38 protein-coding genes (1 of these 38 running past the window's edge) are annotated in these 57,671 nt (G+C 72.5%); 23 read left to right on the top strand and 15 right to left on the bottom strand.

Annotated elements, in window-relative coordinates:
* The 4 genes from ABT057_RS31100 to ABT057_RS31085 all read right to left on the bottom strand — a co-directional run.
* Positions 1-949: the start of an MMPL family transporter gene (locus ABT057_RS31100; RefSeq protein ID WP_352346963.1), read on the bottom strand. It extends 1,175 nt beyond the left edge of the window; 949 of the gene's 2,124 nt are visible here — the first part of the coding sequence; its start codon is at positions 947-949; the stop codon falls past the left edge of the window.
* Between the two features lie 48 nt (positions 950-997).
* Positions 998-1,906: an RNA polymerase sigma factor SigJ gene (sigJ, locus tag ABT057_RS31095; protein WP_352346962.1), complete on the bottom strand. Its 909-nt coding sequence runs from the start codon at positions 1,904-1,906 to the stop codon at positions 998-1,000.
* A gap of 298 nt (positions 1,907-2,204) precedes the next feature.
* Complete coding sequence (locus tag ABT057_RS31090; protein ID WP_352346961.1) at positions 2,205-2,633, bottom strand: DUF3052 domain-containing protein; 429 nt, start codon at positions 2,631-2,633, stop codon at positions 2,205-2,207.
* Between the two features lie 134 nt (positions 2,634-2,767).
* Positions 2,768-3,199: a GNAT family N-acetyltransferase gene (locus ABT057_RS31085; RefSeq protein ID WP_352346960.1), complete on the bottom strand. Its 432-nt coding sequence runs from the start codon at positions 3,197-3,199 to the stop codon at positions 2,768-2,770.
* Between the two features lie 374 nt (positions 3,200-3,573).
* On the opposite strand from ABT057_RS31085, the gene ABT057_RS31080 reads away from it, so the two are divergent.
* The 6 genes from ABT057_RS31080 (at position 3,574) to ABT057_RS31055 (ending at position 13,803) form a co-directional block, all read left to right on the top strand.
* Positions 3,574-5,130 carry a TIGR02677 family protein gene (locus ABT057_RS31080; RefSeq protein WP_502973994.1) on the top strand — a complete coding sequence of 519 codons (1,557 nt, stop codon included), beginning with the start codon at positions 3,574-3,576 and terminating at the stop codon, positions 5,128-5,130.
* Positions 5,127-6,422: a TIGR02678 family protein gene (locus ABT057_RS31075; protein ID WP_352346959.1), complete on the top strand. Its 1,296-nt coding sequence runs from the start codon at positions 5,127-5,129 to the stop codon at positions 6,420-6,422. Before ABT057_RS31080 ends, ABT057_RS31075 begins: the two co-directional genes overlap by 4 nt.
* Positions 6,419-10,597 (top strand): TIGR02680 family protein, encoded by a 4,179-nt coding sequence (locus tag ABT057_RS31070; protein WP_352346958.1) that lies wholly within the window; start codon positions 6,419-6,421, stop codon positions 10,595-10,597. The genes ABT057_RS31075 and ABT057_RS31070 overlap by 4 nt, the downstream gene beginning before the upstream one ends.
* Complete coding sequence (locus tag ABT057_RS31065) at positions 10,594-11,862, top strand: TIGR02679 family protein (protein ID WP_352346957.1); 1,269 nt, start codon at positions 10,594-10,596, stop codon at positions 11,860-11,862. The genes ABT057_RS31070 and ABT057_RS31065 overlap by 4 nt, the downstream gene beginning before the upstream one ends.
* Positions 11,863-12,074: 212 nt before the next feature.
* Positions 12,075-13,229: an acyltransferase family protein gene (locus tag ABT057_RS31060; RefSeq protein ID WP_352346956.1), complete on the top strand. Its 1,155-nt coding sequence runs from the start codon at positions 12,075-12,077 to the stop codon at positions 13,227-13,229.
* Between the two features lie 37 nt (positions 13,230-13,266).
* A complete protein-coding gene (locus ABT057_RS31055; protein ID WP_352346955.1) occupies positions 13,267-13,803 on the top strand; it encodes a hypothetical protein in 537 nt (178 codons plus the stop codon).
* A 37-nt stretch (positions 13,804-13,840) separates the two neighbouring features.
* Here the strand turns inward: ABT057_RS31055 and ABT057_RS31050 are convergent, their stop codons facing one another.
* A complete protein-coding gene (locus tag ABT057_RS31050) occupies positions 13,841-14,797 on the bottom strand; it encodes a hypothetical protein (RefSeq protein ID WP_352346954.1) in 957 nt (318 codons plus the stop codon).
* A 92-nt stretch (positions 14,798-14,889) separates the two neighbouring features.
* Positions 14,890-15,336, bottom strand: a complete 447-nt coding sequence (locus ABT057_RS31045; protein ID WP_352346953.1) for an ATP-binding protein — start codon at positions 15,334-15,336, stop codon at positions 14,890-14,892.
* Positions 15,337-15,649: 313 nt separating this feature from the next.
* Here ABT057_RS31045 and ABT057_RS31040 point away from each other — a divergent pair, with 313 nt between their 5' ends.
* From ABT057_RS31040 to ABT057_RS31025, 4 genes are all read left to right on the top strand, one after another.
* Positions 15,650-16,522 (top strand): Sco1979 family transcriptional regulator, encoded by an 873-nt coding sequence (locus tag ABT057_RS31040; RefSeq protein WP_352346952.1) that lies wholly within the window; start codon positions 15,650-15,652, stop codon positions 16,520-16,522.
* Positions 16,523-16,551: 29 nt separating this feature from the next.
* A complete protein-coding gene (locus ABT057_RS31035) occupies positions 16,552-16,770 on the top strand; it encodes a DUF397 domain-containing protein (RefSeq protein ID WP_502973996.1) in 219 nt (72 codons plus the stop codon).
* An 88-nt stretch (positions 16,771-16,858) separates the two neighbouring features.
* Positions 16,859-17,683 carry an SAM-dependent methyltransferase gene (locus ABT057_RS31030; protein WP_352346950.1) on the top strand — a complete coding sequence of 275 codons (825 nt, stop codon included), beginning with the start codon at positions 16,859-16,861 and terminating at the stop codon, positions 17,681-17,683.
* A gap of 151 nt (positions 17,684-17,834) precedes the next feature.
* Positions 17,835-19,166 (top strand): cytochrome P450, encoded by a 1,332-nt coding sequence (locus ABT057_RS31025; protein ID WP_352346949.1) that lies wholly within the window; start codon positions 17,835-17,837, stop codon positions 19,164-19,166.
* Between the two features lie 38 nt (positions 19,167-19,204).
* Here the strand turns inward: ABT057_RS31025 and ABT057_RS31020 are convergent, their stop codons facing one another.
* The 4 genes from ABT057_RS31020 to ABT057_RS49270 all read right to left on the bottom strand — a co-directional run bounded on the left by ABT057_RS31020 (position 19,205) and on the right by ABT057_RS49270 (position 24,366).
* On the bottom strand, positions 19,205-20,767 hold the full coding sequence (locus tag ABT057_RS31020; RefSeq protein WP_352346948.1) for a mucoidy inhibitor MuiA family protein: 1,563 nt from the start codon (positions 20,765-20,767) through the stop codon (positions 19,205-19,207).
* A gap of 8 nt (positions 20,768-20,775) precedes the next feature.
* Complete coding sequence (locus tag ABT057_RS31015) at positions 20,776-22,806, bottom strand: DUF4139 domain-containing protein (protein WP_352346947.1); 2,031 nt, start codon at positions 22,804-22,806, stop codon at positions 20,776-20,778.
* Between the two features lie 120 nt (positions 22,807-22,926).
* A complete protein-coding gene (locus tag ABT057_RS31010; protein ID WP_352346946.1) occupies positions 22,927-23,385 on the bottom strand; it encodes an SRPBCC family protein in 459 nt (152 codons plus the stop codon).
* A 720-nt stretch (positions 23,386-24,105) separates the two neighbouring features.
* Complete coding sequence (locus tag ABT057_RS49270) at positions 24,106-24,366, bottom strand: hypothetical protein (protein WP_502973993.1); 261 nt, start codon at positions 24,364-24,366, stop codon at positions 24,106-24,108.
* A gap of 16 nt (positions 24,367-24,382) precedes the next feature.
* Here ABT057_RS49270 and ABT057_RS49265 point away from each other — a divergent pair, with 16 nt between their 5' ends.
* Complete coding sequence (locus ABT057_RS49265; RefSeq protein WP_502973992.1) at positions 24,383-24,694, top strand: CAP domain-containing protein; 312 nt, start codon at positions 24,383-24,385, stop codon at positions 24,692-24,694.
* A gap of 280 nt (positions 24,695-24,974) precedes the next feature.
* Here ABT057_RS49265 and ABT057_RS31000 read toward each other — a convergent pair whose 3' ends face one another.
* The gene (locus ABT057_RS31000) at positions 24,975-27,896 is read right to left on the bottom strand and encodes a poly(A) polymerase (protein WP_352346944.1); all 2,922 of its coding nucleotides are present in this window, start codon (positions 27,894-27,896) and stop codon (positions 24,975-24,977) included.
* Complete coding sequence (locus ABT057_RS30995; protein WP_352346943.1) at positions 27,896-29,617, bottom strand: RNA ligase family protein; 1,722 nt, start codon at positions 29,615-29,617, stop codon at positions 27,896-27,898. The genes ABT057_RS31000 and ABT057_RS30995 overlap by 1 nt, the downstream gene beginning before the upstream one ends.
* Before the next feature lie 747 nt (positions 29,618-30,364).
* Between ABT057_RS30995 and ABT057_RS30990 the strand changes: the two genes are divergently transcribed.
* The 3 genes from ABT057_RS30990 to ABT057_RS30980 are packed head-to-tail and all read left to right on the top strand — an operon-like array spanning position 30,365 to position 44,537.
* Positions 30,365-34,369, top strand: coding sequence for a non-ribosomal peptide synthetase (locus ABT057_RS30990; protein WP_352346942.1), 4,005 nt, complete (start codon positions 30,365-30,367; stop codon positions 34,367-34,369).
* Positions 34,369-43,596 carry a non-ribosomal peptide synthetase gene (locus ABT057_RS30985; RefSeq protein ID WP_352346941.1) on the top strand — a complete coding sequence of 3,076 codons (9,228 nt, stop codon included), beginning with the start codon at positions 34,369-34,371 and terminating at the stop codon, positions 43,594-43,596. Before ABT057_RS30990 ends, ABT057_RS30985 begins: the two co-directional genes overlap by 1 nt.
* A gap of 50 nt (positions 43,597-43,646) precedes the next feature.
* Positions 43,647-44,537 (top strand): TauD/TfdA dioxygenase family protein, encoded by an 891-nt coding sequence (locus ABT057_RS30980; RefSeq protein ID WP_352346940.1) that lies wholly within the window; start codon positions 43,647-43,649, stop codon positions 44,535-44,537.
* Between the two features lie 21 nt (positions 44,538-44,558).
* On the opposite strand, the gene ABT057_RS30975 is transcribed toward ABT057_RS30980, so the two are convergent.
* Together ABT057_RS30975 and ABT057_RS30970 are read right to left on the bottom strand one after the other, a co-directional pair.
* The gene (locus tag ABT057_RS30975) at positions 44,559-45,560 is read right to left on the bottom strand and encodes a glycoside hydrolase family 43 protein (RefSeq protein WP_352347019.1); all 1,002 of its coding nucleotides are present in this window, start codon (positions 45,558-45,560) and stop codon (positions 44,559-44,561) included.
* Positions 45,561-45,764: 204 nt separating this feature from the next.
* Positions 45,765-46,451 carry an SDR family oxidoreductase gene (locus tag ABT057_RS30970; RefSeq protein ID WP_352346939.1) on the bottom strand — a complete coding sequence of 229 codons (687 nt, stop codon included), beginning with the start codon at positions 46,449-46,451 and terminating at the stop codon, positions 45,765-45,767.
* Between the two features lie 193 nt (positions 46,452-46,644).
* Between ABT057_RS30970 and ABT057_RS30965 the strand changes: the two genes are divergently transcribed.
* The 4 genes from ABT057_RS30965 (at position 46,645) to ABT057_RS30950 (ending at position 49,436) form a co-directional block, all read left to right on the top strand.
* On the top strand, positions 46,645-47,256 hold the full coding sequence (locus ABT057_RS30965; RefSeq protein ID WP_352346938.1) for a TetR/AcrR family transcriptional regulator: 612 nt from the start codon (positions 46,645-46,647) through the stop codon (positions 47,254-47,256).
* Positions 47,257-47,302: 46 nt separating this feature from the next.
* Positions 47,303-47,992: a DUF2236 domain-containing protein gene (locus ABT057_RS30960; RefSeq protein WP_352346937.1), complete on the top strand. Its 690-nt coding sequence runs from the start codon at positions 47,303-47,305 to the stop codon at positions 47,990-47,992.
* Positions 47,989-48,186 (top strand): hypothetical protein, encoded by a 198-nt coding sequence (locus tag ABT057_RS30955; protein WP_352346936.1) that lies wholly within the window; start codon positions 47,989-47,991, stop codon positions 48,184-48,186. The genes ABT057_RS30960 and ABT057_RS30955 overlap by 4 nt, the downstream gene beginning before the upstream one ends.
* 176 nt (positions 48,187-48,362) lie before the next feature.
* Positions 48,363-49,436, top strand: a complete 1,074-nt coding sequence (locus ABT057_RS30950) for an NAD(+)/NADH kinase (protein ID WP_352346935.1) — start codon at positions 48,363-48,365, stop codon at positions 49,434-49,436.
* Positions 49,437-49,549: 113 nt separating this feature from the next.
* Here the strand turns inward: ABT057_RS30950 and ABT057_RS30945 are convergent, their stop codons facing one another.
* Complete coding sequence (locus ABT057_RS30945) at positions 49,550-50,248, bottom strand: glycoside hydrolase family 75 protein (RefSeq protein WP_352346934.1); 699 nt, start codon at positions 50,246-50,248, stop codon at positions 49,550-49,552.
* A gap of 368 nt (positions 50,249-50,616) precedes the next feature.
* Here ABT057_RS30945 and ABT057_RS30940 point away from each other — a divergent pair, with 368 nt between their 5' ends.
* The 5 genes from ABT057_RS30940 (at position 50,617) to ABT057_RS30920 (ending at position 57,580) form a co-directional block, all read left to right on the top strand.
* Positions 50,617-51,798, top strand: coding sequence for a glycoside hydrolase family 88/105 protein (locus tag ABT057_RS30940; RefSeq protein ID WP_352346933.1), 1,182 nt, complete (start codon positions 50,617-50,619; stop codon positions 51,796-51,798).
* Positions 51,799-51,863: 65 nt separating this feature from the next.
* Positions 51,864-52,661 carry a heparin lyase I family protein gene (locus ABT057_RS30935; RefSeq protein ID WP_352346932.1) on the top strand — a complete coding sequence of 266 codons (798 nt, stop codon included), beginning with the start codon at positions 51,864-51,866 and terminating at the stop codon, positions 52,659-52,661.
* 14 nt (positions 52,662-52,675) lie between these two features.
* The gene (locus tag ABT057_RS30930) at positions 52,676-54,202 is read left to right on the top strand and encodes a glycoside hydrolase family 28 protein (protein ID WP_352346931.1); all 1,527 of its coding nucleotides are present in this window, start codon (positions 52,676-52,678) and stop codon (positions 54,200-54,202) included.
* Positions 54,199-55,542, top strand: coding sequence for a glycoside hydrolase family 27 protein (locus tag ABT057_RS30925; RefSeq protein ID WP_352346930.1), 1,344 nt, complete (start codon positions 54,199-54,201; stop codon positions 55,540-55,542). The genes ABT057_RS30930 and ABT057_RS30925 overlap by 4 nt, the downstream gene beginning before the upstream one ends.
* A gap of 10 nt (positions 55,543-55,552) precedes the next feature.
* The gene (locus ABT057_RS30920) at positions 55,553-57,580 is read left to right on the top strand and encodes a PQQ-dependent sugar dehydrogenase (protein ID WP_352346929.1); all 2,028 of its coding nucleotides are present in this window, start codon (positions 55,553-55,555) and stop codon (positions 57,578-57,580) included.
* Positions 57,581-57,671 lie beyond the last annotated feature (91 nt).

The following is a 57,671-nucleotide window of genomic DNA, read 5'->3' as shown; positions in this document are numbered from 1 at the left end:
GACCCACGAGGATGCCGACGGCGCAGGCCGGCCCGAGGCCCTGGGTGGAGTGGAGGGTGGCCAGCATCAGCAGCATCAGGCTGATCGCGACGGTCGCGGCACTGGCGAGGATCGCGGGACCGCAGCGGCGCAGGGCCTCCGCCATCGCCTCGTGCCGGTCCTCGTGCCGCCGCAGTTCCTCCCGGTACCGCGCGGTGAGCAGGAGGGCGTAGTCGGTGGCGGCGCCGAACACCAGCACGGTCAGGATGAAGCCGGTCTGCTTGTTGACGGTGAGTCCGGCGTGCTCCGCCAGCAGATAGATCACCGCCTCCGAGGTGACCAGAGCGCCGCCGACGGTCAGCAGGGGCACCAGCGGCAGCAGCGGGCTGCGGTAGGTGAGCAGCAGGATCACGGCCACCACCGACGCGGTGACCGTCGTCAGGCCGCCGCCTCCGCTGAAGGCCTTGATCGAGTCGGACGCGTATCCGGCCGGACCGGTGACGTGGAACCCGGGCCCGCCGGGGTGCGCCGCGCCGATCTCGGTCATCGCGTCGACGACCTCGCCGATCCCCTCCCAGCCCGTCCGGTCCTTGCGGATCTGGACCACGGTCCGGACGGCCTTGCCGTCCTCGGCCTTCACCGGGCCCTGCGGCCGTCCCTCGACGCCGTCGATGCCTCCGAAGGCCTCGGCGTCGGCTCGGGCGGCGGCCATGTCGGCAGAGGTGATGCCCTCCGCCCGGTCGTAGACCACGATCGCGGGCACGGTGTCGCCCAGTCCGAACCGCTCGGCTCGGGCGACGACCTTCGTCGACTCCGCGTTGCCGGGCAGCCAGGCCGAGTTGTCGTTCTCCTCGGCGTCGCCGAGCCGGGCGGCCAGCATGAGGGCCGGTATCAGCAGGGCCGTCCAGAGGGCGAGCACGACCCATTTCGTCACCCTGCCACCGGGCAGGGACGCAATTCTTCGCACCACGGGGATTCCTCGGTTTCCAGCGACGTCGAGTCGACGCTCGGACGGCGGTCAGTCGACGTTCTCGATGTGGGAGAGCTTGTCGGGATTGGCGACGGCGTAGATTCCGCGCACCTGGTCGCCGTCCGGAGTGAGGTCGAGGACGAGGACGGCGTAGAGCGTGTCGCCGGCGAACAGCAGCGCCGACGGATCGCCGTTGACCCTGCGATAGGCGACCTGGAGGCCCCGGCCGGAGCGGGGGGCCACGGCGGCGAGCAGACGGGCGACCTTGTCCCGGCCCTGGAGCGGTCGCAGGCCGCCCGCGCCCTTGCCGCCGCCGTCACCCCACAGGGTCACCTCGGGTGCCAGGAGCCGCAGCAGGGCGTCCAGGTCGCCGCCGAGCGCCGCGGCCAGGAACCGTTCGGTCACCTGCTGCCGGACCTGCGGGTCGGGCTCGTAGCGGGGGCGTCGGGCCTGGACGTGCTCGCGGGCGCGATGCGCGAGCTGGCGGATCGCGGCGGGACTGCGGCCGAGGATGTCCGCGATCTCGGTGTGGGCGTAACCGAACACCTCGTGCAGGACGAACACCCCGCGTTCCAGCGGGGTGAGGGTTTCCAGCACCACCAGCAGCGCCATCGAAACCGACTCGGCGCGGACCGTCGCCTCGGCCGCGTCGTCGCCGGAGGAGCCGGTGAGCGGACCGACGAGGGGTTCGGGCAGCCAGGGCCCGACATAGGTCTCCCGGCGGCGGCTGACGGCGGCCTGGTGGGCGAGCGCCCGGTTGACCGTGATCCGCACCAGGTAGGCGCGCGGATTGTCGATCCGCTCCGCGTCCGGCGCCTGGCTCCTGGACGCCCACGACAGCCAGGTCTCCTGCAGCACGTCCTCGGTGTCGGCGACACTGCCGAGCATGTTGTAGACGATCGAGAACAGCAGCTCACGATGGTCGTCGAACACCTGGGTCGTGGTGGGGTGGTACACCGTGGGGCCTCCCGTCGCGGATGCGTTCCGAACTGAGAGGCGTCCAGGGGCAGAAGTGTGACATCCACCCCGGGAATGTGACCCACATCTCACCGTCGGCGTGCTCAACTCCGCGCTCGATGAGCGGTGTCGACCCCAGGAGCACAGAAGGAGAGCGGGCGGGTGATCGCATCCGCCGCCTCGAGCGAGCCGTCGACGGCCGCGCTGCCGGCGCAGGCGCCTCGGCGGGGCGGTGTGCGCCGGAGCCGGCGCCTACGCGGCGCAATCGGTGCACGGCACGGGCCCGCTGTCGGGCGGGTCAGTGCCGGCCGCTCCGGGCGGCCGTGGGGGAGAGGAGGGTGGTGGCCGACCAGGCTCTCGTCGCGCTGACCGGTTCCGTGGCCGAGAACCCGGCGGTGACGGCACTGCCGCCGATGTCGCTGTAGTCGACGTGACCCGGCCGTCCGCTCTTCGGCGTCAGCAGCACGATCGTGCCCCCTTCACCGAGGCTGCCGGAAGCGTCGACAAGGGTGTCGGAGAGGTCGCCGTCGTCCTCGCGGAACCACACCACGACCATGTTCACGATGTCCTCGTGGTCCTCGTACACCAGGTCGCTGCCGATGGTTCCCTCGATCAGCCGCCTGAACTGGTCGTCGCTGTCCTCGGCATATCCGATCTCCTGGACCACCATCCCGCGCTCGAAGCCCAGCATGGTGGCGGTGTTGGTGCTGTCGGCCGTAGTGGACATCCGGTTTCCTCGCCCTCGGTGTGACATTGCCGGCCATCACGATCACCGGCCGGGCCGCCCCGTGGACGAAGGCGCTCGGCAAACCACCTGTTCGAGTGGAGCCGTCCGGCCCGCATGGCCGTAGCCACTCGTGATCAATACACCTGGCGCCTTGGGGCGGCGTAGCAGCGGACGGCCACTCTCTGGTCGGGACTCCACTGCTGTTCGACCGTGGCCAGCAGTTGCCAGCCGAGCCGCTCGTACAAGGCCGCCGCAGCCGTGTCGGTGGCCACCACGTCGAGTACCGGGTGCAGACCGCGGGCCCGCGATTCCCCGACGGCCTGCGCCATCAGCAACGAGCCGATCCCGTGTCCGCGGGCCGACGGGGCGACGAACAGCCGGCTGATCACGGCGGTCGCGTCGACGCTCGCACCTGTGCGGGCGCTCCACAGTCCCGGAGCCGCGTCTCCGGCGTCGCTCCGGGAAAGGCCGATGTGACCGACGGTCCGGCCGTCCAGTTCTGCCACCCAGGAGGTGATGAGCGACGGCTGTGTCAGCCACTCGCCGGGGCGGGCGGGCCAGTTCACCGGATAGCCGTCGAGCTCATGGACCTCCGCGAGAACCCGGACACAGTCACCGAGATCAGGGTCGGTCCGAACCCGGACGCACCGGAACGGGCGCTCGCCGGCACGATCCGGCTCTTCACCACGGCATGGATATGACACCTCGTCATCCTCACATGCCGGGGCCTTCGCGCGAGTTCGGGTCCGGCTGCGGCGTGCTCGCGGCCACCGCGGCTTCGACGAGCGAGCCCGCAAGGACCGCGACCGTCTTTCCCCGCCCGGTTGCCGCCCGGTTCCCGTGGCCGGGAGCGTTCTCCGCTTTCCGCCCTGGTTGTCAGTGGTGGCCTTTACGGTGGGGAGGGCTGGCAACAGCTCGCCGATGGGGAAGGGGTAGGCCGGTGCGCAGGGTTCCACCGGAGATGTTCCGGTTCACCACGGGGGATCGCGCCGATCTCTATGGTGCGGTGCTTCGGGCGTTCGGAGCGGCCAACGAGCGGCTGGAGACGGCCCTCGGGCTCGACGAGGTCCGGGCGCGTCTGCGGACGGTCGGGTGGCTGGACGCGATCACCGACGAGGCACTCCACGAGGCCCTGAGAACGCTCCAGGGGTGGAACCTGCTGGACGTGGTGCAGAACCACACCGAGAACTACCGCACCGCCGAGGAGTACGAGCGCCGGAACCTCCAGTACTCCCTGACCCGCCAGGGCGAGGCCGCCCTCGCGGGGGTGGAACACGCACTGACGGTGCTCACCGCGACCGGGGCGCTGCAGACCGCCGTGCTGGAGGCGATCGCGGACAGGCTCGACGAGTTGTACGTCCTGCTGGGGGAACCCGCGTCGGCGGACCGCCGGATCTTCAGCACCCTCCAGGAGCTGGAGGGGCACCTCGAAGCGCTGCTGGACAACACCAAGGCGTTCAACGGGGAACTGCAGCGGCTGCTGCGCGCCGAAGGAGCCGATCCCGGAGTCTTCCGGGAGGTGAAGGCCGCGACGGTGGCGTATCTGCGCGAGTTCCTGGTCAACCTGGACCGGCGCGGGGCCGGGGTCGCCGTGGCGCTGGCCCGCGTCGAGGAGCGCGGGGTCGGTGTGCTGCACGAGCGCGCGCTGCGCGGCGCGGAGTTGCCGCCGGTGGCCGGTGAGGACCCCGCTGCCGCCTGGCTGGAGCGGCGCAGGGCCCGCTGGGCGGGGCTGCGGGCCTGGTTCCTGCCCACCGACGGCTCACCGCCCCGGGTTGAGCAACTGCACGACGTGGCCCGGAGGGCGATTCTCTCGCTGCTGCAGGTGCTCGACCGGATCACGGAGTCGCGTCGCCGTTCGTCCAGTGCCGTGCAGGATTTCCGGGAGCTCGCGCGCTGGTTCGCCGCCGCGCCGACGGAGGACGACCTGCACCGGCTGTGGGCGCTGGCCTTCGGACTGGGATCCGCGCGCCACCCCCACCTCGCGCACCCGGATCCGGAACTGATCCCCGCCTCCCGGTCGTGGGCCGCCGCACCCCCGGTGGAGGTGTCCGCGCTGCTGCGCACCAGCGGCCGCACGGAGCGCTTCACCCGGACAGGCAGGGTGCGGGACATCGCCGCGACGAAAGCCGCGCGAGCCGAGCGGGCGCGGCGGGAACGCGCCGAACTCCAGGCGGCGTGGCAGGCGTTGACCACGGACGGGTCCGTACGTCTCTCCGACTTCGGCGAGCTGGACCCGGCGGCGTTCGCGAGGTTGCTCGATCTGCTCGGCAGAGCGCTGTCGTCCCGCCCGGACAGCACGGGAACGCGCCGTGCCGTCAGCGCGGACGGCGGCGTGGAGATCCTCCTGCGGTCCGCCTCCGACGACCGCCAGGCCAGGCTGCGCACCTCGAACGGGGTGCTGAGCGGGCCGGACTATATCGTTCGGATCTCTGACGTGGACACGGCCGCCGGGCCGGCCGCCCACCCGTCGACCGGACTCGAGGAGGCCGCGGGATGAGCACGCTCGCCAACCAGTTGGTGGTGGTCGAACGGGAAGAGATGGCTCGGGGCATCCGTCTGCTGCTCGCCCAGCCGTTGATCACCGAGCGCGGCGACCCGGCGGCCTTCGAGGTGGTCAGGCGCCGCAAGGAGCCGCTCGCCAAGTGGTTCGACTACACCTGCGGCTGGAGCCTCGTCGTCGAGCCACGACGGGGGTACGCCCGGCTGGTCAAGGTCCGCTCGACCGCCGACGCCTCCCGTCCGGCCCGGCGGCCCCGGGCGGGCAGGCCGCCCTTCGACCGTCGCAGGTACGTGCTGTTGTGTGTCACGGCCGCGGAGCTGACGTCCGTACCGATGACGACCATAGGTCTGCTGGCCGACCGTGTCGTGCAGGCCGTGGCCGCCGACCCGGCGCTCGAGTCCTTCGACACCGCCAGCCGCCGCGAACGGATGGCCTTCGTCGACGTACTGAAGCTGCTGGAGTCGTACGGCGTCCTCGCGGCCGTGGACGGACTGACGGAGTCCTTCGTGGACACGGCGGAGGCGAAAGTCCTCTACCGGGTGGACGCCACCCTCCTGATGCGGCTCCCCGCGGCGCCCGTGGGTCCGTCGCGGCTGGCCGTGCCGGTGGAGGAGGTTCCCGCCCGTTTCGAGGAACTGCTGACGGAACTGATGCGGGAGCGGCGCTACGGCACGTCGGCGTCCGCCGGGCAGACGGCGGCGGACGAAGCGTTCGTCGTCTCCGGGACACGGCGGAACCTGTGGCTGCGGCACTCCGTGCTGCGCCGCCTCTTCGACGAACCGGTCCTGTACCGGGAGGACCTGACGGAGGAGGAGATCGCCTATCTCGCGTCCCCCACGGGCCGTCAGATCCTGCGTCGCTCGGCGGAACAGGCCGGACTCGTACTGGAGGAACGCGCGGAGGGCTACCTCCTGGTCGACCCCGACGCCCTGGCCACCGACTCGCGCTTCCCGGACGACTCCTCGACCGCCCGGGTCGCCGCCCTGCTCCTCCTCGAACGCATCGCTGACGCCCCCGGCGGCGCGACCCCCGAACAGCTCGCGGAAGCGGCCTCGGAGCTCCTGCGGCGTTTCCCCCGCTGGGCGAAGGCCTATCAGGCGGCCGAGGGGACAAGGCGGCTGGCCGACGACGCCGTGGCGGTGCTGCGTGACTTCGGCCTGGTCCGCGTCACCGGCGACCGGGTCGTGGCCCGCCCGGCCGCGTTCCGCTACCGCGTCGCGGGCACCACCACGACCTCCGCCGCCGTGGCGGAGCAGCACGCCCACAAGGAAGACGGAGGCCCGCAGTGAGCGTGACCGAGCTCCCGGTGCGCGGTACGGACCGGTCGGCGGACGGCACTGCGCCCACCCGGGACCGCTGGCAGCCGAGCCGGGCCGGAATCCTCAACGTCTGGCGGTACTACGACGAGACGTTCACCTTCCACGAGGGACGACTGCTGCTGCGCGGACCGAACGGCACGGGCAAGTCGAAGGCGCTGGAGCTGCTGCTGCCGTTCCTCTTCGACGCGAACCTCAGGCCCCACAGGCTCTCCACGTTCGGCGGCTCCGAACGCACCATGCACTGGAACCTCATGGGCGAAGGGGCCTCCGGCAAGACCCGCGTGGGATACGTGTGGATGGAGTTCGGCCGGGCCGACGGCGAGTGGTTCTCCTGCGGAGCCCGGCTCCAGGCCAGCGTCCACACGAGCGGTGTCCAGACCGACTACTTCACCACCCGCCGGCGCATCGCCCGGACCGACGGCGTGTCCCTCGTCAACGAGGCGGCGCAGCCCCTCACCCGGGCCGCGCTGGCGGACGCCCTGGAGGGGAACGGCGAGATCCACGCCACGGCCGCCGACTACCGGGCCGCGATCCGCCGCACCCTTTTCGCCGGCCTCGGGGAGCAGCGCTACGAGGCCCTGATCACCGCACTGCTCCAACTGCGACAGCCGAAACTCTCCGAACGGCTCGATCCGTCCCTGCTGTCCACGCTGCTGTCCAAGGCCCTGCCGCCGCTCGGCGAGACCGAGATCGGGGAACTCGCCGAGGGATTCGAGCGGCTCGACCGGCAGCGTGAGGACCTCAAGCGGCTCGACGACGAGGTCACCGCCGCGGCCGCCGTCGCCGGAAAGCAACGCGGCTACGCCCAGCGGGTGCTGCGCGCCGCCGCCGCGAAACTGATCTCCGCGACGACCGACATGGACAACCTCACCCGGATCGCCCGGGAAAGCGCGGAACAGCACCGGCAGGCCGTGCACGACCAGGAACGCACCGGTCAGCGGAAGCGGGAGCTGAGCGAGCGGGCCGGGGAACTCGAAGCGGCCGTCCAGGGCCTGGTGGACAGCGACCTCTACCAGCAGGGCAAGGAACTGGACCAGCTCCGCCGTCGCGCCCAGGACGGCGCGGGCAACGCACACCGGCTGCGGGCCGCCGCCGGCGACTGGCAACGCCGGGCCCGCGCGGACGACGAACAGGCGGACACCGCCGGCCGGCAGGCCGCAGAATGCGCCGACCACGCCGGGGACACCGCCGAGGACGTCGAGCGGACGGCCCGGACCGTCGGCATGGAGTCCGTGTACGCGGAGCTGCGCGCCGCACTCGCCGGACCCCCCTCGGCCGAGGACCCGGCGCGGGAGGCGGACCGGGTCCGCCAGGTCCGCCATCTGCTGCGCGGAGCGGTCAGGGGCCGGCGTGAACAGATGGCGGAGGTCCGGGAGGCCGTCGAGACCCACGAGCGGGCGGTGCGGGACCGGACCACCGCCGAAACGGCCCTTGACGGCGCCCGGGACGGCCTCGCGGAGGCGATGGCGCGCCGCGACGAGGCGGCCCGGGAGCGCGAGGAGGCCCTGCGGACACAGGAGGAGCGGCTCCGGGAGTGGGCCACCGGGTGTGTGGAACTGCGGATCGGCGACACCGAGGAGCTGGTCTCCCGGGCGGCCGTCGAAGCGGATGTCCTCGCCGTCGTGGAGCGCGCCGTGCGGGCCCTGGACCAGGAGATCACAGAGGCCGGCACCCGCGTCCGAGCGGTGCGGGAGACCGGGCTCGGCGAGCGGGAGAGGATTGTCCGGGCCATCGAGTCGCTCAGGACGGAAACCGACCTTCCGCCGACCGCCCCGCCCACCCGCACGACGGACCGTGCCACGATGGCCGGCGCGCCCCTGTGGCGACTCGTGGCCTTCCGCGACGGCGTTCCCGACGAGGTCCAGGCCGGCGTCGAGGCGGCACTGGAGGCATCGGGCCTGCTCGACGCCTGGGTGAGCCCCGAGGACACGATCGAACTCACCGGCCACGACACCTTCGCCGCGCCCGCCTGGGCGACGCCCGCCCAAGGGCCGTCACTGCTGGAGGTCCTGCGCCCCGAAACGGACACCCCGGTGTCGGGCGACCGAGTCTCCCAACTCCTCGCGGGCATCGCGTACGGAGACCAGCTCCCGCCGTGGCACACCGCCGCCGTCGGCGCCGACGGGAGCTGGCGGCTGGCCGCGGCCGTCGGGACCTGGAGCAAGGACGCGCCCGCCCACATCGGCTTCCTCGCCCGGGAACGGGCCAGACGGCGCCGCATCACGGAACTCACCGGGCGTCTCACCGACCTGAACGCCGCCATCGCCTCGTTCGACACCCAGTTGCGCGCGCTGCGCGAGCGCCGGTCACGGCTCGACGCCGACCTCATGGCACGCCCCGGGCACCGAGAGCTCGACGAGAGACGGCGCCAGTGGGACCGCGCGGAGGAGGCGGTCGGGGTGCGGGACGACGCCGTCCGTGTCGCGGTCGAGGTGCTCGACGGACGCGAGGCCGACGTGAGCCGCTGCCTGCGCACACTGGGCCGGCTCTCCTCCGAACACGCCCTGCCCACCGACCGGGCACGTCTGAAGGAACTGTCCTCCGCCGTCGACGCGTTCGCCGACACGGCCGACTCCTGGGCGGACGCGCATCTGCACTGGGCCACCGCCCTGGGCCGGGCGGCCGCCGCGAGAAGCCAGGCCGAGCGGACCGCGGAGGCCGCTCGGGAGAGCCAGGCCGAAGCCGACCGGGCCGACACCGAGGCCCGTGCCCTCGCGGCCACCCTTCAGGCCGTGGACAGCACCGTGGGTGAGGACTTCCGGCAGATCGCCGCCCGCATCGGCGAGTTGAGGAACGACATCCGCCGCAGCCGGGACGAGATCAGCGCGAGCGACGGCGAACTCGGCCGCCTCCAGCGACGTATCGGCTCGCTGGAGGCGACGATGGCCGAGGACGCCCGGCGACGGGACGAGTCGACGGCGGCGAGGGACGACGCGGCCCTCCGCTTCCGGCACCTGTGCCTGCTCGGTCTGCCCCAGGACGCGGGCGCCGCACTGGAGCTGACCGCCCAGGACGGCACCCGTGCCACGCTGGAAGCGGCCCGCGAGGTCGCGGCCGAGTGGCCGGCCCTCGCGCATGAGCCCACCCACCTCGGCGACGCCGTACAACGCCTCTCCGAGGCGGTCCACCAGGCCCGCCAGATCCTCGGCCGCCGCGCCGACCTCGATCTCGAGGTCGACGACGACGTGCAGGTCTTCACCGCCGCCATGGACGGCGTACGGTTCGGGGCGACGGGACTGCTGCGGACCCTCACCGCCGAACGGGACGGCAGCCGCGAGGACATCACGGTCGCCGAGCGGCGCCTCTTCGACCAGACCCTCACCGGAGACACCCGCCGTCACCTGGCCGCCCGCATCCGGCAGGCGAACGAACTGGTCGACCGCATGAACGGTCACCTGGAGCGAGTCCGTACGGCGTCGAACGTCTCCGTCCAACTGGTGTGGCGCATCCACCCGGATCTGCCGCCCGGCACCCAGACCGCCCGCACGCTCCTGCTCAAGGAGCCCAGGAACGTCACGGACGCCGACCGGGAGGCGCTGCACGCCTTCTTCCGGGCCCGCATCGAGGAGGCCAAGGCCAGGAACACGGCGGCCACCTGGGAGGAGCAGCTCGCCGAGGTGCTCGACTACACGGCCTGGCACCAGTTCGTGGTCAGGCTCGACCGTGCGAACGGCGCCGGTTGGCAGGTGCTCACGAAGAAACTGCACGGAGCGCTCTCCGGCGGCGAGAAGGCCATAGCCCTGCACCTGCCGCTCTTCGCGGCGGTCGCCGCGCACTACGAGGCCGTACCCGAAGCACCCCGGCTGATCCTGCTCGACGAGGTCTTCGTGGGCGTCGACGCGACCAACCGCGGACAGATATTCGCCCTGCTCGTCGCACTCGACCTCGACCTGATGCTCACCTCGGACCACGAGTGGGGCCACTACCGGGAACTCTCCGGCATCGCCGTCCACCAACTGATCACGGGAACCGACGGCGACGACGCCGTGACCAGCGCCCGCTTCGTCTGGACCGGGACCGGAATGCGACCCGAAGAAGCCGACGAGGCCGACGGAGGCGAGGGCGGCGAGGGCGGCGAGGAAGGCGGGGGTGGAGAAGGTGAAACGGGTGGAGCCGGCGAGCCGGAGGGACTCCGGACGACGTGAACACCCCCCGGATCCCCCCTCACCTCACCGGGACCCGCCTGCGCCCCGTCTGGCAGGCGGTGCACGACCGCCTCTCCACCGGCCGGCCCGTCAGCGGAGTGCGCCTCGGCCCGCTCGACGACGACGAGCGGGAGGCCCTCGCCGATCTGCTGGGCCTGGACCGGCTGCCGGACCAGCGGCCGACGGTGCGGCTGGCCCGCCTCGAGGCCATCGTGGCCGAGGCCGGCGGCGGTACGGTACGGGACGTCGTCACCCAGGTCATCGGCCCGCTCGGCGACCGGGCCGCCGAACGCCGTCGGCAGGAGGACGACCGGGCAGCACTCTGGGCATGGCTGGAAACCCACGACATCGTCCGCGCCCAGCCCGCGCTGGCCGAGTGGGCCCTGCACTGCCGGGGCCAGGGCCTGGTCGACGGCTCGGTGCACCGCACCCGGGACCTGCTCTCCGCCGCCGTCGCCGTGCTCGCCGCGCTGCCTGCCGAAGGCGAGCCGCTGCCCGTGTTCGCGGCGCGTGTCCGGCACGGCGACCCGCACGCCCTCGACGACGGCACCCGCCTGTCCTCCCTGGTGCTGAGGGCCTTGTCGACGCTCCACGGCACAGCCGTGCCCGACAGCGCCCACGCGCGGCGCGCACTCTGGTCCCGAGCCGGTGTCGCCGACGACGAACTGTCGGCGACCGTCCTCGCCGCCGGTCTGCGCCCGGCCGGCGAGGGCCCGCTCAGCCGGATCGCCGCTATCTGCTCCGAGGCCGGGCACGCCGTGTCCCTCACGCTGGCTCAGCTGAGGTCACCGGGCGATTTCCGCTTCCCCGACCGGGCCGTCCACATCACGGAGAACCCCAGCGTGCTCGCCCTGGCGGTGCGCCGCTTCGGCGCACGCTGCCCACCCCTCGTCTGCACCTCCGGCTGGCCCAACAGCGCCGTCGTCCGCCTCCTGCACCTCCTCACCGCGGAAGGCGCGACCCTGCGCCACCACGGGGATTTCGACGGCGAGGGCATACGCATCGCCGCCCACGTCATGCACAGGACCGCCGCCGCTCCCTGGCGGATGTCCGCCCACGACTACCTCACCGCCGTCACCACCACCCCGCGGGGCCCCTCACCGGGACGACTCACCGAGGCACCGTGGGACCCCGCCCTCACCACCGCCATGGCGGAACACGGAAGTGCCGTCATGGAGGAGACGGTGGCCGGTACCCTCCTCGACGATCTGGCCCGACAACTCGGGCCCGCCCGGCACGACCCGCGCGCTCGCCCGGCGACCTGAAGCGCCACACGGGATCACCTGACGCTGCAAGATCGGTTTCGCCAGACGCTCCTTCACGCTCGGCTGACGCCTTCCGGGCCCGGCCGTCCCGGGTTCGCGATGCCCTGGCGCGATGGCTAGGGTGCCTTCCGACATCCCCTGCCCCAGCCCGGTAATACGCGGTTCGGCCTGCCCGCCGTGTTCGGTCCGCCCGGGCTCCTTAGGAAGGAACCGTGCCCGAAAGCCAGCGACACACCGATACCCAGCCCGTTCCGCAGCAGTTCAGGAGCCCCGCCGGACAGAGTCCCGCCCGACCGAGTCCCGCCGCACCGAGTCCCGTCAGACAGCGGGACGCGTTCTTCGACAACGCCAAGTACCTGGCCATCGTGCTGGTGGCGGTGGGACACGCGTGGGAGCCGCTGCGGTCCGGCAGCCGCACCGTCACCGCGCTCTACATGGTCGTCTACGCCTTCCACATGCCCGCCTTCATCGTGATGTCCGGCTACTTCTCGCGCGGCTTCGACGCGAGTCCGCCGAAGATCAGGCGTCTGGTCGGCGGCGTCGTGGTGCCCTACGTCGTCTTCGAGACGGCCTACACGTTCTTCACCCGCTGGAGCGACGGCGTTCCCGACCGCCCGGTCAGCCTGCTGGAGCCGCTGTACCTGACGTGGTTCCTCGCGGCGCTGTTCATCTGGCGTCTGACCACGCCCCTGTGGAGACTCGTCCGGTGGCCCCTTCCGATCGCCCTCGCCCTCGCGGCGCTGGCCACGATGTCGCCGTCCATCGGTGACGACCTCGACCTGCAGCGCGCCCTGCAGTTCCTGCCCTATTTCGTGCTCGGCCTGTGCCTGAGGCCGGAGCACTTCCGGCTGGTGCGCCGCCGCGAGGTCCGCGTCCTGGCCGTACCGGTCTTCATGGCCGCGCTCCTCGTGTCGTACTGGGCGGTGCCGCGGATGAACTACGCCTGGTTCTTCCACAAGGACGCGGCGGCGGACCTCGGCGCGCCCGCCTGGGACGGGCCCGTGATGACCCTCGCCCTCTTCGCCTGTTCGCTGGTCCTGGTCGTCTGTTTCCTGGCCTGGATCCCCGGGCGCAGGACCTGGTTCACCGCGCTGGGCGCCGGCACGCTCTACGGCTACCTTCTGCACGGCTTCGTCATCCAGGCCGGCAACCGCTGGTCCTGGTCCCGCTACGACTGGCCCCATGAGCCGCTGGGCGAGATCACGGTGAGTCTCGTCGCCGCCGGTGTGATGACCGCGCTGTGCACCCCGCCCGTACAGCGGATCTTCCGCTTCGTGATGGAACCGAAGCTGCAATGGGCCTTCGGGCAGGACACGGGCCGGCCGGCCCGGCGCGCAAGTCCCCACACCCCGAGCGTCGGAAACTAAAGTTTACAACCCTCCGTGAGGTAACTATAGTTGTCACATGACCTCGCCTCAGATCACCCCCGAAGAGCAGGCGGAACTCGGCAAGGCTCTCCACGACGCCCTCACTCCGCTCGCGTCGGCCATCCGCTCCCGCGCGTCAGGACTGCCGGAAGACCGCATGTGGGCGGCGGACCCGGTCGAAGTGACGCTGTCGGTCCTGGCCGCCTGGAAGGTTGTGGACACCGAGGTCAAGCGGTTGACCGCGATCGCGGCCGGAACCGCCGGGTCCTACGGTGCGAGCTATGAGCAGATGGGTTCCGTCTGGGGCATCACCCGGCAGGGCGCCCGCAAGAAATGGCCTGACGCCGTCAGCCGCCCGCCGGCCGCCTCGGCGCACGGTTCCACCCCGCTGGAACTGTGCGGTGGAACCGCGGAACTGACGCCGGAGCCTTCGTCGGGCGGCTGGAGGTGGACCGGTCAGGGTGCCGACGGAACACACGGTACGTCCGACGGCGACACCTCGTACGCCACGAAGGAAGAGGCCGCGGCCCACGCGGGCGCCTTCCTGAGGGAACACGCCGCCGGGCGACCCTGAGGCAGGCCGAACGCCTCGTCCTGTCGGGAAGCCTCGGTCAACGGGGCGGACGTCGCCCGACGGGGCGCTCGCTGTCGGGACCGGACAGCCGTTCCACCTCCTGCGCGGCCTCCCCGGCGGCCCGCTCGGCACGCGTCACGGCGCCGGCCGCCGCCCGGTGCCGTTCCGCCGCCTCCTTGTGTTCCCGGTCGGCCTGCTGGAACTCCTCGCGTGCCGGACCGAGTTGTCGTTCGACAGCGGTCACCTGCCGTTGGGCCCGGTCGAGCCGCGCACGTGCCTGCTCCAGTGCCGTGCCTGCGGCCGTCCGTGCCGTGCGCAGGTCGCGCAGGCGGCGGTCGGCCGCCTTGGCTGTCCTGCGGGCCTGAGCGAGCTGTTCCCGCAGCCGTCGGCCGCGTCGCTCCGCGAGGTCGTCCCCGGCCCGACTCCCCGACGGCGGCGTCTCGTCCCCGGTCCGCTTCGGCCGGGTGCCGGCCGATGCGGCCGCGGCGGACGGGAAGTCCGCCGGCGGGGTGAGGGCGCCCGTCAGACGGCCGGCCGCCCACTGGTCCGCGGCGGCCGGATCGGTGAGCACGGCGTGCAGGGTGGATTCGACGTCCCGCTGAGCCGTGTCGGACAGCCGGTGGCCGCTCTCGCGGGCGAGCCGGGCGGCCTGCAGGGACAGGGAGGTGACGATCCCGCGGCGCTGCTCGGACAGCTGTTTGACGCCACTGGTGTCCAGGCTCTGATAGGCCTCGCGCAGCGCCCGCCCCAGCTCGAGGAACCGCCGGCTCTCCTCCGGCCGCGAGCGCAGCAGCAGGTTCGCCGCCCAGGCGGCGAGCGTGGGACGGCGGGCGGCATGGATCCGGCGGGCGTCCTCCACGCGCCCCGCCGTCCTGGCCGCGGCCGCCAGCTCCTCACGGCGGGGGACGAAGCCGGGCGGCGGGACGGTGTAGAGCTCGTCCAGCGTCGCTTCCACATCGTGGTCCCCGCCGTGCCGCGCGCCCTTACGTTGCATGATCACCAGGTTCCACCGAGCCGGGCCCGCGTGCATCTCGGGGGCCCGTCGCTCCGGCGTCCGGCACGGGCGCCCGCCTGTGCCCCGTGCCCTCACACAGGCGTGATCAAGGTCGCCCACACCGCGTTGCCGCCGGTCAGCCGGGACTGGTCGACTCCCCAGGCGTGGGCGATCTGCTGCACCAGGAACAGCCCCCGGCCGCCCTCGTCGTCGGGGCCCGCCTCGCGCGGAGGGAGACCGCCGCCCGGGCGGGCGTGGTCGTGCACCTCCACCCGGAGGCAGTCCTCCGCGACGAGCCCCAGCCCGCACAGGATGCGCGCACTGGACGTGTGGCACACGGCGTTGGTGGCCAGCTCGGACACGAGCAGCACCGCGTCCGCGGAGATCTCGTCGGGCACGTGCCAGGCGGTCATACGCGCGTTCACCGAGCGGCGGGCGACGCTGATGCTGGACCGCTGCGCGGGCAACTCGATCCAGTGCGTACGTTCCTGGTCCGCCCGGCCTAAGAGCTGGGGGGAGGAAGTCGTGTGGGGGGACACGCTTGTCGCCTTCCGTCAGGAGGGGCGCGGTAGGGGCCGGGGCAGGCGGTGCTCCTGCCGGGAGGGGGGTGTTCCCGGTCGGACAGCCGCTCGAGAACGCGACGTAGCCGCGCACCGACTCCGTGTGAGGGTAGGGGTGGTGACAACGATGCTGCCGTGGTCGGCGATGTCGTTCACGCAAGTAACTATGCTGGTAGGCGAGTTCACGCTGCAACCATCTCCCTGATAATTTCACTTCGACGGTATCCGTTTGGCTGCATCATCAAGCTCTGCGCAGACTGGAGCCGATGACGCATCATCAGGAGGTGGCGCAGTGAGCGACGCTCGTCCCGGCGCGGGCACCAGTGCGCCGACCGTTCTGCGCATGATCCTCGGGCGCCGGCTCCGGGAGCGGCGGCTCGGCGCGGGCGTGTCGCTGGAGGCGGCGGCGAAGGCCCTGCGGGTCACGTCGTTGACCATCCGCCGTCTGGAGAAGGCGGAGGTCGGCCTCAAACCCGTGTACGTGGAGAAGCTGCTGCAGACCTACGGGGCCGACCGGCAGGAGATGGACGAGTTCGTCGACCTGGCCGAGCAGGCCAACCAGCCGGGCTGGTGGCACGCCTACCGCGACGTCGTGCCGAGCTGGTTCACCGCCTACGTGAGCCTGGAGAGCGGGGCGAAGACCCTGCGTACCTATGAACCCCACTACGTCACCGGGCTGTTGCAGACGCACGGGTACGCGCGCGCCGTCCTGCGCGGGGGTTTCCCCAACGACAGCGACGAGGACCTGGAGCGGCGTGTCGATCTGCGGTTGCGCCGCCAGAGCCTGCTGACCAAGCCCGACGCCCCCACACTGTGGGTGGTGATGGAGGAGGCCGTCCTGCACCGGGTGGCGGGCGGCGCCGAGGTCATGCGGGAGCAGATCGACCGGCTCCTGGAGGTCACGGACCTGGACCACGTCAGTGTCGACATCGTGCCGTTCTCCGCGGGCGCGCATGTCGGAGCGTGCGCGCCCTTCACCTACTTCCGCTTCGAGGAACCGGAACTGCCCGACATCGTCTACAGCGAAATCCTGTCCGCCTCCGTGTACCTGGACCAGCGCTCCGATGTCGCGGCCCACCTCGAGGCGCACAACCGGATGTCCCTGCTGACCTCCTCCGCGGACAGCAGAGCCCTCCTGAACCGCATGCGAAAGGAGTATTCGTGACCATCGCCGACAGCGTTGTCTACAACGGCATGCCCGCCTCCGACCTGGGCGAACAAGGATGGGAATGCCCCTGGAGCGGCCCCAACGGGGGCCAGTGCGTGGAAACCAAGCAACTCGCCGACGGCCGTGTCGCCTTCCGGCAGTCGACCGACCCCACCGGCCCGGCGCTGATCTACTCGCCGGAGGAGATGGCCGCCTTCGTCGAGGGAATCAAGAGGGGGCTCGCCGATCATCTGACGGCCGGCTGACCGAACCGCAGACGGGGGAGAGTTCGCGCCGGCCCCGGACATGACCCGCCCGGCACACCACGCAGACCACCGAAGGGGACAGGACAGGATGAGCAACACCCGCGCCGCAGGGGGCATCGACACCAGCAGGCCGCACTCGGCCCGCATGTACGACTACTACCTCGGCGGCAAGGACCATTTCGAAGTCGACAAGCGGGCCGCCGAGACCGTCGCCGCGGCCTATCCCGGAATCTTCGTGTGCGCCCGCGAGAACCGGGCCTTCATGCACCGGGCCACCCGCGTGCTCGCGCGGGAACACGGCATACGTCAGTGGCTCGACATCGGCACCGGCATTCCCACCGAGCCGAACCTGCACCAGGTCGCCCAGAGCGTCGTCCCCGAAGCGCGCGTGGTGTACGCCGACAACGACCCCCTCGTCCTCAAGTACGCCGAGCGCCTCATGCGCAGCACCCCCCAGGGCCGCACCACGTACATCGAAGCGGACGTCAACAACGCGGCGGCACTGCTGAGCGCCCCCGAACTGGCCGACATCCTGGACCTGGACCGGCCCGTGGCGCTCTCGCTGAACGCCCTCATGCACTTCGTCACCGACGCCCAGGACCCGTACGGGATCGTCGGCAGGCTGCTCGACGCCCTGCCGTCGGGCAGCGCGCTCGCCCTCAGCCACTGCACGCCCGACTTCGACCCGCCCACCTGGCAGAAGGTCACCGACATATACACCGCCGCCGGGACGCCGGTGCAGTTCCGCTCCCGGGAGGACGTCGCGCGCTTCTTCGACGGGCTGGAACTGCTCGACCCCGGCGTCAGTGTCGGTCACCGCTGGCGTCCGGACGCGTCGGTCGGAGCGCGGCCCGTCCAGGCCCCCACGGACGCGGAGGTCAGCCTCTGGACCGCCGTCGGCATCAAGCCCTGACCCCCGGAGATCACCCGCGCGCCGCCGCACGCGCACGGCGCGACGGAGGCCGCCCCGGGACCGACTGTCACCAGGTGTGCCCACTCCCGTACAGTCCGTGGTGCTTGCGCTCTGATGCGGCCAAGCCCAGCGGCTGACCAGGAGACGAAACATGGACACCGAAACCGGTCCCGGTTCCCTTCCGCACGCTCCCGGCCCGGGGCGGCCCCTCCCCGAGGCCGAGCCCGGGCTGGTGGAGCGGTGGCGTTCGGGGGGAGGGGAACTGGTCGAGCTGCTGTCCCAGGTACGCGAGCGGCTCGGCGGCGTCGCCGCGTTCCGTCTGGGGTCCGCCCGCACCGTGCTCGTCACCGACCCGCGGGCCGTGCAGCACGTACTCGCCCGGCACCCGGAGCGGTACGTCAAGCGCTCCCACCGCGCCCGGCTGCTGATCGGCGACGGTGTCCTCGCCGCCACCGGTGACGCGTGGAAGCGGCAACGCCGGCTGCTGCAGTCCCAGTTCACCGGCACCGGAATGCGCCGCTACGACCGGCGGATCACCGCGGCCGCCCGGACCACCGCCGGGCGCTGGGCCGGGTACGCCCGTACCGGACAGCCGTTCGACGTCGGGCAGGAGATGCGCCGCTTCGCCCTGGACGCCATCTGGCGCTCACTCACGGGGCATCCCCTCGACGACGGGACCGAGCGGGAACTCGCCGCCGTCACCACCGTGGCGACCGCCCTCCCGACGCTGCCCGCCGATGCCGCCGACGCCCATGACGCCGTGGCCGCCGATCTCGCCCGGATCGACGCGGTCGCCCGGCACGCCATCGAGGCCGCCCGCAGCGGAGCGGCAGGACCCGACGGCCCCGGCCTGCTGCACGTCCTGACCGACGCAGCCACCGAACACCCCGAATACACCGACAGGCTGATCCGCGACGAACTGGTCACGCTGCTCGTGGCCGGACACGAGACCACCGCCACCACCCTGACCTGGCTCCACCTGCTCCTCGACCGGTACCCCGCCGCCCGCCGGCAGGCGCTCGCCGCCGGCGGCGAAGGAACGGCCGGGCGCCGCCAGGCCGTCCAGGCGCTGGTCCACGAGACACTGCGGCTCTACCCGTCCGCCTGGATCCTGCCCCGGCACACCACCGAGGACGACACCCTCGCCGGCCACGCCGTCGAGGCGGGCACCGATCTGCTGGTCTGTCCCTACCTCACCCACCGCGACCCCGAACTGTGGCCGGACCCGGAGCACTTCGACCCCCGCCGCTTCACCACCCCGGACGGCCGCCCCACCCATCCGGGAGCCTACTTCCCCTTCGGTATCGGTCCGCGCGCCTGCCTCGGCCTGCAGTTCGCGCTCCGTGAATCGGCCGCCCTGCTCGAACACCTGCTGCCCGACCACACCCCCGTGTTCGGTTCGACCCCCACCAAGGCGGTGTACGGCATCACCGTCCGCCCCGACGGCCCCACCCCGGCGACCCTGGAACCGGCACGCGCCTGAAGCAGGCCCGCCGGGAGAGCCGCCCGGGGCGGCCGGGATCAGAGCCCGCTGACCTTGGCGCTCGCCGAGAGGTCGTAGACCAGGGTGACGGTGCGTCGTCCGCCGGGCGGGAGCGCGAGGTTCCAGCGGACGATGCCATCGGCGTCGACCGTGTCGGGGGCGGGGGAGCAGGACTCCTTGCGCAGACGGGTCTCCACCGCCGAGACCTCGGAGACCGGGATCCGTTCGCGGACGACGATCACCCGATCGCCCTGCTCGCCGGGGGCCGAGAACCGGGACAGATGCAGCTGGACCGTCCGGGTGAGCACGGTCCGCTGGGTGAGCGCGGCGGTCTCCCGGGTCTCCTCGGTGTGCCGGACGACCCGGTGGTCGTCACGGCTGCCGTAGGCGAGTTCGACGGGGGCGCCCGGGGCGGTGAAGTCCAGGGTGCCGCGGCCGGTGAATCCGCTGCCGCGGATGAGGTCGACGGGTCCGGCGAGCAGCGCGTGGCCGGACAGGTTGTCGAACCGCGCCACCTCGGTGACCAAGGGGGACAGCTCGGGCGTGCACGAGTATTCGACACCTGCTGCGGTGGTGAAGGCGGAGAGCGGAACGCGATGGGCACGGCCGTCGGCGGGCACGGAAACCATCGCGGGGGCGCCGAGCACGCGCACCTCGCCGCCGTCGTCCACTCCGGGCAGGCCCAGTACGGCGGCCGCCGGGCCGAGGTCCGCGATCTCCTCCTCGCGCAGCTCCACGTCGACGGTGCGGCGCTCAGCGGGGGAGCGGTCCTGGAGCACGAGCCGGTCCTCGCCCAGGCTGGGCGGATCGGTGGCCAGCGCCGAACGCGCCGTCGACAGCGTCAGCCGTACGCCGGACCAGTCCTCGCCGGTGCGCTGCCAGACCATCGCGTCGGTCTCCAGCGTGAGGGACCCCCCGTCGAGTACGGCCCGGTAGGCGGGCCGCCACAGCGCACACGGGGTGACGTGGCTCAGACGCAGCCCGGCCGCCCCGGCGGCAGACGCCTCCACGGTCAGTTCGATGTGACCGACCAGCTCGGCGGGCTCCTCCTCGGCGAGGTCCAGCGCCCGCCGGGCCTCGCCGAGTTCGGCCGCGAGGGCGGCCGACCGGGCTTCGACGGTGCGCAGTCGCTCGCCGTGGGAGTCGCGCTCGTCGTCCACCCGGTCCAGTTCACGGTTCCAGCGAGTCCCTTCGGTCTCTCCGGAACCGGCGCCCTCGCCGATCTCCCGCAGCAGATCGGCGGCGAGACGGCCGAGCACGTCGAGCCGCGCGTGCAGCCGGTCGCGCTGCCGCCCCAGGGCGAGCTGCTCCTCTTCGAGCGTGTGCACGCGGCGGCGCAGAACGGAGTCGTCCTCGGCGGGCCGCCGCCCGCGCGGCGTCCAGCTGCGGACGATCCGCACGTCGAGCACGGTCGCCGGGTGGTCGGCGGTCAGCTCGGCGTGCAGAGTACGGTCGACGGCCAGCGCGCTGACGGGCCCGAGACGCAGCCGCTGGACGCCGGCCTCGAGGTCCAGCACGGTGGCGCGTTCGACGTGGGCGCGGTCCTCCAGACAGGTGACGGCGATGACGGGGAGGGGGATCGGCTCCGGTGCCGTGGACATGGGGTGTGTCAGCTCCTGCGGTTGCCGCCGACCAGGGTCTTGGCGGACGGGATACGGATCTCGTAGCCGCCGTCGAGGGCGGTGGTGGCGCCGGCGGGCAGGTCCACCCGCCAGATGCGGGTGCCGGGGGCGTGCTGCTCCGCTTCCGCGCCGTCCCGGGGAGCCGTCCAGTCGGCCCGTTCCTCGATCCTGACGTCCGCGTCGGAGGTGACCGGCACCCGCTCGCGGACCTCGACGGTGACGGGCCCGGCGAGCCGGTTCGCCAGCTCCACGTGGACGCGGTGGTCGAGCACGGTGGTGTTGTTGCGCAGCCCCGCCGTCGACTCGTGCAGATTCGTGCGGCGGGTGACCCTGATGCCTTCCTCCGGCCCGAGCCCGACCCGGCGCACACCGCCGGGGGCGAGCGTGGGCAGCGCGGCGGTCAGCAGGAAGTCGTCACCGACGGTGACCTCCACCGGGCCGGCCAGCAGCGCCTGGTCGGTGGAGTTGGACAGCACCAGTGTGGCGTACACGGTCTGCTCCACGGACGGCACGCACAGGTACTCGGTACGCAGACCGACCGGGATCTCTCCGACGGTGACGGTGTGCCAGGTGCCGTCCGAGGGAATGTCGGCGCGGGCGACCGCGTCGAAGCGGTGGTCGAAGGAACCGGCCGCCGCGCGAGGCCGTACGGCGTGCGCGGGCAGCGGCAGCGCGGCCACCGCCTCGGCACGGCGCTGGTACTCGGCCGCGACCGGATCGTGGGGAGCGTCGGGAAACAGCAGGCCCCGTCGGCCGTCCCGCTCGTCGGCGCCGCTCAGGACGAGGGCCGTGTAGTCGAGTTCGGCGCCGCTCGGCCGGGGCGGACCGGCCGCCGGCGGCGGCGTCGGCGGCGCGGCCTTGCGGAGCGCCGCGGACGGGGCACGGCCGGCGGCCGCCGGCCTCATGGCGGCGGGGGGCGCGAGGGGCATGCCGCCCGGTTGTGCGGGGGCCGCCGGCGGCACGGCGACAGGCGCGCCGTAGCCCTGCGGCGGCGGAGGCGGCGGTGCGACTGGACCGGGCGCTGCACTGCCCGCCACGGCCACGGGGGCGTGTCCGAGAGCCGTGGACGCGCCGGCAGGGCGAGGGCCCGCCCCGTCGTACCCGGCGAACAGGTCGGCCAGACCGGCGGGGGGCTCACGCCAGCCGGACGGCAGAGGATCGGGCTGACGGCGTCCGATCCGGAGGGAACGGAGCCGGGGCAGGTCGGTGCGGCGCCGCAGGTCGGCGGTGGCCAGGGCGATGCGCACGCCGGTCCAGTCCTCACCGGTGCGCTGGGCGACCGAGGCGCGCAGCACCAGGCGGCCACTGCTCTCGCCCTGACGGTGGGTGAGCCGGTAGGCCGGCACCCAGACGGCGCCCGGCACGCCGTACTCCAGCTCGACCTCCACGTCGGTGTCACCGGTGTCACCGGCGCCGTCGAGGGTCAGGACCGCTGAGACCGTGGTCTGTACATGCGCCGACGGCGCGTCGGTGGAGGCGCGGTCCAGCCGGTCCACGGCGACGGAGAGTGAGTCCTCGGCGCGGTCCAGCGCCTCCTCCAGCTCGACGAGACCGGCGTGCAGTCCGGTCAGCCGCTCGTCGACGAAGTCGGCGAGCTCCAGCCACGCGTCGACCGGAGTACGGCGGTGCGGGTCGTCCCGCTTGCGGGCGGGCGGGACCGGGCGCAGAGCGCCGACCTCCTCGATAAGACTCAACTGCCGGTCCCGGCGCCCCCGCGCGGCCCCGCACTCGTCGTGCAGCCGTTCCACCTCGCGCCGCAGCTCTTCACGCGTGCCGCTGCCGGTACCGGGCGGCTCGGCCTCGACCTCCACCCGTGCCTCGGTGATCCGCAGTCCGGAGGAGTCCGCGATCCGGGCCCGCAGGGAGCCCGGGTCCAGAGAGCGGGGCAGCCCCGTCACCCGCACCCTGCCGTCGGGCGGCACACTGCCCCGGGCCAGCCGGCGGCAGACCGCGCCCTGCGCGTACACCACGACCGAATCGAGAACCGACCCCCACCTGCGTGCTGCCTCAGCTGTCATGTGCTCCGCCCCCGGACGTCTTCGTGCTGAGCGAAGCCTACGCGGAGCCCGCGCATCAGACGGCAGACCTGGTCGCGCAGTCGGCCTGCCCGTCCGAACGGTGGGGCGGCGCACACGGCGTCAGCGCGGAGCGATCGCCGCCTCGGCCGCCGTCTTGATGCGTCGGCCGAAGGCGTCGGCGTCCTTGCGGGCCGCGGCGAGCGCCAGGCCGACGAGGAGCTTGCCGAGCCCGTGGCCGTCGAGAACGTTGAAGAGCCGGACCCGGGTCCCGCCGTCGGGCAGCGCTTCCAGGTCGTAGCCGCCTTCGCGTGCCGTCACGGCGTTCTTCGACACCTCGGCCCACCGGAGCTTCACCGGCGCCTGCAGATCGGTGATGCGGAACTCCCGGCCGGTCTTCATCCCGGCGTCCTTGACCGTGCTCCGGAAGACGGTGCCCACGGCGGTCGGGGAGTCCGGGACCCGATCGATCCTGAGCACCCGGGGGCTGAACTGCGGATCGTTGCGCCCGTCCGCGAGGTAGGCGAACACCTCGTCGACGGGCCGGTCGACCTCGACGACTGCTTCGAACTGTCCTGACATCGGCACTCCTGGTCGACTGGGCCGCCCGCGCCCGCGTGGACGGCTGCGAAGGAACGCAAGGGCCACACCGCGCCGCCGGACGTGCCATGGCGGCACCGCGACGATACGGGACCAGCGGCCGTCTCGCGCGGCACGGTGTGACGTGAAATCCGGTGTGCGGAACGAGGTCGCGAAGGGCTTCAGGATGGCGTGGGTGCGGCCGCGGTGGCCGCGGTGACATTCGTCACGCGAACATCTCGAATCAACGCTGTCCGTTAGTACTCGGCACCCGGGCGAAATAGAGGGATGTGTCGCCTGGAAGCGGGCATACGGCGCCCGTGATCCGACGGTACGGACTCCGCTTGCTTCCTTCGCGCTGCCGACCCGGAACAGGCGGCTTCCTGACGGCGCGTCTGATCCCGTCGCGTTCCGGGAGGCCGGGTCAGCACAACCCCGTACCGGATTCAAGGGCGGCGGACGCCTACGAGGCCGGGTAGTGGTGGCGCTCGTTGCCGGGCTCTCGCCCAGGTTCGACAATGACGGCCCTCCAGAGGCGTCACCGCAGGTCAAGCACAGTTTCTATGCAATGCCGAGCCCACCGCGGGGCGCCATCAAGGACGACCGAGCGAGGCCCGCCATGAGGAAGCACCGCAGGAAGACACGCCGTCGGCACATAGCCGTCGCCGCCATCGCGCTGAGCGCGCTGGCGGTACCGTCCGCGGCCATGGCCTGTCTGAACGATCAGACCTCCGAGACGGCCATGACCCACCGGCAGTGGAAGAACTGGACGAACGCGTCCTCGAGCCGGCGGTGGGTGAACGGCGAGTGGACCTCGCGGTCCCCGACGCCGGCCTCGTCGGCCGCCGCGAAACCGGCCTCGGCACCGGCCGCCGCATCCCCTGCGCCCGCCGCCGCGTCTCCCGGTGCCACCAGTGCGTCGGCGGCCCCCTCCTCCGGCGCGGTGGCCCGCGTCGTAGCCCTGGTCAACAGCGAGCGCAGCAAGGCCGGGTGCTCCCCGGTGACCCTGAACGCGAAGCTGTCCAAGGCCGCCCAGGAACACAGCACGGACATGGCGGCCCACAAGACCATGTCGCACACCGGCTCCGACGGCTCGGACCCGGGCGAACGGATCACCCGCGCCGGATACGACTGGAGTGCCTACGGCGAGAACGTCGCCTACGGATACTCGACTCCCGAGCAGGTCATGGCGGGCTGGATGGCCAGTCCAGGTCATAAGCGAAACATTCTGACCTGCAGTTTCAAGGACATCGGTGTCGGCCTCGCGCAGCCCGGCAACTACTGGACGCAGGACTTCGGCACACCCCGCTGACAGCGCGGCAGAAAACGCGGACGCCAGCGCCCGGCACCCTGTGCCGGGCGGGGCCGGGCCGTTCGGCCGGGGTCGGCTGGACGTGGGCCGCGGAGCAGGATGCCACCTGTCCGGCCGTGACCGCGCGCCGTCATCCCTTCGCGGCACGTCTGGTCCGCACCCACTCCGCCCGGTCCTAGTGGGCCAGTTCAGCCGTGACCAGCAGGTCCCGCCAGTCCTCCAAGGAGAGTTGGGCGGCTCCACGCCCGAGTCCGCCCCGGCCGGCGCGCACATGTCGATGTCACCGCAGTGTGGGAACCGCCCCGCCCTCGACGTGCGTCACCTCGACTCCCGGCAGGCCCGTGACCCACCGGGCGGCGAGGTCCGCGAGCCGCCGCGCGTCGAGCGGCGCGGGCCCGAGCCCGATCGCGTACCCGGCGCCCGCCGGCTGCGTCAGGGCTCCCGGCGGCAGCGGCCAGGGGCGCGCGTCCTCGACCCCCGCGTCCTCCAGGGCGCCGAGGAGTGCACGCATACGTCCGCGTACGCGCCCGTTCAACGCGTCGAGGTCCTCTGCCCGCCGGGGCAGGACCGTCACCACGGCCCAGGCGGCGTGCCGCCGGTGCAGGGGCGGCGGGGACAGCAGTCCGGGCCACGGATCCGCACCCGACCCGGCCGCGGCCTCCACGGTCTCCCAGGCCCGGTACAGCTCCCGGCCCAGCAGGTCCCGCCCGCCCGGGCCGACCTGTTCGGTGCAGGACCGCACGGGCGCGCTCGGCGTCAGCACGGTCAGCGACCCGACGCTCTCTTGACCGTGACCGTCCCCGGTGAGGGCGACGGGCTCCCGCCAGTCCCACGCGGCCCACGTGCCGAAGAACAGGCGCAGCAGCTCACCGACGTCCGCGATGTCCGGGAACTCGCGGACCGTGCGGGCCGCGAGCACAGCCCACGCCATTCCGGGCAGCCCGCCGAACGGTGCCACGTCCAGGCCGCGCGCCCTCGCCCAAGCCTTCACGCCCCGGGCCAGCGCCGCGAACCGCGCCGCCCCTCCGGCCCCCGCGGCCGAGCTCACGGCGGCCAGGACCGCGTCCGCGTCGGACACCGCGCTCAGCGCGACGGCCGCGTTCTCACCCAGCTCGGCCCGCCGTGCCACCGCCTCCTTCGCCGGCACCGGCCCCGTGGCCACCACCGCGAGGTCGACGTCGACACCGCCGACACGGAAGCGCAGTCCCGGTACACGTGCCCCCACGACCTCCCGGATCCGCTCGACGCCCGGCAGCCCGGCCGTGACCCGCTCCCGTACGGCCGCGAGGTCCACGGCGCCCGGCAGCGCAGCGACGGCATCCAGGTCGGCCCCCGCGAGCGCGCAGCCCATGCGCCGCGACCCGACGAGATGGACCACGCCCTCGCCGGGCGCGAGCGTGTCCGCCAGGAACCGCACCACCCGCTCGGCCGCCGCGTCGTCCGTGGCGGGCCGCACGCCCACGCCCGCCGCGGGCGCGGCCCAGTCCTCCCACTCCCGGTCGGGCCTGCCGGGCGCGGGCTCCGGAAGCCTGCGCACCTCGCCGGTGCCGAGGGCGACGACGGCCCGTGGCCGCATCGGTTCGTCGCCCCGCCGGGACATCAGGACGAGCTCCCCGACCCGCGCGGTCACGGGGGAGAGGCGGGCCGCGCAGTCGACGGCGACGGCCTGCGGGTCGTCGGTCCGGCCGAGGCTCAGATGCGGGGTGAATCCGTCGTGGCGGCCACGGCAGCGCGGGAAGCGCCGCACGAGTGCCTGCCACAGCTCCGCCCACGGCGTCTCGTCGTGCCCCGCGGGATCCAGCCACACGGTGGCGCCCTGCCGGTGCCCGAAGGTGTGCACCCCCTCCAGCCGTGCCGTGAACGGCGCGACCTGGGCGGCCGCCGTGGCGAGCAGCGGCTCCGCCCGGTCGAAGTCCGACTCGGGGACGAACCCGAACAGTACGTTGACGTGCGGCGGCCAGCGCCGGATCTGCACGTCGTGGTCCCGGCGCACGGCCTGGAGCGCCGGCCACAGCTCGGCCGGCGGCACCCAGGCCAGCGCCGTCCGGGGTGTCGGCGCGACATCGAGCACGTCGACGGGTGGGCCGGCCCCGCAGCTCAGATCGGCGACGACGCCGTAGTGGTCGGAGACGTACAGCCCCTGCGGGGTGGGCGTGTCGCCGAGCAGTGCCGCGCCGGTCACGTGCGGGCCGTCCACGGGGCGGACGAGGACGCGGTCGAGGCGGGAGACGCGGCCGGTCAGCGAGGAGACGGCGGCCAGCGGGTTGACGCCGGGATCGAACGTGGGGGTGTCGTCGTGCGGCCCGTGCGTCTCGGTCCAGGCGTCGAGCATGCCGAGCGTGCGCGCCGGGCCCGGGCCGCCGTCGTTGAAGTCGCCCACCAGGACCAGCCCGCCCGCCACGCCCGCCAGCCCCTCGGCGAGCCGGGTCAGTTCGGCGCCGCGCCGAGCCGCCCCGTCCTGGGAGTGGTCGCTCGTCAGATGGGTGGCGGCCAGCGTCAGCGGTCCGGACCCGGTGTCCACGACGACCGCGGTGACGGCCTTGTGGTGGCCGAGGACGTGCAGCGCCGCTTCCCGCACGGGGAGCCGGCTGAGCAGGAGCAGCCCGCAGTCGTCGACGTCCCTGCCGCAGGGGTCGGTGCCGACGGTGTAGCGGGCCCGTACCCACGCCGCGTCCAGCAGCATGGCCAGCAGCCCGGCCTCGACCTCCTGCAGGGCGACGACGTCCGCGTCGGCGCGCTCCAGTGCCTCGAGCAGCAGCGGGCGGCGCAGGGCGGTGTCGATGAGGTGGCTGTCGTAGCGGTCCCACAGCGTGTTCCAGGTCAGCACCCGCACCCGGTCCGGTCCCGCCTCCCGCGCGGTGGCCGCGACGGGCGCCGCGGGGGCCCATCGTCCGGCGGACGGGTCCCAGGCGTACGGCGTGCGCGCCGTGAAGAACGGCGCCCGCAGCAGGCGTGCCTCGCGCACCCGGCCCGCGCCGGAGGCGTCGACGCGGTCCACGCCCGTGGCGCGGTCCCACACGAGCTCGCCGTCCGCCTCCACGAAGAGCACCCGGTGCCACGGGATCTCGCCGCCCGGCACGAACGCCGGCAGCGGCATCCGCTTGGGCGCCGCGCCGCGCTGATGGATGCCGAGCACGAAGCGCGCGGGGTCGAACCGCGCGTCCCAGCGCACCCGGTGGTAGATCTCCTCGCTGGTACGCATCAGGCTTCCTCCCCCTCCAGTGTGCCGTCGCGGTCCGCCACGGCCCCGCCCGCGCCCACGTACCAGGTGCGGTGCGCCTGGCCGGGATACGGCGGCACGAACCGGCGCAGCTGCCCCGTCAGCACCTCCGCCGGCACCGGGTGCGCGCGGGTGGCGTTGCGCCGTACGAGCTCGTCCTCGTCCGCGAGCACCACGGCGTGCGTGACCAGCGCGTCGCGGCGGCCCGCGACGGCGTGCACCAGGGACCGCTGGTGCGGGTTGAGCGACGTGGCGTCCCACACCACCGTGCCTCCGGCCGCGAGCGCCCTGTCCAGCCGCTCCAGGCCCTCCCGCAGCACCTCCCCGTTGGCCTTCTGGTCCGCCCGTGCGCCGCGCCTCTCGCGCAGAGCGTCCAGCGCGACGCACTCCGAGACGCCCTCCAGCCCCGCCGCGAAGGCGCTCTTGCCGCTGCCGGACGGCCCCACGAGGTGCACCAGCCGGGGGAAGTCCCCGCCCCGCCACCGCCACGTCGCCGCGACCGCCTCCGCGACCGTGGACACCCGCCCCCGGGCGTACGCCTCCCTCGCCTCCGCCCAGCAGCGGTCCCCGGCCGCGCCGCCGATCCCGTCCCGCCGCAGAGCCTCGTGCAGCCCGGCCCGCAGCGGGCCGAGCGGCGCCTCGCCGTACAGCCCGGCCTCCTGCGCGTGCAGCGCGGACCAATCCACCTGCTCGCGCTCCGGATCCTCGCCCGCGACCGACCCCGCGACGGCGTGCAGCACCCCCAGATCGGCCGCGAACGACATCCGGACCAGCCCGGCCCGCCGCTCCGCGTCCGGGTACGGCCGCTGCAGAGCGGTGTGCAGTCCCACCAGGTCGGCGACCCGTCGCGCCAGCGGCACGCCCAGCGGTCCCGCGGCCCGGCTCATCAGCCGTGCCCGTGGCGTGCGGTGGAGCAGCGCGGCGAGCACTCCCGCGAGCCGCGCGTCCCCGCCGCGTCCCAGCGCGTCCAGCCGCGCGCCGGCCTCGGCGGCGGCCTCCGCGTCACCGTCCGCCACGCCGAGGTGCCCGGCGAGGGCTTCCCCGTCCGGCGCCGCCCCCGAGCGCACGGCCCACAGCGCGGCCGCCGGGCCGAGCCCGTTCGCGACGACGGCCGAGTGCATCCAGTGCGTCCCCGTCGTCACGTGCCCGGGCCGCACCCACTTGGCGACCCGCTCGCCGAACTCCTCCCGCGCGAAGCCCTCGACGGTCCGTACGACGTACCCCTCCTGCCGTCCGGTGGCCACCCGCAGCCTCCGCAGCGCCCGCTCGTCGAACACCCCCCGCCACAGCACCGGCGGCGCCGGCACCCCCAGCCCGCGCAGGAACCGCACGGTCGCGTCCCAGCCGAGACACCGGTCGTGTCCGTCCCACACCGAGAACCCGTAGAAATAGCCCTCCAGGGCGTCGTACGGGATCGAGTGCCGGGCGTACATGTTCTCCCCGCACACCCGCCACCCCGCCGGTATCCGCGCCCCCACCCGCCCCTGCAGCGCCTTGACCCAGGCCCGGGACGGATGGTGCGCGGAATCCAGGGACCGCGCGTGCAGCCCGTCCGGGTACAGCGTCGTGTTCTCCCCGTCGAGCTTCTCGGTGACGACGACCTCCCGCCCGGCGAACCCGCGCAGACTTCCGGCCCGTACATCGTCCGAGGAAAAGCCGGGCGACCAGGGCATGTGGGGAGTCCGGGGATAGGCGGTGCGCATGCGGGGCACTATAGGCAGCCGCGATTCAGCCCCTCCAGCGGATTTACCGCGGCGCGGGCCTCCGCGAACACCGGGGCGCAAAGTGCGCGTTCGCCCACCGGGGCGCCGTCACCACGACGGTCCCGGCCGGCCCGCGCGGAACCCGGGCGGTCTCCGACGGCCGACCGTGTCGAGCAGCGGCCTCGCGGCCCCCGCCGCCCGGTGGGTGCGGATCGTGGCGGCCACGGCCGTCGCCCGCGCGCGGGTCTGGGGGGCCTCATGCTCCGGGCGTCCGGGTCCCACAGGACCCGGGCAAGCCACGCGACGGTTTCCGGAACGGCTGAGCTGTCGTCCCCATTTCTGTATCTCTGCCGAACGGCGCGGCTCCCAAACCTTTGATCCGGTTCGGTAGTCGGAATATGAAGTCATCTTTACCGGGCCGCCCACGGCACTTGAACGGGTATGCGGAATGCGGGTGTTGACATGTCCCGGGCATATGATTGATGCTTGCGACCTGTTGCGACAAAATCCGCCGAGACCATTCCGGAATCGAATCGCAGGGCCGCTTTCACCCCTTCCCGTCCCGTGGACCCGTCCCCTTCGACCGTGCGGCGCACTCATTCCCGTCGCAACCGTCCACCCGCCGCGCTCCGGCTCCGTGACGCCTCCCGGCGGGCGGCTCCCTCCGGACCGTGGGCAGTCAGGTGATCCCGGCCTGCCGCCCCGACGCCACCCAGCCCCACACCGAACGAAGGCCAGGTACTGCCGGTGCAGAACAGCCCCCACCCTGCCCCCGCCGCCCCCACTTCCCCTCCGTCCGTCGGCATCGTCACGGACGGCGCCGAAGCGGCGCCCCGCGTCCGGCCCGCCTCCTTCGCCCAGCAGCGACTGTGGTTCCTGTCCCAACTGCCGGGCGCGAACGCCGCGTACAACGAGACGATCGACTTCACCCTCACCGGCCCGCTCGACCGCCACCTGCTGGCCCGCACCTTCGACGCCCTGACCGACCGGCACGAAACCCTGCGGACGCGCCTGGTGGCCGAGGGCGGTGACGTGCGCCAGCACATCGACCCACCGGGTGCGGGGTTCGCCCTGGCCTTCGAGGACCTCACCGCCGTCGCCGACCCGGACGCGCACGTGGCCGCCCGCCAACTCGACGAGGCCCGCAGGCCGTTCGACCTGGAGACCGGTCCTCTCGGACGCGGTCGCCTGCTCAGGCTCGGGCCGGAGCGCCACGTCCTGCTGCTGACGTTCCATCACAGCATCTACGACGGCGCGTCGATGAACGTGATGATGGAAGAAACCGGGCGGCTCTACCGGGCGTTCGCCACGGGCGGCCCGGACCCGCTGCCGGCGCTCGCGGTGCAGTACTCCGACCATGCGGAGGCCCAGCACCGAGCCGTGCTCGGCGGAGCGCTCGCCGCCCAGGAGGAGTACTGGGAGCGCGCTCTGCACGACGCGCCGCCCGTCCTGGAACTCCCCACCGACCGCCCCCGGCCGCCCCGCCAGCACTACGACGGCGGACGCGCCGAATTCAGCCTGGACGCCGACACCACCGCCGGGCTCCGCGGCCTGGCCCGCCGGCACGGCGCCACCCCCTTCGTGGCCCTGCTGACCGGCTGGGCAATCCTCCTGTCCCGACTTTCGGGACAGGAAGACATCGTTGTCGGCAGTCCGTTCGCGGCCCGGCGCGGCCCGGGAGCGTCCGGCCTCATCGGCTTCCTGGTCAACTCCCTCCCGTTACGCGTCGACTTATCCGGTGCCCTCACCGCCGCCGAGGCCCTCACCCGTACCCGCGCCGTCGTACGCCAGGCACTCGCCCACCAGGACCTGCCCTTCGAGCGCATCGTCGAACTCGTCAACCCGCCGCGCAGCGCCTCCCGTACACCGCTGTTCCAGACCATGCTGGCCTGGCAGCCCGACCGGCGGGACCTGCTGCACCTGCCCGGCGTCGAGGCCGAGCCGCTGCCCATCGCCCACGCTCCGGCCAAGTTCGACCTCGCCCTCTCGGCCACCGAGTCCGAGGGCCGTGTCACCGGCCACCTGGACTACGCGACGGCCCTCCTCGACCAGGCCACCGCCGAGCGCTGGTCGGACCATCTCCGGCACCTGCTCACCGACATGGTCCGCCACCCGGACCGCGACATCCGGGCCCTGGAGCTGATGGGTCCGGGGGAACGCCGGCGGATGCTCCTCGCCGGCGATGCCACCCGAACCACCGGCGCCGTCCCGCCCGACCCGACCGAGGCGGCCCTGCTCGCGGCGTCCGGACTCGTCGAACTCTTCGAGAAGCAGGTCCGCGAGCGCCCCACGCGGACCGCGGTGGCCGACCGGGACCGCTCGCTGGACTACGCGGCACTCGACCGTCGCGCCAACCGGCTCGCGCACGCCCTCGTCGCCCGGTCCGTCCGTCCCGGCGACGTGGTGGGCCTGCACGCGAAGCGGTCGTGCGACCTGGCCGTGGGCATCCTGGGCATCCTCAAGGCGGGCGCCGCCTATCTCCCGCTCGACCCGGGCCAGCCCACCGAGCGCCTCACGGGCATGACCGAGGACGCCGCCTGCCCTCTCGTGCTGAGCGACCACGACAACACGGACCGCCCCCCTCAGTGGCTCGACCTGGCCACGGTGGAGGCCGAGGGCTCAGCCGGGCAGGGGGCGCCGGCCGGCATCGGTCACGCGCCGCACCGGACGGCCTACGTCATCTTCACCTCGGGGTCCACGGGACGGCCCAAAGGCGTGGCGGTGGAGCATCGCAGTGTCCTCAACCTCTTCGCCGCCTGGCACGCCCGCATGGGCACCGCACCCGGCGAGGCCGGCTCGGCCTGGTCCGGCATCGGCTTCGACGCCTCGATCCACGAGCTGCTGCTGCCCCTGACCACCGGCGGTGTGCTGCACATCGTCCCCGAGGAACTGCGCGGCGACCCCGAGGCGCTGTTGGCGTGGATGCGCGAGCACGCGGTGACCCAGGCGTTCCTGCCGCCCGCCTACGTCAAGTGGATCGACGAGGACCCCGCCGGACGACTGCGCGGGCTGCCCCTGCGCAAGCTGCTGACCGGAGTCGAGCCGCTCACCGAGGCCGCGCTGCACCGGATGACACAGCATCTGCCGGGCCTGCGGATCTGCTTCGGCTACGGACCCACCGAAGCAACCCTGTACAGCACCGCCCACTACGACCCCCGCCCGCTGGAGCGACCCTGCCCGATAGGCCGCCCGCTGCCCCACACCCGCCTGTACGTGCTCGACGGCCACATGGAGCCCGTCCCGCCCGGCGTGGTGGGCGAGGTGTACCTCGGGGGAGCCTCACTGGCCCGCGGCTACCTGGGCCGGCCCGACCTCACCGAGGAACGGTTCCTGCCCGATCCGTTCGTGCCCGGCGAGCGGATCTACCGCACCGGAGACCTCGCCCGCCGGCTGCCGGACGGCGAGACCCACTACGCGGGACGCGCCGACGACCAGGTCAAACTGCGCGGATTCCGGATCGAACCGGCGGAGATCGAGGCGGCCCTCGTGGCACTCCCCGGCGTGCGTGAAGCCGCGGTCCTCGCCGACCGCGACGCGGCGGGGCAACTCCGCCTGGTCGCCGGCATCGGCCGGGGCACCGCACCGCCCCGCACCGCCCATGACTGGCGCACCGCCCTCAGCCGCCGACTGCCCGACTACATGATCCCCGCCGTCTTCCTCGACCTCGAGGCGCTGCCCCTCAACCGCAGCGGCAAGCTCGACCGGCCGGCCCTGCTGAGCCTGGCCCACCGTCAGACGTCCAGCCAGGTCAACACGGCCAGCCCGCGCGATCACGTCGAGCACGCCCTGTACCGGATATGGCAGCGGATCCTGCTCCACCCCGGAATCGGCGTCGGCGACAACTTCTTCGAGATCGGCGGCACCTCCCTGTCGGCCATCAAGATGGCCCACGCCGTCACCGAGACCTTCGGCCGCGCTCTCCCCGTGGGCGAGGTCATGATGCGTCCCACCATCGAAGGACTGGCCGAACTGCTGCGCGAGGAGGGCGCTCCCCGGGCACCGGGGAGCCTCATCGAGTTCCGCCCCGGCACGGGCCCGCGGGTGGTCTGCGTCCACCCGGCCGGAGGCACCGCCTTCTGCTACCTGCCCCTGACCGGGTTCCTGCCCGAGCGGGTCGGGCTGTACGGCATCCAGTCGCCGGGGGTGAACCCCGGCGAGGACCGCCTGCCCACCGTCGAGGCCATGGCCGAGGCGTACCTGCGCCTGCTCGACCCCCGGGGCGAGGGACTGCTGGACGAGGGTCCGCTGGTGCTGACCGGCCTGTCCTACGGCGGCCTGGTCGCGCACGAGATGGGACGCGTCCTGGCCCGCGCCGGACACCGTGACGTCAGCGTCGTCCTCCTCGACACCCAGGCCACCGACGACGCGTCCGCCCGCGCGGAGATCGGCGCCGTGGACGCGGCCGAGTTCCGCGACAAACTCGTGAGGTTCAACGGGATGTATCCCGGCATCGACGACGCCCAGGTCGACCGCTACTTCCACCTCTACAACCACAACCGGCTCACGGCCCGCGAACACCTCCCCGCGTCCTCCCCGGCGCGCCTGGTTCTCGCCCAGGCCGTCCCCGACGGCACCGACACCCCCTTCCACGCCGAGGTCCGCGCGTTCTGGCGGCGCCGCGCCGAGGGCGACTTCCGTGTCGAGACGATGGAGTGCGACCACTGGGAGATCCTGGAGGGCGCCGGGGCCGCCCAGGTCGGCGCCCTGCTGGTCGCGGAACTGGCCCACCACGCGTCCCTGCGGGAGGTGTGATGGCCCGCCGACCCGCCCGCGGCGACTCCCCGTTTCCGGCCGGCACGGGGCGCGGCCCCGCCACCCCGGCCCCTCCCGCTCCCACCGCGCTCGCCGACGCCGTACTGGACCAGGCCCGCCGCACCCCCTCCGCCCCCGCCGTCGAGGACGGCGGCCGGCTGCTCGACTACACGGAACTCGAACAGGCCAGTGGCCGGGTGGCCGCGAGGCTGCGCGCGGGCGGAGTGCGCCCCGGGCACGCGGTCGCCGTGTGCCTGCCCCGCTCGTGGCAACTGGTCTGCGTCATGCTCGGCATCCGCCGCGCCGGAGCCACAGTCGTGCCCCTCGACCGGCTCAGCCCGCCCGACCGGCAGCGGCACATCCTCGACGACTCGGGCGCCGTCGCCGTCGTCCACGACCGCGAGCACCCGCCCCACCTGCCCGCCCACCTCGCCGCGTGGGACACCGGCCTGCTGCTGAGCGCTGACGAGCCGACCGACCGGCCAGGCCCGCCCGCCGTGACGTCAGGACACCCCGAAGACGCCGCCACGGGCTTCGTCTTCTACACCTCCGGCAGCACGGGGCGCCCCAAGGGCGTGGAGGTCACCGACGAAGGGGTGCTGCGACTGGCCCGCCCCGGCTACCTCGACATACGGCCCGGCGCCCGCTACGCCTGCCTGTCCAACCCCGCCTTCGACGCCCTCAGCTTCGAGGTCTGGGTCCCGCTCCTGACCGGTGGCGTCTGCGTCGTACTCGACGACACCCAGGTGCACAGTCCGGACCGGCTGGCCGAAGCGCTCGGCGAGCACCGGGTGGCCACCCTGTTCATCACGGCGGCCCTGTTCAACGCGGTCGTCGAGCAGGTGCCCGGCTGCTTCGCCACCACCGAACAGGTACTCATCGGCGGTGAACAGCTCAACGCACACATCGTCCGCCGCTGGTACGCGGCGAATCCCGCCTCGCGCACCGTCCTGCACAACGTGTACGGGCCCACGGAGGCGACGACGTTCGCCCTGTGCCACCCCGTCCCGCGGGACTTCGACGGCGACACGGTTCCCATCGGCACCGCACTGCCCGGCACCGCCGTGCTGCTGCGCACCGAGGACGGCCGCACCGCCGAACCGGGCGAGATCGCCGAACTGCTGCTGTCCGGACCGGCGTTGGCCCGCGGCTACCGCAACCTGCCCGCGCAGACCGAGCGGAGCTTCGTACGGCTGCCGCACGAGGACGGCGGCGAGCGGCGCTGGTACCGCACCGGAGACCTGGTGCGCCGGGACGCCGAGGGCCGGGTGACCTACGTCGGCCGCGCGGACCGCCAGGTCAAGGTGCGCGGCTACCGCATCGAACCGGGCGAGGTGGAGCGGCAGATCCTGGCGCGGCCCGCCGTCCGCCAGGCCTACGTGTGCACCCGCCGCGACGACGCGGGCCGCAGCGAACTGCTCGCCTTCCTCGTCCTGGGCGACGACCTCTCCTTCGACGCCTACGACCGGCACCTGACCGCCGCCCTGCCGCCGTACATGCGCCCCCACCACACGTATCTCGTCCCCGAACTGCCGCGAAACGCCAACGGCAAGGTCGACCGGGCCGCCCTGTTGCGCGGCGCCGGCGCCCCGTGGCGCGGCACGCACGAGCACGACGCGCACGCCGACGCCGACCAGCGGCCCGTGCTGGAGATCGCCGAGGACATCCTCGCCGTGGGCGGCCTGCGTCCGGACGACCGTTGGATCCCCAGCGGCGGCGACTCGCTGAAGGCCCTGCGCTTCCGCTTCGAGATCCTCGGCCGCTTCGGCGTCGACCTGCCGCGGGAACTCGTCCTGACCGCCGACTTCGCTACTCTCGCCAGTGCCGTCCACGCCCCGGACCCGGCCACGGGAGAACACCCGCCCCTCCCCGGCCCCTCCGACGAGCCGACCGCCCCGGCCACCGGCGAACAGGAACGCCTCTGGCTCCTGCAACAGCGAGAGCCCGCCGACCGCTCCTACTACGTCCCGCTCGCCTTCCGGGTCCGGGGCCGGATCGACACCGGCGCCCTGCACCGCGCGGTGCGCACCCTGGTGGAGCGGCACGTCGCACTGCGCACCCGGCTGCTCCCCACCCCGCAGGGGCTCCTCCAGGTGACCGCCGCCCCCTACGACCCGTGGGAACCGCTCGAAGCGCCCGCCGAGGAGGAGTGGCAGGACACCGCCGACCGGTTCTTCGGCCACCGCTTCGATCTCGCCGACCCCCGGATGCTGCGGGCCGCCTGGGTGGCAGGCGCCGACGGCGGAGTGCTCCTGCTGCATCTGCACCATGTCGCCGTGGACGGCTGGTCACTCAACCTCCTCTTCCGCGATCTCGGCGACGCCTACACCGCGGCGGGCACGCGGCCGTCCGCCACCACGCCCCTGGACTTCGCCCGCTGGCAGCGCACCTGGCACACGAGCCCCGCCTACGAGCACCGGCGCACCCGGCTGCGCTCCCACTACGGCCAGGACGGCGAACCGTCACCCCCGCTGCCCGCCCCCGACGCGCCAGGACCGCATCGGGCCGGGCTGCTGCGCACCTCGCTCGACCTGGTCCGCCGGGCCGCACTGGACCGGCGCGCCGCGCAGCTCGGCCTGACCCGGTTCCAGCTGCTGGTGTCCGCGTTCGCCGCGAGCGTGTACGGCGTGACCGGACAGAGCCGTCCGCTGGTCGCCACGCCGGTGGCGAACCGGCCCCGCCCCGAATTCGCGGAAACGGTGGGGATGTTCGCCAACACCGTGCTGCTGGATCTGCCGATGGAGCCGCACCGGTCCCTGGACGCCCATCTCGCCGCCCACTCCGACACCGTTCGCGCCGTCCTGCGGGACCAGGAGGTCGCGCTCGCCGACGTCCTCGCGGCCCCGGCCTTCCGCGAGCGGACCCCGCTGTTCGACTACCTGTTCGTGCTGGAGAACACCGAGTTCTCGGCGCTGCGCCTGGACGGCTGCCAGGTGGTGCCGGTGTGGCCCGAACCGCTGGGCGCCAAGTGCGCCCTCACCCTGTCGGTGGTGGAGCACGAGTCCGGGTTCGACTGTCTGTGGGAGTACCGCGACGACATCGGCGCCGAACGGGCCGAAGCCGCCGCGCGCCTCTTCCGCCAGGCCCTCGACCAGGTGACCGGCGGTACCGGCCGCACCCTGCACGAACTGGTCGCCGACTACCGCCGCACCCTGCCCGACCAGGGCCGAGGACCCGACCGGGCACCGGACTTCGCCACCGTCGCCGACGGCTTCGCCCGGCAGGTGGCGGACACCCCGCACGCCCCGGCCGTCACCACCGGCGAGACCACCCTCACCTACGCCCAACTCGACGCCCAGGCAGCCGAGTTGGCCACCGCCCTGCGCACCCGCCACCGCCTCCCGGCCGATCCGGCCGCCCCCGCGGCCGTGGCGCTCTACCTCCAGCCCTCCGCCGAACACGTCGTCGCGCTCCTGGCGGCGGCCCGCCTCAACCTCACCGTGGTCCCCCTCGACCCCGCCTACCCGCCGGCCCTGCTGCGGCACGTGCTCGACCAGGCCGACCCCCTGTGCGTGCTCATGGCACCCGAGGACCGAGACGTCCTCGACGCGATCGCGCCTCCTTCCCTGCCCCGGCACCCCCTCACCCTCGCCGACACCCCCGAACCCGGGCCCGAACCCCCCGCGCACCAGGGACTGCGTCCGCTCTACACCCTGTTCACGTCCGGCTCCACCGGCAACCCCAAGGGCGTCCAGGTCTCCGAACGGACCCTGTGCAACCTGCTGACCTGGCAGCGCACCGACGGCGGTCTGCGGGGACCGGCCGTCACCCAGCAGTTCTCCATGCTGTCCTTCGACGTCTCCTTCCAGGAGATCTTCACCACCCTGTGCTCCGGCGGCCTGCTGCGCCTGGTCCGGCCCGCCTGGCGGCACGACGTCCCGGCCCTGCTGCGGGAGTTGGAGACCGGGGGAGCGCAGCGGATCTTCCTGCCGTACGTCGCCCTGCAACTGCTCGCCGAACACGGTGTGCGCACCGGCCGGTTCCCGTCCAGGCTGCGTGAAGTCGTCACGGCAGGCGAGCAGTTGGTGTGCACCGACGCCGTCCGCGGCTGGTTCGCCGGCCTGCCGGACGCCCGTCTGTTCAACCACTACGGTCCCACCGAGACCCATGTCGTCAGCGGCCTGTGCCTCGACGGCGACCCCGCCGCCTGGCCCCTGCGCCCGGCGATCGGACGTCCGGTGGCGAACGCCGTCCTGCGCGTCGTCGACGACGGCGGCCACCCAGTCCCGCCGGGCGTCACCGGCGAACTGCTGATCGGCGGTCCCATGGCCGGCCGCTGCTACCTCGGCGACGACGCGCCCCACCGCGACCGCTTCACCGACGACGCCGAGCTCGGGACCTGCTACCGCACCGGCGACCTCGCCCGCTTCGACGCGCAGGGACTGCTGCACTACGCCGGCCGCGCCGACACCCAGGTCAAGCTGAGCGGGCACCGGCTGGAACTCGGCCAGGTCGAGGCCGCGTTGCTGCAGTACCCCGGGGTGACCAACGCGGTCGCGGCCGTGGCGGACGGCCGGCTGGTGGCGTGTCTGCAGTGCCGGGGCGAGGATCCCGACCTCGCGGAGCTGACCGGCCATCTGTCGGGGCTGCTGCCTGCCTACGTACGCATCGGCCGCTTCCGCCGCCTGGCGGAGCTGCCCCGTACACCGAGCGGCAAACTGGACCGCCGGGCCGCGCTCACCGCCCCGGGCCGTGAGCTGCGCCCGGCCGGTGCGACCGCCTCGGCCGGGTCACCGCTCGAAGAACGGCTGGCCGCGCTGTTCGAGACGGTCACCGGCAAGGCGATCACCGTGGACCAGCGGTTCTTCGACGCGGGTGCCACCAGCCTGGACCTGATGCGCTTTCAGCTCCGCTGTGCGGGAGAAGACGAACTCACCTTCGCGGTACCGGAGCTGTTCGAGCACGTCAGCATCCGCGCGCTGGCCGGCCTGCTCGAACGGCGGGGCGCCGGCCACGCCGCCCAGCCCGGCACCGACCCCGACGCACCGGGTACGCCGATGCCCGTGGGGGAGCGGGCCGAGGAGCCCGTCGCCGTCATCGGCATGGCCGTACGCCTCCCGGGCGCCCCCGATCTGGCCGCCTTCTGGGACCTGGTCGCCGCCGGCCGCCGCGGCATCGAGCACTTCAGCGCGACCGACGGCCGGGTGGGCGCCCGCAGTCAGTCGGCGGGGCTCCTCCACTTCGACCCGGGCCGCTTCACGATCAGCCCGAACGAGGCCCGGCTGATGGATCCCCAGCAACGGCAGTTGCTGATGAACTGCGTCGAGGCACTCGCCCACGCCGGGATCGGCGCCCCCGAGTCCGGCCGGGTCGGGCTCGTGGCCGCCTGCGGCGAGAACACCTACTTCCAGCACATGATGCGCGAGGCCGACCCTGCCGAACTGCCCGACTCCTTCCGGCTGGCGCTGCACCACGAGAAGGACTTCCTGGCCACCAAAGCGGCTTACCACCTCGGTCTGACGGGTCCCGCCTTCACCGTGCAGTCGGCGTGCTCCAGCTCGCTCGTCGGCGTGCATGTGGCGGCCGGGCTGCTGCGGCAGGGCGACGCGGAGGTGATGCTCGTCGGCGGTGTCCTCGTCGACACGGAACTGACCGACGGCTACACCTACCGGCCCCAGCACATCTTCTCGCCGGACGGCCACTGCCGGCCCTTCAGCGCGGACGCCGCCGGCACCGTCGGGGCCAGCGGCACCGGCGTGGTCGTCCTCAAGCCGCTGGCCGCGGCCCGCCGCGACGGGGACACCGTGTACGCCGTCGTCACCGGCTCGGGCATCAACAACGACGGCTCGGACAAGCTCGGTTACAGCGCGCCCGCCCTGACCGGGCAACGCGCCGCGATCCGCGCCGCCCTGCACCGCAGCGGCCGCGGCGGCGCCGACCTCGGTTATGTGGAGGCGCACGGCACCGGTACCCGCCTCGGGGACCCGGTGGAGGCGGCCGCGCTGCGCCAGGCGTACGGCCTGGCGGACGACGCCCGCCTGGCGCTGTCCTCCGTGAAGAGCCAGATCGGGCACCTGGGGGCCGCCGCCGGCGTCGTCGGCATGGTGCGGGCCGTGCTCGCCGTGCACCACGGCGTCGTCCCGCCCACGGCCGACTTCGACCGTCTCAACCCCGAGATCGACGACGGTCCCTTCCGGATACCGGTCACGGCCGAGCCCTGGCCGCGGCACCGGCCGCGGGTGGCCGCCGTCAGCAGCTTCGGCATCGGCGGGACCAACGCCCACCTGCTGCTGGAACGACCGGACACCGCGCCGGGCGCGCACCCCCCGGCCGAGCCGGTTCCGTGCCTGGTCCTGTCCGGCGCGTCCCGGGCCGCCGTGCTCGCGGACGGCCGCCGTGTCGCCGACTACCTGAGCGCGCACCCGCACACCTATCCGCAGGTCCTGCGCCACCTCCAGGCCGGACGTCCCGCGCTCGCCCACCGGGCGGCGGCGGTCTGTCCCGACGTCACGTCCGCCGTGTCCTGGCTGCGCTCGCTCAACCCGTCCGCACCGGCGCTCTCCTCGACCCGGCTGACGGTGACGCCGGGCCACGATCCACGGGCGCTCGCCGAGGCCTGGACGGCCGGACACACCCTCGTCTGGCCCGAGGGCCCCGCCGGCCCGCCCTGGGACTTCCCGCCACCCGCCTTCGAAACGGCCGAGTACGACTTCCCGCGCGCCTCCCGGGCGACCCCGCCCGTCCCGCAGGCGTCCGCCGCCGTGCCGCAAACGTCCGCCGCCGTGCCGCAGACGTCCGCCCCCCGCCCGCAGCGGCTGCCCGCCACCGACTGGCTGCACCAGCCGCAGTGGAGCCGCCTGCGCCGGGCCCGCACCGGCGCCCGGGCACCACACGGCACCGTCGTGGTGGTCACCGCACCGGACACGGATCCCGCCGCATGGCGGTTCCTCGAGCGCCACTACGGCCGGGTGGTACGGGTACGGGCCGCGGGCACCTTCACGCGCCTCGACGACGACCTCTACGAGGCGGACCCCGCCGACTCCGGGCAGCTCGCGACGCTCCTGGCCCGGGTGGGCGAGCGCGGCGGACCCGGCGTCGACTGGCTGCACACGCTGCCGCTGGCCCTGGACGGCGGCGTCGGCGAACGCTCCCTGGAGACCGCCCGGTGGGCCTGCCTCGACACCGTCGCCGCCCTCGGCAAGGCCCTGGCCGACCTCCCGGAGGCACGACGGCCCCACGTATGGCTGCTCTCCCACCAGGCACAGCCCGTCACGGGTGCCGTCCGCAGCCCCGAAGCGGGACTGCTCGCCGCGGCGACCGAGATCCCCCGCCAGGAACTCGGCGTGACCCTGCGCTGGGCCGACCTGCCCGGCCCCGACCCGGCCGACTGGGCGGAACTCCTGCCCGACCTGCTCCTCGACGACACCCTCACCCGCCCGGCCCTCGCCCTGCGCGCCGGCTTCTGGTGGCACCGCACCCTCCACCCGGTCCCCGCCCCCGAAGCCGCGCCCACCGCCTGGCCCGCCGCCCCCGGCACCCACCTGATCCTCGGCGGGACCGGCGGCATCGGCAGCACCCTGGCCGCACGCCTCCTGCACCACCCCGGCACCCGTGTGGTCCTGCTCGCCCGCGGGGACACGACACCGCCCGTCCTGCGGGCGCACGCGGACCGCGTCACCCTCGTCCCCGCCGACCTCGCCACGGAAGACCTGCCCACGCTCGCCGCGCGCCTGGCCCCGCACGTCGACGGTCTCACCGGCATCGTGCACGCAGCGGGAACAGCCGCGGGCGGACTCCTGGCCCGACGCGACCCCACCACAGCCCGCCGCGCCACGGCGGCCAAACTGCGCGGCGCCCTGCTCATGGAGCGACTGATCGCCGACCACCACCCCCACTACGCGGCCTACTGCTCGTCGATGGCGGCGCTGTACGGCGGCGTCGGCCAGTTCGACTACGCGGCGGCCAACGCCGTCCTCGACGCCTTCGCCCAGTACGCACCCCCCGGCGCGGGCGACGCCGACGCCACCGTCCGGATGAGCATCGCCTGGGACGCCTGGCGCGAGGTCGGCATGGCACAGCACGCGCTCGGCACCGACGCCCGCCACCAGGAGCATCTGGCGGTCGCCCTCACCCCCGAGGACGGCGCGGCGGTCTTCGAGCGGGCCCTGCACCTGCAACTGCCCCACCTGATGGTCAACACCACACCCCTGCCGCAGGCACGGTTCTTCTACGAACCGGCACGTCCACCCGCCCCGCACCCCTCCGAGACCCCGGCCCCCGGCGACCCCGCCACCGACCCCGCCACCGACCTCGCCGAGGTCCTGCGCGACCTGCTCGGCGTCGACGCCCTCGACCCCGCGGCGCCGTTGTACGACCTGGGCGCCGACTCGCTGACCCTCCTCGAACTCATCGACGAGATCAAACGCCGCTACGGCGCCGACATCGACCTGTCCCGGCTCAGCCACCGCGTCAGCCTCGCCGAGATCCTCGGTCACCTCGCCGCCGTCACCCGGTCGGCCTCTCCCGGGGAAGCCGCCGTGGACGTCGAGGTGTGGCAGCGCGGCCCGGGCCGCGACGTGCTCTGCCTGGTCCACCCGGTCGGCGGCGACATCCAGGCCTACCGCCCGTTGGTGTCCGCCCTGCCGGACGAGCTGACCGTCTGCCTGATCGCCGACCCGGGACTGCGCGACCCCGCACTGCCCGCCCGGTCGATCGCCGACCGCGCCGCGCACTACCTCGCGGCCGTCCGGGCCGCGTTCCCCGAACCCGACCGCCGACTGCGCCTGGCGGGCTGGTCGTTCGGGGCGTGGACGGCCCTGTCGATGGCGGCCCTCGCCGAGACGGCCGGCCGGCCCGCGCACGCCCTGTACCTCCTCGACCCGCCGCCGCCCGGCGCCGGCGCACGGCTCGCCGCCTACGACGAGGAACAGGTGGACGCCGTCTTCGCGCGGGAACTGAGCGGCAACGGCGGCGACCGCCTGACCGAGCCGGGCCGCGCCTACGCCGAACGCCTCGCGCACTGCTGCCGTACCAACCTGGCGGCCATGGCCGGGCACCGGCTGCCCCGGCTCACCCGGACACCCGCCACTCTCTGGCTCGCCCGGCGGCCCGCCGCCGACGTGACCCCGCTCGCCCCGGAGCCGGCCCAGCCCGAGGCGTGGGACGCGCATCTGCCCCGGCCGGTACGCGCCCACCACCTCGACGCGAACCACTACGAACTCGTCGCCGAGCCCCATGTCCACAAGATCGCCGCCGTCCTCACGGACGACCTGGCCGCCCGCCCCTGACGAGCCATCCCCGCCGCCATTCCCGCCGACCCATTTCACGGAGGTCTCCCATGGAGGAGTACGCACTGCAGGCCGTCGAGCGGCTGACCACCCGGCCCGCCGAACCGTACGAAACCCTCTCCGTCACCCCCGTCACACCGCTGCTGGGCGCGGAGGTCTCGGGTCTCGACCTCGCCAGGGAACTGACCCCCCGACAGGAGAAGGAACTCAAGCACGCGTTCCAGACCCACCACGTCCTGGTCTTCCGCGACCAGGACCTCACCCCCGAGCAGCACAAGAGGTTCGCGGGCGTCTTCGGCGAGCTGCACCCCGTGGCGCTCCCGGCCGAGGGATCCGACCCCCACATCCTGGAGATCAAGGCGACCGGGGAATCCCGGATCGTCGCGGGCAACGGCTGGCACGCCGACGGCACCGCGGACGCCGAGCCCTCCCTCGGTTCGATGCTCTACCTCACGACGGTCCCCGAACACGGCGGCGGCGACACCCTGTTCGCCAACATGCACCTCGCCTACGAGCTGCTCTCACCGTCCATGCGGCAGTTCCTGGACGGACTGACCGCCCTGCACGACGGGGCCCTGCCCTGGACCGCCGCCGGGCAGACCCCGCCCCCCGAGTACGACATCCCGCGCACCGAACACCCGGTCGTCGTCCGGCACCCGGAGACCGGCCGCAAGCTGCTGTTCGTCAACGCCCCCTACACCTCGCACATCACCCAGCTGTCCCGCGCCGAGAGCGATGCCCTGCTCGGGATGCTCTACGCGCACATCGCCGGGACGCCGCTGCTGCACTGCCGCGTCCACTGGCAGCCGCGCACCCTGGTGTGCTGGGACAATCGCAGCGTGCAGCACCACGCCGTGTGGGACTACTTCCCCCACACCCGCCACGGCCGTCGCGTGGCCGTCAACGGCAGCCGTCTGCACCCCGCGGAACCGGCCATGTGACCGAGGAGTGCGCCGCGGGTGTCAGCCGCCGCCGTCCAGGTCCGCCCGGCGGCGGAGTACCCGTAGGCCGGGGCCCTGGAAGCCCATCTCGTACAGCTTGCCGCGGGCGTTCTCGAAGGGGCGGTGGAGGATCATCATCAGCTCGCCCTCGAAGGTGCGGAACAGCATGCCGTGACCGCTGTCCTCGCGGACCAGTGGGCGGCCCTGTTCCCAAGGCCCGGTGACGGCACCGGACTTGGCGACGGCGCAGGTCTGGACGTAGCCGCCGCTGACGGTGCCGTCCGGGCCGGCCGTGTGTTTCTCGTACGTCGACCACAGCATGAGCAGGGAGCCGTCGGGCGCGCGGTGGAGCTGGGGGCCGTCGGTGATGTACGGCGGGAGCTGGTGGGGCACACCGGCGGGGATCTGCTCGGTGAGCCAGGGGGCGTCCGACGCCTTGAACAGGAGGACCGGGTCTCCGGCCGTCCGGGACAGGTCCGGAGCCAGCCGGACGGCTTCCATGGTGCCGTCGATGGTCTGGAGCCACTCGTGCGCGTACACCAGCCACGGCTGTCCGGACCTGTCGACGTGCAGTGTGCCGTCCAGGGCCATGAGGTGCTCGGGCGTCGTCGGACGGGAGGGGTCCAGGACGGTGAAGGGGCCGAGGAGCGTGTCCGACACGGCGATGACCGTGCCCCGCATGTAGGTCCGCATCGGCAGTGGCGTCCCCCACCGGCCCGGCGGCGGCGACGGGAGCGGTCTGCCCTCGTCGTGGAGTGTGGTGAACAGGTAGTACCGGCCGTCCCATGCGTGCACCTCCGGTGCCCATGCGCCGTCGGTCGCCCAGATGCCCTGCTGCTCGGCGGTGCGGAAGACCACGGAGGGGCGCGTCCAGTCGCGCAGATCGCGGCTGCGGTAGACCATCGTGCCGGTGCCGTCCACGCCCGACACGGACGGCTCGTTGGACGTGTAGAGGTGATACGTCCGGGACTTCGCGTCGGCCACGATGAACGGATCGTGCAACGGCATGCCGGGAAGCCGCATCGGTTCGGTTTCAGCCACGCCGGAAGAATACGCGGGGGCATGTGGCGGATCAGCCGGTCGTACAGGCCCTCGCCGTCCGGCTCGATCACACGAGGTGCTCCATGGCGGCGGCTCGGCGGCGACGCCGCCCGGTGGTCCCTGTACGGGTCCGAACCGGGCGGAGAGCGCGGCGGTCGTCTTCGGTGTGACCGGGCCGTCCCCTGGTCACGTGACCAGCAGACCACCGTCCATGTGCAGGTCGTGGGCGTTCACGCCGGTGTTGCGGAGCAGGAAATCGGTGGCATCGGCGATCTCGGCCATCGTCACCAGCCGCCCGATCGGCGTCCGGGCCGAGTGCGGCGGGTCGGGGACGTCGCGCCATTTCGGACTGTCGCCGATCAGGCCCGGGTGCAGGGCGTTGACGCGGTGCGGAGCGATCTCCACCGCGAGGGTCCTCACCAGCCCGGTGATCCCGGCGTTGAAGGTGGTGACGACGGTCGAGCCGGGATACGGGCGTTCTTTGGCGAGTCCGCCGAAGAGGACGACGGAGGCGCCGGGGGTGAACCGGTCGCGCAGCACACGGACGGTCTCGGCGTAGCCGACGAGTTTCATGGTCACGGCCGAGACGGCATCCGTGATGTCGAACTGCGCCAGCGTGTTCGCGGCCTGTCCGACCGCGGTGACGACCACGTTGTCGACCTCGGTCACCTCGGCCAACGAGGCGGCGATGGTCTCGGGCCGGGCGAGGTCGAGGGCCAGCCCCCGGACGCCGGGCCCGATCCGGGCGGCAGCGGTCTCGGCCCGTGCCTTGTCCCTGCTGGTGATGACGACGTCGTCGCCGCGGTCCGCGAAGTGCTGGGCGATGACGCCGCCCAGGCCGCCGCTACCGCCGACGATGAGTGTGCTGGTCATGCAATGACCGTCCTTGTGCTGTCGGTTGGCTGAAGACTGCCGGGTGTGGCCTCGGCCGGCTCGCGCCGGGACGAGGGGAGGAACGGCTCACGGCACACCCCGCATCCCCTTAATGGCCACTTGGATATTAACCGTATCAGCGTCGGTGAGGGCTCCGGCCGCCGCACTACAGTGATCACATGAAGGAGTCGCCATGAACGATCGGGAAGCGCCGGAGAGGCCGCCGCGCACGCGTCGGCGGGACCCGGAGGGACACCGGGCAGCCATCCTGGAAGCGGCCCGGCACACCTTCGCCGAGCGCGGTTACGCCCGTACCACCCTCCGCGAGATCGCGCGCCGGGCCGGGGTGACCCACGGTCTGATCTCGCGTCAGTTCCAGTCCAAGGAGCGGCTCTTCCTCGCGGCCGTACCCGGCAACAGCGATCTGGGCCGGGTGGCCGCCGGCGATCCCGAAACCCTGCCCGACCGGATCGCCCGGGCCTTCGTGGAGCGGATGGAGACCGACGCCGTCAACGACCCGCTCGTCGCCCTCGTGCGCAGTGCCGCGTCCGACGAACGTGCCGCCGCCCACCTCCTGGTAGCGATGCAGGAGCACAGCGCCGGTGTCTACCGGTCCGTGCTGTCCCCCGACGCACCGGCGGCGCCCGACGACGACCTGGACACCCGCGTGGCACTCGTGGGGTCGCACCTGATCGGAGTGGCCTTCAGCCGGTACATCGCACGAACCGAACCACTCGCCTCGATGCCGACCGGGAAACTCACCGAACACCTCACCCGGACCCTGCGACACATCCTCTTCGGCTGACGGACACCGGGTTCATGCAGATCTTCGAAAGAGGGGGGAACCGACGGTGCGCCGTGGGTACAAGTGGGTGGACCGCGAACTGGCCCGGATGGACCCCGAGACCGACTGGGAGCGGATGATCTCGCTCTACGTCGGCCACCGAGTCCCGGAATTCGCCCTGGCGATGATGATCTATCCCGGAACCATGCGCATGATGCAGCCGGGCATGGGTTCCGCCACCCTGGCCCACACCGCGAAGCTGGAGACGAGACCCCACCGGCGTTTCCAGGACGGCAACGACTTCCTGATGGCCTGGATGGTGGACGGTCTCTCGAGCGAGGCGGGCCGCAGGGCCGCCGCGCGGCTGAACCGCATCCATCTGGCCGTCGCCCGCAGGACCCCGCACTTACCCGGCAACTTCGACGACCTCGACGACTTCGTCTACCCCCTGGTTCTGCTGGCCACGTTCGGCGACCGTCTTCAGACCTCGCTGGGCCTGCCCGGTGTGAGTGAGCCGATGAAGGCCGCGTGGCACCGCTGGGCGCAGACACTCTTCCGTCTGCTGGAACGCGAGTCGGGCCCCTTGGCCGACGAGGCGTTCCCCGTGGACTGGACCGCGATGATCGAGTTCGCCCTGAAGTTCGAGTCCAGGCCGTACGAGCAGACGGATTCCGGCCATCGCGTGGCGACCGCGATGATGGACTTCTTCGCCAGGCGCTGGTTCCCGCCCCCTTGCGGACGTTCGGTAACGACGTGACGCGCTATCTGGCCGGCGAGCGGGTCTGCCGACTCCACCGGATCGGCTGGCTCAGCCCCCGCCGCGAGCGGGTTGTCCGCGCCTTCCTGAAGACCGCGTTCCACGTGCAGCGCGTTCTGCCCGACTACCGCAGACCGCTTCCCGAGCGCCTTCGGCGCACCCGGGCGACCAGAAGCCGCCGTCAGGACGTGTGAGCGAGGAGCCCGGTCTCCGGTGCCGGCCCGGGCGGACCGGCCCGGCGCGTCGACCCGGGCACGTTCCCTGCCACACTTGAACCGACCCCTCTCGCCATCGACGTCCGGGCGGTCCGGCAGGAGGCATGAACAGCCGATGTCTCATGCCGGTGCCCCGGACGGCCCTGGAGGCAGACATGACAGTGAACCGGATCGGTCTGGTCGTGCACGGAGGACGCCCGGAGGCCGTGGAGGCGGCCGGGGTCGTCCGGGCGTGGTGCGCGGAACACGCCGTACGGTGCACGGACATCGACGTCTGGCACGACGGCGGGAGACGCGACGCCCGCGAGGAGGTCGAGGCCGCCGGCGATCCCGATCTCATCGTCACCCTGGGCGGCGACGGCACCTTTCTGCGGGGTGCCCGGCTGGCCGCGGAGGGCGACGTCCTCGTCCTGGGCGTCGACCTGGGGAGGGTGGGCTTCCTGACGGAGGTCTCGGCCGACGGGGTGCGCGAGGCACTGGACGCGGTGCGGGAGAACCGGCTCAGCGTCGACCGCCGCATGCTGCTCACGCTGCGCGCCTCCTGCCGCCTGGAGGTGCCCGAGGGCATGGACGCATGGGTGGAGTACGGCCGCGGTCCGCTGCTGCCGCCGCCCCAGGTGCGCCCCGACTGCGAGGTCGACGCCGAGTGGGGCATCCCGCTGAACGTCACCGCCCTAAACGACGTCGTGCTGGAGAAGCTGGCCAGGGACCGTCAGATCTCGGTCGGTGTGTACGTCTCCGGCCGGCTGCTCGCCTCCTACTCGGCCGACGCGCTGCTGGTGGCCACGCCGACCGGCTCGACCGCCTACAGCTTCGCCGCCGGCGGCCCGGTCGTCTCGCCGCGCGCCGAGGCCCTCGTCTTCACACCGGTCGCACCGCACATGACCTTCGACCGGTCGGTCGTCACGGCCCCCGACGAACCGGTCGGTCTGCGCGTCCTGGAACGCTCGGGGAAGGCCGCCGTCAGCATCGACGGACAGCTGCGAGGGGTGCTGGGGCCGGGGGAGTGGCTCGGGGTGTACGCCGCCCCGCGCCGGCTGAGGGCCGTACGGCTGGGCCCGATGGACTTCTACGGCCGGCTGCGCGAGCGCATGCATCTGACCGACGCCCCGGCAGCGGTCGCCGACGGATCGGCCGCCCCGCTCTGGTCCGTGACCACCCCGCCGCCCGGGGACCTCGCCCATCTGGCGCTTCTGACGGTCCCGGACGGCCCCTCGCCTCCCCTGTGAGGCACAGTCCGACTGCTGCTGCGGGCCGAGGGTCACTCGGCGGGCCGCCAGGGCCGAACGAGAGCGCCGGCGGGCTTGTCCGCACCGCCGACGCGTCCTCGTGCGGCAACAGGTCAGTTGTTCCGAAGGAACGTCTGGGCGAGCTGGTCCCCGAGGGTCACCGCCGCGCTGTGGCTCTCGATGGGGGACGCCTGGGAGTTCTTGAAGAGGATGTAGGTGACGCCGGAGTCCGTGCCGCCGTTCTCCGGGTCGGGATCGATGCCGAGGGCCTTGGCCGTCGCGTACGAGGCCTCGCCGATGATCTTCGTGGGGCCGGTGTCGCCGACGACCGCGTACTCCACCTTGTTCTGGTAGATCACGGCGACGACCCCGCCGCCCTTGATGCCCGCCGAGCCGTAGTTCCAGATGGAACTGGAGCTGGGCACGACGACGTAGGGCAGCGAGTCGGCGCGCAGCGGTTTGCCGTCGGACTGGTGGAAGGCCGTGTCGTCCTGGTACCAGGGGTCGGTGTCCTCGCTGCACTTGGAGGTGCGCTGGCCGTCGCAGTCGATGTCCATGTCGGCCTTCCAGAAGACCGCGCCGTTCTTGCCGCACACCGGGATCGTGGCCGAGGTCTCGTCGTCGGTCTTGTACTTGCCGTTCGATATCTGCGAGCAGGACGTCACCTTGGCGAGCAGATCGGCCGCGCTGACCGAGCCCTCCCTCGCGGGGCCGGCGTCCCGGGCGAGACCGGAGGCGTTCGCGGGGAGGAGGGCGGTGGCGAGGAGGGCGGCACCCGTGGCCGCGGTGAGGGTCAGTGTTTGAGAGCGCACTGTGGGGGACCCTTCTGTTAGGAAAGTTTCCTTACGGGCTGCCGTACAAGGTGGCCCTGCCTCGTGGGTGCCGTCAACCCCCCGGCCCGAGAGGGAGATTGGCCAGAAATGGATCCGACCTTATCGGTCCGGACCATTGACCGTGTTCGGTCCGGCGGGGACTCTATTCCACGCCCCTCAACCCGGTGCATGAACCTGGTACATGCATGTGAACGGCAGGCGTCGTCTGGAGTCTCTCCGCTCTCCACACACCCCCCACTCCCAGGAAAGCGAGCACGCCCCATGCGTGAGGAACCGCGCGCTACCCAGCTTGCGGAACGAAGTATTCAGCAAACATCGGAGGACCGAGTCCTGAAGGCGGGAGCGTCATGAGGCGTCTCCGTGCCCTGCTGACGGCCGGAGCGCTGGCCACCGCGGGTCTGCTGACGGTCTCGGCCGCGGCCCCGCAGACCGCCCCGCGGCACCCGTCGGTGCCCCGCCCGGCCGCCCGGACCGACTGGTCCGTGGCCCTGGTCGACTCGACCACGGCACGCTTCACGCCGAGCACCATCGGCGGCTGGTCGTACCCGGTCGGCCTGTATCTCTACGGCCAGTACCTCACCTACCGGCGCACCCACGAGCCGCGGTACCTCGCCTACATCCAGAGCTATGTCGACCGCTTCGTGCACAGCGACGGAACCATCGACCAGAACTTCAACAGCCTCGACAGCATGCAGGCCGGCCGGCTGCTGGTGATCCTCCACCACGAGACCGGCGAGGACCGCTATCGCATCGCGGCCAAGAAGATCCGCGACCGCCTGGACAGCTTCCCGCGCACCTCCGACGGCGGATTCTGGCACGCCGACACCAGCAGCCGCGCCCACCAACTCTGGTCGGACGGCGTCTACATGGTGAACCCCTTCCTCGTCGAGTACGGCAGGGAGTTCGGCGACTCGGCCTACGCCGACGACGAGGCGGCCCGGCAACTCGCCGTCTACGGCCGCCACCTGCAGGTGTCCAACGGTCTGCTGCGGCACGCCTACGACGAGTCGAAGACCGTGAGCTGGGCCGATCCGGCGACCGGGCTCGCCCCCGAGCACTGGTGCCGGGCGGTCGGCTGGTACTCGATGGCGATCGTCAACGTGCTCGACGCGCTGCCCGCGCGGCATGCGCGCCGCCCCGAACTCGTCGGCATCCTCCGCGATCTGGCCGCCGGCCTGGAGCGGTACCAGGACCCCGCCACCGGCCGCTGGTTCCAGGTGATCGACAAGGGCGCCCGGAGCGACAACTGGACCGAGACCTCCTGCTCCAGCATGTTCACCTACGCCCTCTCGCGCGGCGCCCAGCAGGGGTACATCGACGCCCACTACCAGTCCGTGGCGCGGCGCGGCTACGAGGGCGTCCTCGCCAGGATCTCGCTCGACGCCGACGGCCGTACGAACCTCACCGACATCTCCATCGGCACCAACGTCGGCGACTACGACTTCTACGTCGCACGGCCCCGGGAGACCAACGACTTCCACGGCCTCGGCGCCTTTCTGATCATGAACGAACAGCTCAGGCGCAGGTGACACGCCACAACCAACCCGCCACAGGCACTACGCAACCCCCCACGCAGAACGAGGTGGAGTCAGTCATGAGCACATCCCGTACCTCCCGCAGGACCCTGCTCGGCGCGGCACTCGGCGGCGCGGCGGCGGCCACGGTCGGCGGCCTGCCCGGCGTCGCGCACGCCGCCTCCTGGCAGCAGAAGTGGGCGCCGTCGGCCGGCAGCGACGGCCTCGGCGCCTTCGAGACCATCGAGGACGACCGCGCCGACTCCCACACGGCGGGCCAGCCGCACATCTTCGCCACCGGCGACAACTGGCGCTTCAACATGCACATGGTCGACCGGGACACCTCCACCGACCGCCAGCGCCAGGAGGTCACCGGTCTGCGCAACGGCAGCGGCAGCAACTACCTCAAGTGGACCGAGGGACAGACCTGGCGGATCACGTACTCGATGTACATCCCCAGCTCCCTGAAGGCGACCACCACCTTCACCCACATCATGCAGATGAAGCAGCCCGGCACCGGCAGTTCGCCCATCGTCGTGCAGTCGCTGCGCCGGGTGAACGGGGCGCAGACCATCGAGCTGAAGCTGTTCGACAGCGACACCCTCGTCGGCCGCACCAGTCTCGACCCGCTGCACGACAAATGGACCGACGTCGACTTCCAGATCAAGGTCGGCAACGGCTCGGCCGGCTCGGTGCGCTGGATCCTCAAGAGCGGCTCGACCACCGTCATCGACGCGTCCAAGACCGGTGTCGACACCTTCCTCGCCGACCGGGTGCGCCCGAAGTGGGGCATCTACCGCTCCCTGGGCGACACTTCGGGGTCCCTGCAGGACTGCTACATGCTGCTCACCAATCTGCGCGGCTACCAACTCGTCTGATCGGCCGGCCCGTCATGCAGCAGCGCAAGCGATGGGCGGCGACCGTCCTCCTCGCCTTCGCCGTCGTGCTCGGCCTGGCCCATCCCTCGGCCCTGGCTGCCCGCCAACATCCGCACACGGCACCTGAGTTCGACGTGCGCGACTACGGCGCCCAGGGCGACGGCTCGGCCAACGACACCCCGGCGATCAACGACGCCATCGCCGCCGCGAACGCGGCCGGCGGCGGCACGGTCCGCTTCCCGGCGGGCCGGTACGCCTCGGAGAACACCATCCACATGAAGAGCGAGGTCACCCTCCGGATCGACAGGGGCGCGACCCTTCAGGGCTCCGGGGCCGACACCTACGACCCGCCCGAGGACAACCCGTACGACGACTACCAGGACTACGGGCACAGCCACTTCCACGACGCGATGATCCACGGCGACCGGCTGAGGAACATCGGCTTCGTCGGCGAGGGCGTCATCGACGGGCTGGGGAACCTCATCACCGGCACCCCGAAGTCCGGCGAGGCCGACAAGATCATCTCCCTGACGCGGTGCGACGGACTGCGGATCGGCGACGGGCTCACCCTGCGCCGCGGCGGACACTTCGCCGCCCTGATCAACGGCTGCACGAACGTCGTCTCCGACCGGCTGACCATCGACACCGCGAGCGACCGCGACGGCTGGAACATCATCTCCACCACGGATGTCTCGGTCACCAACGCCACCATCAGGGCCAACGACGACGCGCTCGCCTTCAAGAGCGACTACGCGCTCGGCGCGAAACTCCCCAACGGCCATGTACGCGTGAGCGATTCGTACCTCTCGGCCGTCTGCTGCAACGCCCTGATGTTCGGCTCGGAGACCTGCGGCGACTTCTCGGACTACCGGTTCGAGAAGATCCGCATCGAGGGCTCGGGCAAGTCCGGGCTCGGCATGGTCTCCATGGACGGCGCGAAGATCTCCGACGTCCACTACCGGGACATCACCATGACCGACGTGCACTCGCCCGTCATGCAGAAGATCGGCACCCGAAAACGCTGCGGCGACGATCCCGGCGTCGGCTCCATCACCGACATCACCTACGACCACATCACGGCCACCGGCTCGAGTCCGTCGTACAGCCCCACCCTGTGGGGCGAGAACGGCCACCGCATCAGCGGCGTCACCTTCGACGACGTGCACATCACCGTGCCCGGCGGCAACGGCCCGATGCCGACGACCGTACCGGCCAACGACTCCACCGACTACAACCCGAAGAGCATCGGCACCCGGCCCGCCTACGGCTGGTACCTGCACAACGCCGACCACGTCACCTTCACGGACAGCTCGGTCGGGTTCGTCGCGGACGACGGCCGCCCCGCGGTCGTCGCCAACCAGGCGAGCGACCTCCGCTTCCGCCGCTTCACCGCCCAGCGCGGCGCCGACTCCCCGTACGACGTGGGCTTCCAGAGCGTCACCGGCCACTGCCTGACGGACAGTCATGACACGACCGGTGGAGCGCTCCGCATCGACGACGGCGGGTCCGAGGGGAACTGCCGTCCGAAGGGACACTCATGAACCGCACCAGAACCCTCGTTCTGACAGCGGCGGCCCTGCTGACCGCCTCCGGGCTCCCGCTGCTCGGCGGTGCGCCGCCCGCGGCCGCCTCCGACAACGGTCTCTCCCTGCGCCCCGCGATGGGCTGGAGCAGCTGGAGCTTCGTACGCCGCACACCGACCGAGGCGAAGATCAAGGCACAGGCCGACGCGATGGTGTCGAGCGGCCTCAAGAACCACGGATTCGTGTACGTCAACCTCGACGACTTCTGGCAGAAGTGCGACGCGAACGGCTTCGTCGTCGACAACTACGGCCGCTGGAGCGTCGACCCGGCCAAGTTCCCCTCCGGGATGAAGGCCCTCGCCGACTACATCCACGCCAAGGGGCTGAAGTTCGGCTTCTACGTCACCCCGGGCATCGCCAAGAACGCGGTCACCGCGAACACACCGATCGAGGGCACCTCGTACCACGCCAAGGACATCGCGGACACCTCGAAGACCGAGAAGAACTACAACTGCAAGAACATGTACTACATCGACTACGGGAAGCCGGGCGCCCAGGAGTTCGTGAACTCCTGGGCGCGGCAGTTCGCCTCCTGGGGCGTCGACTACCTGAAGATCGACGGAGTCGGAAGCCAGGACATCCCCGACGTCGAGGCCTGGGACAAGGCGCTGCGGGCCGGCGGCCGGCCCATCAACTTCGCCCTCTCCAACAACCTCCCGATCGCCGAGGCCGCCACCTGGCGGCGGCTCGCGAACAGCTGGCGCACCCAGGGCGACGTCGAGTGCTACTGCGGCCCCGGTGAGAACGGCAGCGGCTACCCCCTCACCGACTGGTCGCACGTCTCGTCCCGCTTCGCCACGGCGGCCTCCTGGCAGCCGAACGCCGGTCCCGGCGGCTGGAACGACCTCGACTCGCTGGAGATCGGCAACGGCGACCAGGTGGGGCTGACCGCCGACCAGCGCCGCTCCCACTTCACCCTGTGGGCCATGGCGGGCGCCCCACTGCTCCTGGGCACGGACCTGACCGTGCTCGATCCCGTCGACAAGGCGATGCTGACCAACGACCGGCTCATCGGCGTCGACCAGGACGGCGTCGCGGCGAAACGCCTCGTGAACAGCGGGGTCCAGCAGGTCTGGAGCAAGCGGGAGAGCAACGGCGCCTATGTCGTGGCCCTCTTCAACACGGGCACGTCCGGGAACGCGACGGTCGGTGTGAACTGGTCGCAGGTCGGGTTCACCGGCTCCGGTGACGTCACCGACCTGTGGTCGGGATCGCACAAGGGCGAGATCGCGGACTCCTACAGTGCGACGCTCCGGCCGGGGGAGACCCGGCTGATCCGGGTGCAGCCGACGGACTGAGGAGGCGATCGTGAAACCGAGAAGAACCCTGCTCTGGACTCTCGCCCTGGCTCTTGCCGCGCCCCTGGTCGGGCTGAGCGGCACGGCCGCCCGGGCGGCCACCGACTACCAGGCCGAGAACGCCACGATCTCGCAGGGCGCAGTCGCCACCAACCACACCGGCTACACGGGCACCGGCTTCGTCGACTACACGAACGTCAAGGGCTCGTACGTGGAGTTCACCGTGAGCGCCGCCTCCGCCGGCACCTCCTCGCTCACGCTCCGCTACGCCAACGGGACGACCGTCGACCGGCCCATGGACATCTCCGTGGGCGGCACTGTCGTCGCCGCCGCAGTCGCTTTCCCGGCCACCACCGACTGGAACACCTGGGCGACCAAGACCCTCGACGTCCCCCTGGCCGCGGGCTCCAACAAGATCCGCGCCACCGCGACCACCGACAACGGCGGCCCCAACCTCGACCGGATCAGCCTCGACGCCGCCTCCGACACCGAGGCACCGAGCCGTCCCGGCCAGCCCGGCTGTTCCGCGATCACCGAGAACGGACTCACCCTCACCTGGGGCGCCTCGACGGACAACGTGGGCGTGACGGCGTACGACCTCTACGAGCACGGCAACAAGCTCGGTGAGGCGGCCGGGAGCGCCACGTCCGAGGAGCTCACCGGGCTGAGCCCGAACACCACCTACGACCTCACCGTCATCGCCCGCGACGCAGCAGGCAACGCCTCGCCCGCCAGCCCCGTCGTGGACTGCACCACCGCCAAGAGCACCGACAGCACCCCGCCCACCCGGCCGGGCACGCTCGAGGCCACCGACGTGACCGCCGACAGTGCCCGGCTGAGCTGGGGGGCCGCCACGGACGACCGGGGCGTCGTCGCGTACGACATCCGCAGCGGCACCACCGTCTACCAGTCCGTCACCGGAACCACCACCTCACTGACCGGGCTCGCCTGCGACAGCCCGTACGCGCTCAACGTCGTGGCGAGAGACGCAGCGGGCAACGTGTCCGAGGCGAGCAACACCGTCGACCTCACGACGAAGGCCTGCGCGACGGACGGCGGGGTCCCCTCGTCGATCGCCACGGTCTCCACCGGCTGGACCATTCCCTGGGGTACGTACTGGATGCCCGACGGACAGAGCGCCCTGGTCACCGAACGGGACGACTTCCGGGTGTGGAAGGTGACGAAGGACGGCACCAGGACCCAGGTAGGAACCGTGCCCGACGCCGTCACCACCAACGGCGAGGGCGGCCTGATGGGCGTCGCCGTCGACCCCCAGTGGGCCACCAACCACTACGTGTACTTCATGCACACGGCGTCCGAGGGCAACCGGGTCGTCCGCATGACGTACGACGGCAGCTCCCTGACCGGCTACACGATCCTCCTGCAGGGCATCAAGAAGAACCGCTACCACAACGGCGGGCGGCTCGCCTTCGGCCCCGACGGCTACCTCTACGTCTCGACCGGCGAGGCGCAGACACCGGACCTCGCGCAGGACAAGAACTCCCTCAACGGCAAGATCCTCCGCATGACGACCGGCGGCGATCCCGCCCCCGGCAACCCGTTCGGCAACTACGTCTACAGCTACGGCCACCGCAACCCGCAGGGCCTCGCGTTCGACCGAAACGGACGACTGTGGGAGGCCGAGTTCGGCAACAGCTCGAAGGACGAGCTGAACCTGATCAAGCCGGGCGCCAACTACGGCTGGCCCACCTGCGAGGGCACCTGTGACGTCTCCGGCATGACCAACCCGAAGATGACCTGGAACGTCGCCGAGGCCTCGCCGAGCGCCATCGCCATCGTCCGCAACGTCGTCTACATGGCGTCGCTGCGCGGCGAGCGCCTGTGGCGGATCCCGATCGACGGCGACACCGAGAACGTCGGCACGCCGACGGCGTACTACGTGGGTTCCTACGGCCGCCTGCGCACCGTCACCAAGGTGCCGGGAGCCGACCAGCTCTGGCTGTCGACGACCAACAGCGACAACAACGGAGGCGCGGCGGACGGCTCGGACACGATTTTCCGGGTGAACATCGACTAGTGCCGCGGCAGGCAACGTTTGCCCGTCAAGGAGCGGCGTCCGGCGCGTGCTCTCGGCGTGCCGGGTGCAAGCCCTCGTACTGGATGTACTT

Origin of the sequence: Streptomyces sp. NPDC002588, from assembly GCF_040295925.1 — a bacterium.
In the GTDB taxonomy this organism is placed as follows: Bacteria; Actinomycetota; Actinomycetes; order Streptomycetales; family Streptomycetaceae; genus Streptomyces.
The sequence above is the reverse complement of the archived record's forward strand: the minus strand, read 5'-3'. Positions and strand labels throughout refer to the sequence as shown.

Coding starts and splice junctions, on each gene's coding strand:
- ABT057_RS31090 (WP_352346961.1), bottom strand. CDS start 2,633: ATGTCCACTACGGCCGACAGCACCAACACCGCCACCATGCTGGGCTTC.
- ABT057_RS31075 (WP_352346959.1), top strand. CDS start 5,127: ATGAGCACGCTCGCCAACCAGTTGGTGGTGGTCGAACGGGAAGAGATG.
- ABT057_RS31055 (WP_352346955.1), top strand. CDS start 13,267: ATGACCTCGCCTCAGATCACCCCCGAAGAGCAGGCGGAACTCGGCAAG.
- ABT057_RS31050 (WP_352346954.1), bottom strand. CDS start 14,797: ATGCAACGTAAGGGCGCGCGGCACGGCGGGGACCACGATGTGGAAGCG.
- ABT057_RS31035 (WP_502973996.1), top strand. CDS start 16,552: ATGCCCGCCTCCGACCTGGGCGAACAAGGATGGGAATGCCCCTGGAGC.
- ABT057_RS31030 (WP_352346950.1), top strand. CDS start 16,859: ATGAGCAACACCCGCGCCGCAGGGGGCATCGACACCAGCAGGCCGCAC.
- ABT057_RS31025 (WP_352346949.1), top strand. CDS start 17,835: ATGGACACCGAAACCGGTCCCGGTTCCCTTCCGCACGCTCCCGGCCCG.
- ABT057_RS31020 (WP_352346948.1), bottom strand. CDS start 20,767: ATGTCCACGGCACCGGAGCCGATCCCCCTCCCCGTCATCGCCGTCACC.
- ABT057_RS31015 (WP_352346947.1), bottom strand. CDS start 22,806: ATGACAGCTGAGGCAGCACGCAGGTGGGGGTCGGTTCTCGATTCGGTC.
- ABT057_RS31010 (WP_352346946.1), bottom strand. CDS start 23,385: ATGTCAGGACAGTTCGAAGCAGTCGTCGAGGTCGACCGGCCCGTCGAC.
- ABT057_RS31000 (WP_352346944.1), bottom strand. CDS start 27,896: ATGCGTACCAGCGAGGAGATCTACCACCGGGTGCGCTGGGACGCGCGG.
- ABT057_RS30995 (WP_352346943.1), bottom strand. CDS start 29,617: ATGCGCACCGCCTATCCCCGGACTCCCCACATGCCCTGGTCGCCCGGC.
- ABT057_RS30985 (WP_352346941.1), top strand. CDS start 34,369: ATGGCCCGCCGACCCGCCCGCGGCGACTCCCCGTTTCCGGCCGGCACG.
- ABT057_RS30980 (WP_352346940.1), top strand. CDS start 43,647: ATGGAGGAGTACGCACTGCAGGCCGTCGAGCGGCTGACCACCCGGCCC.
- ABT057_RS30975 (WP_352347019.1), bottom strand. CDS start 45,560: ATGCGGCTTCCCGGCATGCCGTTGCACGATCCGTTCATCGTGGCCGAC.
- ABT057_RS30970 (WP_352346939.1), bottom strand. CDS start 46,451: ATGACCAGCACACTCATCGTCGGCGGTAGCGGCGGCCTGGGCGGCGTC.
- ABT057_RS30965 (WP_352346938.1), top strand. CDS start 46,645: ATGAACGATCGGGAAGCGCCGGAGAGGCCGCCGCGCACGCGTCGGCGG.
- ABT057_RS30950 (WP_352346935.1), top strand. CDS start 48,363: ATGACAGTGAACCGGATCGGTCTGGTCGTGCACGGAGGACGCCCGGAG.
- ABT057_RS30940 (WP_352346933.1), top strand. CDS start 50,617: ATGAGGCGTCTCCGTGCCCTGCTGACGGCCGGAGCGCTGGCCACCGCG.
- ABT057_RS30935 (WP_352346932.1), top strand. CDS start 51,864: ATGAGCACATCCCGTACCTCCCGCAGGACCCTGCTCGGCGCGGCACTC.
- ABT057_RS30930 (WP_352346931.1), top strand. CDS start 52,676: ATGCAGCAGCGCAAGCGATGGGCGGCGACCGTCCTCCTCGCCTTCGCC.
- ABT057_RS30925 (WP_352346930.1), top strand. CDS start 54,199: ATGAACCGCACCAGAACCCTCGTTCTGACAGCGGCGGCCCTGCTGACC.